This window comes from Pseudomonas sp. GW823-FHT02C02 (genome assembly GCF_058797635.1).
The window spans coordinates 1-56,355 of the sequence record NZ_JBXAJV010000021.1 but is presented as its reverse complement, the minus strand read 5'-3'; the positions used below and the strand labels follow the sequence as shown (position 1 = coordinate 56,355).

General features: G+C 60.6%; 55 protein-coding genes (1 of these 55 only partly in view). 26 read left to right on the top strand and 29 right to left on the bottom strand.

The window, feature by feature from the left end; genetic code table 11:
• Positions 1-594, top strand: the 3' portion of a protein-coding gene (locus tag AC1ROI_RS28815; protein ID WP_083376467.1) for an aldo/keto reductase. It extends 351 nt beyond the left edge of the window; 594 of the gene's 945 nt are visible here — the last part of the coding sequence; the start codon falls outside the window, past its left edge; the stop codon is at positions 592-594.
• Between the two features lie 75 nt (positions 595-669).
• Here the strand turns inward: AC1ROI_RS28815 and AC1ROI_RS28810 are convergent, their stop codons facing one another.
• Positions 670-2,061: an aldehyde dehydrogenase family protein gene (locus AC1ROI_RS28810; RefSeq protein WP_083376468.1), complete on the bottom strand. Its 1,392-nt coding sequence runs from the start codon at positions 2,059-2,061 to the stop codon at positions 670-672.
• A 101-nt stretch (positions 2,062-2,162) separates the two neighbouring features.
• On the opposite strand from AC1ROI_RS28810, the gene ptrR reads away from it, so the two are divergent.
• Positions 2,163-3,041 (top strand): putrescine utilization regulator PtrR, encoded by an 879-nt coding sequence (gene ptrR, locus AC1ROI_RS28805; RefSeq protein WP_010455340.1) that lies wholly within the window; start codon positions 2,163-2,165, stop codon positions 3,039-3,041.
• 152 nt (positions 3,042-3,193) lie between these two features.
• On the opposite strand, the gene msrA is transcribed toward ptrR, so the two are convergent.
• From msrA to AC1ROI_RS28780, 5 genes are all read right to left on the bottom strand, one after another.
• The gene (msrA, locus tag AC1ROI_RS28800) at positions 3,194-3,700 is read right to left on the bottom strand and encodes a peptide-methionine (S)-S-oxide reductase MsrA (RefSeq protein ID WP_010455339.1); all 507 of its coding nucleotides are present in this window, start codon (positions 3,698-3,700) and stop codon (positions 3,194-3,196) included.
• Between the two features lie 170 nt (positions 3,701-3,870).
• Positions 3,871-4,323, bottom strand: coding sequence for an Ohr family peroxiredoxin (locus AC1ROI_RS28795; RefSeq protein ID WP_083376469.1), 453 nt, complete (start codon positions 4,321-4,323; stop codon positions 3,871-3,873).
• A 109-nt stretch (positions 4,324-4,432) separates the two neighbouring features.
• A complete protein-coding gene (locus AC1ROI_RS28790) occupies positions 4,433-4,885 on the bottom strand; it encodes an Ohr family peroxiredoxin (RefSeq protein WP_077749454.1) in 453 nt (150 codons plus the stop codon).
• 549 nt (positions 4,886-5,434) lie between these two features.
• Positions 5,435-5,854 (bottom strand): organic hydroperoxide resistance protein, encoded by a 420-nt coding sequence (locus AC1ROI_RS28785; RefSeq protein ID WP_010455335.1) that lies wholly within the window; start codon positions 5,852-5,854, stop codon positions 5,435-5,437.
• A 171-nt stretch (positions 5,855-6,025) separates the two neighbouring features.
• A complete protein-coding gene (locus tag AC1ROI_RS28780; RefSeq protein ID WP_102594460.1) occupies positions 6,026-6,808 on the bottom strand; it encodes an SDR family NAD(P)-dependent oxidoreductase in 783 nt (260 codons plus the stop codon).
• A 206-nt stretch (positions 6,809-7,014) separates the two neighbouring features.
• Between AC1ROI_RS28780 and AC1ROI_RS28775 the strand changes: the two genes are divergently transcribed.
• On the top strand, positions 7,015-7,464 hold the full coding sequence (locus tag AC1ROI_RS28775; RefSeq protein ID WP_010455332.1) for a winged helix-turn-helix transcriptional regulator: 450 nt from the start codon (positions 7,015-7,017) through the stop codon (positions 7,462-7,464).
• 145 nt (positions 7,465-7,609) lie between these two features.
• Positions 7,610-8,062 carry a cupin domain-containing protein gene (locus tag AC1ROI_RS28770; protein ID WP_010455330.1) on the top strand — a complete coding sequence of 151 codons (453 nt, stop codon included), beginning with the start codon at positions 7,610-7,612 and terminating at the stop codon, positions 8,060-8,062.
• Positions 8,063-8,110: 48 nt separating this feature from the next.
• Here AC1ROI_RS28770 and AC1ROI_RS28765 read toward each other — a convergent pair whose 3' ends face one another.
• Both AC1ROI_RS28765 and AC1ROI_RS28760 read right to left on the bottom strand, forming a co-directional pair.
• Complete coding sequence (locus AC1ROI_RS28765) at positions 8,111-9,238, bottom strand: DmpA family aminopeptidase (protein WP_102594459.1); 1,128 nt, start codon at positions 9,236-9,238, stop codon at positions 8,111-8,113.
• 65 nt (positions 9,239-9,303) lie between these two features.
• Positions 9,304-10,407: an extracellular solute-binding protein gene (locus tag AC1ROI_RS28760; RefSeq protein ID WP_102594458.1), complete on the bottom strand. Its 1,104-nt coding sequence runs from the start codon at positions 10,405-10,407 to the stop codon at positions 9,304-9,306.
• Positions 10,408-10,518: 111 nt separating this feature from the next.
• Here AC1ROI_RS28760 and AC1ROI_RS28755 point away from each other — a divergent pair, with 111 nt between their 5' ends.
• Complete coding sequence (locus AC1ROI_RS28755) at positions 10,519-11,292, top strand: helix-turn-helix transcriptional regulator (protein WP_102594457.1); 774 nt, start codon at positions 10,519-10,521, stop codon at positions 11,290-11,292.
• A gap of 148 nt (positions 11,293-11,440) precedes the next feature.
• On the opposite strand, the gene AC1ROI_RS28750 is transcribed toward AC1ROI_RS28755, so the two are convergent.
• A complete protein-coding gene (locus AC1ROI_RS28750; protein ID WP_102594455.1) occupies positions 11,441-12,382 on the bottom strand; it encodes a class I SAM-dependent methyltransferase in 942 nt (313 codons plus the stop codon).
• A gap of 292 nt (positions 12,383-12,674) precedes the next feature.
• Here AC1ROI_RS28750 and fae point away from each other — a divergent pair, with 292 nt between their 5' ends.
• The 4 genes from fae to AC1ROI_RS28730 all read left to right on the top strand — a co-directional run bounded on the left by fae (position 12,675) and on the right by AC1ROI_RS28730 (position 17,117).
• A complete protein-coding gene (gene fae / locus AC1ROI_RS28745; RefSeq protein ID WP_010455319.1) occupies positions 12,675-13,187 on the top strand; it encodes a formaldehyde-activating enzyme in 513 nt (170 codons plus the stop codon).
• Between the two features lie 10 nt (positions 13,188-13,197).
• Positions 13,198-14,232, top strand: a complete 1,035-nt coding sequence (locus AC1ROI_RS28740) for an aldo/keto reductase (RefSeq protein WP_083376475.1) — start codon at positions 13,198-13,200, stop codon at positions 14,230-14,232.
• Positions 14,229-15,662 carry an NAD-dependent succinate-semialdehyde dehydrogenase gene (locus AC1ROI_RS28735; RefSeq protein WP_083376476.1) on the top strand — a complete coding sequence of 478 codons (1,434 nt, stop codon included), beginning with the start codon at positions 14,229-14,231 and terminating at the stop codon, positions 15,660-15,662. Before AC1ROI_RS28740 ends, AC1ROI_RS28735 begins: the two co-directional genes overlap by 4 nt.
• A 90-nt stretch (positions 15,663-15,752) precedes the next feature.
• Positions 15,753-17,117: an MFS transporter gene (locus AC1ROI_RS28730; protein ID WP_010455313.1), complete on the top strand. Its 1,365-nt coding sequence runs from the start codon at positions 15,753-15,755 to the stop codon at positions 17,115-17,117.
• A 63-nt stretch (positions 17,118-17,180) separates the two neighbouring features.
• Here AC1ROI_RS28730 and AC1ROI_RS28725 read toward each other — a convergent pair whose 3' ends face one another.
• Both AC1ROI_RS28725 and AC1ROI_RS28720 read right to left on the bottom strand, forming a co-directional pair.
• Positions 17,181-18,056 carry a LysR substrate-binding domain-containing protein gene (locus tag AC1ROI_RS28725; protein ID WP_010455311.1) on the bottom strand — a complete coding sequence of 292 codons (876 nt, stop codon included), beginning with the start codon at positions 18,054-18,056 and terminating at the stop codon, positions 17,181-17,183.
• Between the two features lie 213 nt (positions 18,057-18,269).
• Positions 18,270-19,448, bottom strand: coding sequence for a hypothetical protein (locus tag AC1ROI_RS28720; protein ID WP_010455309.1), 1,179 nt, complete (start codon positions 19,446-19,448; stop codon positions 18,270-18,272).
• A gap of 185 nt (positions 19,449-19,633) precedes the next feature.
• Here AC1ROI_RS28720 and AC1ROI_RS28715 point away from each other — a divergent pair, with 185 nt between their 5' ends.
• The 7 genes from AC1ROI_RS28715 to AC1ROI_RS28685 all read left to right on the top strand — a co-directional run bounded on the left by AC1ROI_RS28715 (position 19,634) and on the right by AC1ROI_RS28685 (position 27,653).
• On the top strand, positions 19,634-20,566 hold the full coding sequence (locus tag AC1ROI_RS28715) for a LysR substrate-binding domain-containing protein (protein ID WP_010455308.1): 933 nt from the start codon (positions 19,634-19,636) through the stop codon (positions 20,564-20,566).
• 137 nt (positions 20,567-20,703) lie between these two features.
• Positions 20,704-22,128, top strand: coding sequence for an aldehyde dehydrogenase (gene aldA, locus AC1ROI_RS28710; RefSeq protein ID WP_083377296.1), 1,425 nt, complete (start codon positions 20,704-20,706; stop codon positions 22,126-22,128).
• A gap of 84 nt (positions 22,129-22,212) precedes the next feature.
• Complete coding sequence (locus tag AC1ROI_RS28705; RefSeq protein WP_010455304.1) at positions 22,213-23,532, top strand: MFS transporter; 1,320 nt, start codon at positions 22,213-22,215, stop codon at positions 23,530-23,532.
• A gap of 1 nt (position 23,533) precedes the next feature.
• On the top strand, positions 23,534-24,751 hold the full coding sequence (locus tag AC1ROI_RS28700; RefSeq protein ID WP_083376477.1) for a mandelate racemase/muconate lactonizing enzyme family protein: 1,218 nt from the start codon (positions 23,534-23,536) through the stop codon (positions 24,749-24,751).
• 59 nt (positions 24,752-24,810) lie between these two features.
• On the top strand, positions 24,811-26,418 hold the full coding sequence (locus AC1ROI_RS28695; protein ID WP_010455299.1) for a GMC family oxidoreductase: 1,608 nt from the start codon (positions 24,811-24,813) through the stop codon (positions 26,416-26,418).
• A 111-nt stretch (positions 26,419-26,529) separates the two neighbouring features.
• Entirely contained in the window at positions 26,530-26,931 is a 402-nt protein-coding gene (locus tag AC1ROI_RS28690; RefSeq protein WP_010455297.1) for a response regulator, read from the top strand.
• Between the two features lie 53 nt (positions 26,932-26,984).
• A complete protein-coding gene (locus AC1ROI_RS28685; RefSeq protein WP_083376478.1) occupies positions 26,985-27,653 on the top strand; it encodes an HAD-IA family hydrolase in 669 nt (222 codons plus the stop codon).
• Between the two features lie 101 nt (positions 27,654-27,754).
• Here AC1ROI_RS28685 and AC1ROI_RS28680 read toward each other — a convergent pair whose 3' ends face one another.
• Positions 27,755-28,414: a methyltransferase family protein gene (locus tag AC1ROI_RS28680; RefSeq protein ID WP_102595073.1), complete on the bottom strand. Its 660-nt coding sequence runs from the start codon at positions 28,412-28,414 to the stop codon at positions 27,755-27,757.
• Between the two features lie 155 nt (positions 28,415-28,569).
• Here AC1ROI_RS28680 and AC1ROI_RS28675 point away from each other — a divergent pair, with 155 nt between their 5' ends.
• Positions 28,570-28,761: a hypothetical protein gene (locus tag AC1ROI_RS28675; protein WP_102595057.1), complete on the top strand. Its 192-nt coding sequence runs from the start codon at positions 28,570-28,572 to the stop codon at positions 28,759-28,761.
• 3 nt (positions 28,762-28,764) lie between these two features.
• Here the strand turns inward: AC1ROI_RS28675 and AC1ROI_RS28670 are convergent, their stop codons facing one another.
• Positions 28,765-29,712: a GlxA family transcriptional regulator gene (locus AC1ROI_RS28670; protein ID WP_010455289.1), complete on the bottom strand. Its 948-nt coding sequence runs from the start codon at positions 29,710-29,712 to the stop codon at positions 28,765-28,767.
• A 124-nt stretch (positions 29,713-29,836) separates the two neighbouring features.
• Here AC1ROI_RS28670 and AC1ROI_RS28665 point away from each other — a divergent pair, with 124 nt between their 5' ends.
• Positions 29,837-30,628 (top strand): SDR family NAD(P)-dependent oxidoreductase, encoded by a 792-nt coding sequence (locus AC1ROI_RS28665; RefSeq protein WP_102595058.1) that lies wholly within the window; start codon positions 29,837-29,839, stop codon positions 30,626-30,628.
• 100 nt (positions 30,629-30,728) lie between these two features.
• On the top strand, positions 30,729-31,649 hold the full coding sequence (locus tag AC1ROI_RS28660; RefSeq protein WP_102595059.1) for a pyridoxal-phosphate dependent enzyme: 921 nt from the start codon (positions 30,729-30,731) through the stop codon (positions 31,647-31,649).
• Positions 31,650-31,712: 63 nt separating this feature from the next.
• Here AC1ROI_RS28660 and AC1ROI_RS28655 read toward each other — a convergent pair whose 3' ends face one another.
• The 6 genes from AC1ROI_RS28655 to AC1ROI_RS28630 form a co-directional block, all read right to left on the bottom strand.
• Positions 31,713-32,030, bottom strand: coding sequence for a DUF2388 domain-containing protein (locus tag AC1ROI_RS28655; protein ID WP_010455283.1), 318 nt, complete (start codon positions 32,028-32,030; stop codon positions 31,713-31,715).
• 106 nt (positions 32,031-32,136) lie between these two features.
• The gene (locus AC1ROI_RS28650) at positions 32,137-32,904 is read right to left on the bottom strand and encodes a PA4824 family protein (RefSeq protein ID WP_102595060.1); all 768 of its coding nucleotides are present in this window, start codon (positions 32,902-32,904) and stop codon (positions 32,137-32,139) included.
• A gap of 16 nt (positions 32,905-32,920) precedes the next feature.
• Positions 32,921-33,295, bottom strand: a complete 375-nt coding sequence (locus AC1ROI_RS28645) for an SLOG family protein (protein ID WP_010455279.1) — start codon at positions 33,293-33,295, stop codon at positions 32,921-32,923.
• Positions 33,283-34,938, bottom strand: coding sequence for a Na/Pi cotransporter family protein (locus AC1ROI_RS28640; RefSeq protein ID WP_102595061.1), 1,656 nt, complete (start codon positions 34,936-34,938; stop codon positions 33,283-33,285). Before AC1ROI_RS28640 ends, AC1ROI_RS28645 begins: the two co-directional genes overlap by 13 nt.
• 186 nt (positions 34,939-35,124) lie before the next feature.
• Entirely contained in the window at positions 35,125-37,845 is a 2,721-nt protein-coding gene (gene mgtA / locus AC1ROI_RS28635) for a magnesium-translocating P-type ATPase (protein ID WP_102595062.1), read from the bottom strand.
• A 286-nt stretch (positions 37,846-38,131) separates the two neighbouring features.
• Entirely contained in the window at positions 38,132-38,407 is a 276-nt protein-coding gene (locus tag AC1ROI_RS28630) for a hypothetical protein (RefSeq protein ID WP_102595063.1), read from the bottom strand.
• A gap of 584 nt (positions 38,408-38,991) precedes the next feature.
• Here AC1ROI_RS28630 and AC1ROI_RS28625 point away from each other — a divergent pair.
• The 3 genes from AC1ROI_RS28625 (at position 38,992) to AC1ROI_RS28615 (ending at position 42,681) form a co-directional block, all read left to right on the top strand.
• A complete protein-coding gene (locus AC1ROI_RS28625) occupies positions 38,992-39,930 on the top strand; it encodes a cyclase family protein (protein WP_102595064.1) in 939 nt (312 codons plus the stop codon).
• 165 nt (positions 39,931-40,095) lie between these two features.
• The gene (locus AC1ROI_RS28620; RefSeq protein WP_102595065.1) at positions 40,096-41,679 is read left to right on the top strand and encodes an aldehyde dehydrogenase (NADP(+)); all 1,584 of its coding nucleotides are present in this window, start codon (positions 40,096-40,098) and stop codon (positions 41,677-41,679) included.
• A gap of 72 nt (positions 41,680-41,751) precedes the next feature.
• The gene (locus AC1ROI_RS28615) at positions 41,752-42,681 is read left to right on the top strand and encodes a LysR family transcriptional regulator (RefSeq protein WP_010455268.1); all 930 of its coding nucleotides are present in this window, start codon (positions 41,752-41,754) and stop codon (positions 42,679-42,681) included.
• Here the strand turns inward: AC1ROI_RS28615 and AC1ROI_RS28610 are convergent.
• From AC1ROI_RS28610 to AC1ROI_RS28600, 3 genes are all read right to left on the bottom strand, one after another.
• A complete protein-coding gene (locus AC1ROI_RS28610; RefSeq protein ID WP_102595066.1) occupies positions 42,674-43,657 on the bottom strand; it encodes a cyclase family protein in 984 nt (327 codons plus the stop codon). The genes AC1ROI_RS28615 and AC1ROI_RS28610 overlap by 8 nt on opposite strands.
• A 142-nt stretch (positions 43,658-43,799) precedes the next feature.
• The gene (locus AC1ROI_RS28605) at positions 43,800-44,114 is read right to left on the bottom strand and encodes an NIPSNAP family protein (protein WP_083376488.1); all 315 of its coding nucleotides are present in this window, start codon (positions 44,112-44,114) and stop codon (positions 43,800-43,802) included.
• Between the two features lie 13 nt (positions 44,115-44,127).
• Positions 44,128-45,294 carry an iron-containing alcohol dehydrogenase gene (locus AC1ROI_RS28600; protein ID WP_083376489.1) on the bottom strand — a complete coding sequence of 389 codons (1,167 nt, stop codon included), beginning with the start codon at positions 45,292-45,294 and terminating at the stop codon, positions 44,128-44,130.
• A gap of 154 nt (positions 45,295-45,448) precedes the next feature.
• Here AC1ROI_RS28600 and AC1ROI_RS28595 point away from each other — a divergent pair, with 154 nt between their 5' ends.
• From AC1ROI_RS28595 to AC1ROI_RS28580, 4 genes are all read left to right on the top strand, one after another.
• Positions 45,449-46,237 carry an SDR family oxidoreductase gene (locus AC1ROI_RS28595; RefSeq protein WP_102595067.1) on the top strand — a complete coding sequence of 263 codons (789 nt, stop codon included), beginning with the start codon at positions 45,449-45,451 and terminating at the stop codon, positions 46,235-46,237.
• Positions 46,238-46,507: 270 nt separating this feature from the next.
• Positions 46,508-47,821: an MFS transporter gene (locus AC1ROI_RS28590; RefSeq protein ID WP_102595068.1), complete on the top strand. Its 1,314-nt coding sequence runs from the start codon at positions 46,508-46,510 to the stop codon at positions 47,819-47,821.
• Positions 47,822-47,837: 16 nt separating this feature from the next.
• Complete coding sequence (locus AC1ROI_RS28585; RefSeq protein WP_102595074.1) at positions 47,838-48,953, top strand: NAD(P)/FAD-dependent oxidoreductase; 1,116 nt, start codon at positions 47,838-47,840, stop codon at positions 48,951-48,953.
• Between the two features lie 102 nt (positions 48,954-49,055).
• Positions 49,056-49,649: a DinB family protein gene (locus tag AC1ROI_RS28580; RefSeq protein WP_077749433.1), complete on the top strand. Its 594-nt coding sequence runs from the start codon at positions 49,056-49,058 to the stop codon at positions 49,647-49,649.
• Here AC1ROI_RS28580 and AC1ROI_RS28575 read toward each other — a convergent pair.
• The 7 genes from AC1ROI_RS28575 to AC1ROI_RS28545 form a co-directional block, all read right to left on the bottom strand.
• Positions 49,570-50,490, bottom strand: a complete 921-nt coding sequence (locus AC1ROI_RS28575) for a LysR substrate-binding domain-containing protein (protein ID WP_077749432.1) — start codon at positions 50,488-50,490, stop codon at positions 49,570-49,572. The genes AC1ROI_RS28580 and AC1ROI_RS28575 overlap by 80 nt on opposite strands.
• 426 nt (positions 50,491-50,916) lie before the next feature.
• Positions 50,917-51,276, bottom strand: coding sequence for a DUF6124 family protein (locus AC1ROI_RS28570; RefSeq protein WP_010455249.1), 360 nt, complete (start codon positions 51,274-51,276; stop codon positions 50,917-50,919).
• A gap of 556 nt (positions 51,277-51,832) precedes the next feature.
• Positions 51,833-53,044, bottom strand: a complete 1,212-nt coding sequence (locus tag AC1ROI_RS28565; RefSeq protein ID WP_102595069.1) for a CaiB/BaiF CoA transferase family protein — start codon at positions 53,042-53,044, stop codon at positions 51,833-51,835.
• 19 nt (positions 53,045-53,063) lie between these two features.
• A complete protein-coding gene (locus AC1ROI_RS28560; RefSeq protein ID WP_102595070.1) occupies positions 53,064-53,870 on the bottom strand; it encodes an enoyl-CoA hydratase/isomerase family protein in 807 nt (268 codons plus the stop codon).
• Between the two features lie 10 nt (positions 53,871-53,880).
• Positions 53,881-54,645, bottom strand: coding sequence for an SDR family NAD(P)-dependent oxidoreductase (locus AC1ROI_RS28555; RefSeq protein WP_102595071.1), 765 nt, complete (start codon positions 54,643-54,645; stop codon positions 53,881-53,883).
• A 4-nt stretch (positions 54,646-54,649) separates the two neighbouring features.
• Entirely contained in the window at positions 54,650-55,795 is a 1,146-nt protein-coding gene (locus tag AC1ROI_RS28550) for a thiolase family protein (RefSeq protein ID WP_102595072.1), read from the bottom strand.
• Positions 55,792-56,151: a Zn-ribbon domain-containing OB-fold protein gene (locus tag AC1ROI_RS28545; RefSeq protein WP_010455240.1), complete on the bottom strand. Its 360-nt coding sequence runs from the start codon at positions 56,149-56,151 to the stop codon at positions 55,792-55,794. The genes AC1ROI_RS28550 and AC1ROI_RS28545 overlap by 4 nt, the downstream gene beginning before the upstream one ends.
• Positions 56,152-56,355: the final 204 nt, after the last annotated feature.

The window sequence follows — 56,355 nt, the reverse complement described above, 5'->3', positions numbered from 1 at the left end:
CCCGCTTTCCTGGCCACCAAGGTCTGGACCCGTGGCCGCGAAGAAGGCATCGCGCAGATGGAGCAGTCCTTCAAACTGCTGCAAACCGATCGCATCGATCTGATGCAGATCCATAACCTGCTGGACTGGCAAACCCATTTGCCGACCTTGCGCAAATGGAAGGAAGAAGGGCGCATCCGCTACATCGGCATCACCCATTACACGGCGTCGGCGTATGACGAGGTGGAAGCGGTGCTGAAGGCCGAGCCGTTGGATTTCTTGCAGATCAACTATGCGCTGGATGACCGCGGCGTCGAGAAGCGCATCCTGCCGTTGTGCCGCGAACGTGGCGTGGCGGTGATCTGCAATCGGCCGTTCGGCGGCGGCAACCTGCTCAGCCGCTTGAAGGACAAACCCTTGCCGCGCTGGGCGGCGGACGTGAGGGTCAACAGTTGGCCGCAGATGGCGCTGAAGTTCTTGCTGTCGCATCCGGCGGTGACCTGCGTGATTCCCGGTACCGGCAACCCGCGCTACATGGCGGACAACGCCGGCGCCGGTTTCGGGCCGATGCTGACCGGTGCGCAGCGCGAGCAGTTGATCGATATCGTCGGTTAACGACAAGGTCTATTTTCTGAACGAATAAAGCGCAGAGGCCCGGGCGTGAAAAGACTCCCGGGCCACTGGAGGTGATCAGCGGCGATCCAGCCAAACCGTCTGCGCATTGCAAAACTCGCGCACGCCGAAGTGCGACAGCTCGCGGCCAAAACCGCTTTTCTTCACGCCGCCGAAGGTGACGCGCGGGTCGCTTGCGCAGTAGCCATTGATGAACACGCCACCGGTTTCCAGTTCGCCGGCCATCTGCTGGGCACGTTCGACGTTGCCGGTGTAGATCGTCGCGGCGAGTCCGAATTCGCTGTCATTGGCGAGCTCCAGCGCATGGGTGGCATCGCGTGCGGTGATGATCGAGGCGACCGGGCCGAACAGTTCCTGCTTGAACGAAGTCATTTGGTCGGTGACATCCTTGAAGACCGTAGGCTCGTAGAAGTTGCCCGGGCCTTCAGCCTTTTTGCCGCCCAGCAACAATGTCGCGCCTTCTTCCAGGGTGTCGCGCACCTGTTGATCCAGTTCATCACGCAGATCGAAGCGAGCCATCGGGCCGATGTAAGTGTCGGCGGCCAGTGGATCGCCGACCACCAGTTTGCCCGTGGCCTCGACGAACTTGCGCGTGAATTCCTCGACGATGCCTTGTTCGACGATCAAGCGTTTGGCTGCCGCGCAGACTTGCCCGGTGTTCTGATAACGGCCAATCACCGCGGCTTTGACGGCTTCGTCGAGGTCGGCATCGTCGAGCACGATGAAAGGATCAGAACCGCCCAGTTCCAGTACGCATTTCTTCAACGCTGCACCGGCCTGCGCACCGATGGCCATGCCGGCGCGCACGCTGCCGGTGAGGGTCACCGCTGCGATGCGAGGATCAGCGATCGCCGTGGAGACGCCCTCTGGCGTGACGTTGATGACCTCGAACACACCTTCAGGGAAGTCGGCTTGCTTGAAGGCTTCCTGCAGCAGGTAAGCGCTGCCCATCACGTTTGGCGCATGTTTGAGCACGTAGGTGTTGCCGGCGATCAGCGCGGGTACGGCGCCACGCAGGACCTGCCAGATCGGGAAATTCCACGGCATCACCGCGAGAATCGGGCCGAGCGGACGATATTCGATGCGTGCTTTGCCGCCTTCAACCAGGGTCGGCTCGGCGGTCAGCATGGCCGGGCCGTGTTCGGCGTACCACTCGCAGAGCTGGGCACATTTTTCGATTTCACCGCGGGCCTGGGTAATCGGCTTGCCCATCTCCAGAGTAATCATGTTCGCCATCGCTGCGGCGTTACCGCGTAACGCTTGCGCCAGGGCGATCAAAAGCTGTGAGCGTTGCGCCACCGCTGTGCTGCGCCAGACACGGAATCCGTCAGCGGCTCGGGACAGTGCGGCTTGCAGCGCCGAAGCGGATTCAAATGGGTAGTGGCCGATCTGCTCGCCGGTGGCGGGGTTGATCGAAATGGCGTGGGTGAGGCTGGAAACGTTGGTCATGGCACCGTCCTGCTAGGTGGGAATACGCTCAGGTTACGGTGGCGTTAGTTTTCTGGAAACTGAATAATGCTGAGCATATCGTTCACGTTTGGAGAATGACTGTGGATCTGGTTCAGCTGGAAATTTTCAAAGCAGTGGCCGAGCACGGCAGCATCAGCGTGGCTGCCCAACACATCCATCGAGTGCCGTCGAACCTGACGACACGGATCAAGCAACTGGAGCAGGACTTGGGCGTGGACCTGTTTATCCGCGAGAAAAGCCGTCTGCGCCTGTCGCCCGCCGGCTGGAGTTTTCTCGATTACGCCCGGCGCATTCTCGACTTGGTGCAGGAGGCCCGGGCGACGGTGGCCGGTGAAGAACCCCAAGGCACCTTTGCGCTAGGGTCGCTGGAAAGCACGGCGGCGGTGCGCATCCCCGAGCTGTTGGCCGCGTATAACCAGAAGCACGCCAAGGTCGAGCTGGACCTGTCCACCGGACCGTCCGGGACCATGATCGACGGTGTGCTGTCGGGCCGACTGGCCGCTGCGTTTGTCGACGGCCCGGTGCTGCACCCGGCACTGGAAGGCGTGCCGGCATTCGAGGAAGAAATGGTGCTGATCGCGCCGCTCAACCATGCCCCGATCCACCGCGCGCGGGAGGTCAACGGCGAAAACATCTATGCGTTTCGCTCCAATTGCTCCTACCGTCACCACTTCGAAAGCTGGTTCGCCAAGGACTCGGCAGTGCCCGGGAAAATCTTCGAAATGGAGTCCTATCACGGCATGCTGGCCTGCGTCAGCGCCGGAGCCGGCCTGGCGCTGATGCCGCGCAGCATGCTCGAAAGCATGCCGGGCTGCACCACGGTGAGTGTCTGGCCGTTGTCGCCAGCCTTCCGGTTTTTGCGCACCTGGCTGGTGTGGCGCAGAGGGACGGTGTCGCAAAGCCTGACCATGTTTGTGCGCTTGCTGGAAGAACGCGGCGTAGTGCAGCAAGACGCCTGAATCCGTTAAACGCAAACCCTGCGGGAGCAAGCTCGTTCCCACAAGGGTATTGAGACTGACGTCGGTCGGCGTGCTGTTTAGCCTGCCCTGCGAGGCCAATACCTGATGCCACGGTGCCTGGACGCCGCTGCCGGAACCCAGGGTGTACCGCGTCATGCGCGCTTGGGCAGTTTCCAGTTCGGCCGAATGAAATGGCAGGTGTAACCGGTCGGCAGCCGTTCGAGGTAGTCCTGATGCTCCGGCTCTGCCTCCCAGAACGGGCCGGCGGGGGCGATTTCGGTGACCGCCTTGCCGGGCCAGAGACCGGATGCATTCACATCGGCCACAGTGTCCTCGGCCACTGCCTTCTGTTCTTCATTCAGATAAAAAATCGCCGAACGGTAGCTGAGACCGATGTCGTTACCCTGACGATTGGCGGTCGACGGATCGTGAATCTGGAAGAAAAACTCAAGGATCTGGCGGTAGCTGGTAATGGCCGGGTCAAACTCGATCTCGATTGCTTCGGCATGGGTGCCGTGGTTGCGATACGTTGCATTGGGCACGTCGCCGCCGGAGTAGCCGACTCGAGTCGACAGCACGCCTTTCTGTTTCCTTATCAGATCCTGCATGCCCCAGAAGCAGCCGCCGGCCAGGATTGCGGTTTCAGTGTGCGTGGTCATCGCTTACTCCTCAGTGTTCATTGATGTGATCAGGTTGTTGCGCAGGCGCTCGATGGAGGTCTGCAGTGGCGTGAACTCATTCTGCATCAGACAGGTCGCGTCCGAGAAATTCGTTGCTGCCTCCCGGCGGGTCGACGTGCAGGGTAACGTCGAACCCGCCGTGCGGTGCATCACGCCGTGAGGACTTTCAAGTCCACGTCGATGTTGCCACGGGTCGCCTTCGAGTACGGGCAGATCTGGTCGGCGGTGTGTGCCAGGGTCTTTGCAACGTCGTCCGCCAGGCCGGGCACGCGCAGGGTCAATCGAGCTTGAAGGAAGTAATCCGCACCGGTCTGGCCGACGTCGACTTCGATGTCGACAGACATGTCCGCCGGCAGCACAACGTTCAGGTCATTGGCCACCAGCCCGACAGCGGCGGTGTAGCAGGCCGACCATGCGCCGGCGAACAATTGCTCGGCGGCCGGGTGCGGCTGGGTGGCGGCGAACACGTGCGCAGGCTGGGTGTTGCCGGGCGACGAGAGGGCAATGTCGAGGCTGCCGTTGTGGCCGCGCGAGGTGTTACCGGTGCTGCTGGCGGTGGTGTGGGTTTTGCCGGTGGCCAGTACTTTTTCGATCTTGCTCATGGATGATTACCTGAATGTTTTAATGAGTTTGTTTTCGTATGCGCTTTAGTCGCATGCGATATGTATGATGTTTCTTGAAAGCCAAATGATGTCAAAGCGTCGCTGTGTATCAGGCCGTGACTACGTTCAGGGCCACGTCAATGTTGCCGCGTGTTGCTTTGGAGTACGGGCAGATCTGGTCTGCGGCGTGGGCGATTTCTGTCGCGACGGCCTGATCCAGACCTGGAGCGCGCAGCGTCAGGCGTGCCTGGAGGAAGTAAGCGTCGCCGGTCTGGCCAAGGTCGACTTCGATATCGACGGACACATCGGAGGGAAGCTCAACGTTGCGCTGTTTGGCAGCCAGACCGACGGCGGCGATGTAGCAGGCCGACCAGGCACCGGCAAACAGTTGCTCGGCTTTCGGGTGTGGCTGAGTGCCTTTGAATTCATGAACGGGCTTGTCGCTGCCAGGTGACGAAAGCACGATGTCGAGGCTGCCGTTATGGCCGCGCGAAGTGGTACCGGTGCTGCTCATGGTGGTGTGGGTTTTGCCGGAGGCCAGGACTTTTTCGATCTTGCTCATGGGATGAATCCTCAAAGGTGTACTAGGTTTGTTTGTATGGCGTATACGTTTGTATCGTATGCGACTGAAATAATATTCCCGCAGTCGCCAATTGAAGTCAATAGGGGAAAGGCCTGCTTGGCGACGAACGGTTGGATTGAGGGGAAGTGGCATTGGCTGCCGGTCCTGCACACAACGAAAAAGCCCGCACAAGGCGGGCTTCGAAATAGAGTAGGTGGCCAGCGCTGGTCTCTGGCTTACAAGGTTTATCAGGCTTCTGACAGAACAGTTTTGTGCTGTCCTGCTTCACACGGCATAAGGGCTGGATCTCAACTCGGAGAATCTTTCTAACCGTGTACCCTTAGGAGCGCGCCCCACGCTTCCTCGCTATCCTCTTGCGCATCAGTCTGCGTCTTCACCTACAGGTTTTAGAATAGCAAAGGCTGCGAAACGCAAACCGGACTTTTTAGACCGATTTCGTCCTTGATCAACGGCGGCAGGATGGATAAATGCTATAGGGAAAAACTCGGTACAGCCTGCCGGGATGGCAGGCCGCATTATGGGCCCGGTTTAAACCAGATTAAGCGTGACGTCGATGTTGCCACGGGTCGCTTTGGAGTACGGGCAGGTTTGATGGGCGGCATCGACTAACGCCCGTGCGACAACAGGATCGAGACCAGGAAGGCTGACATTGAGGCGTGCCTGGAGGAAAAAGGCGTTGTCGGTCTTGCCCAGATCCACTTCGGCATCAACGGCGACACCGCTCGGCAAGGTCACCTTCAGCGCGGCAGCCGCTTTACCGATCGCGCCGATGAAACAGGCCGACCAGCCTGCAGCCAATAGCTGTTCGGGATTGGTCCCAGCCCCTGAAGAGCCTGGCGGGGAAAGCTTGATGTCCAGACGTCCATCCGAACTCTTCGATTCGCCGTCGCGGCCGCCAGTGGTGTGGGTCTTTCCGGTATACAGCACGGTGTCGATTTCATTGATCATGACGGGTTCCTGCTAAAGGGTTGGGGGCCTCACCGTTTATGTCGCCGCGTTACGGACGAACGGGAGAAGCCCCCACTTTTCCACCTTTATGTAGTGCCTATGTGTCCTGATCCGCTGGTTGTGTATCGCTGTGTAAGATCGTCAGCGAACATACACGCCGATACAAACCCGTTACGCCTGCCAGTTTTTTCGGTGAGCCGGTGCGCCCAATGGCGAACTGGTTGCACCGCCGTCGACGACAATCTCCGCACCGACGACATTCGAAGAGTCGCTGGAGGCGAGGAACAAGGCGACGGTGGCCACTTCTTCCGCTTCGCCAATGCGACCGAGCGGGATCGTGGTGTTCAGTTTTTCCTCCAGCGCATCCATTCCCACTTTCACCGTGTGGGGGTTCCAGACCGGTGTGCGTGCAGCTCCGGGGGTAATCTGGTTGACGCGAATGCCGCGCGGCGCAAATTCTGCGGCCATCACCCGTGTCATGGAACGAACGGCGCCCTTGCTTGCTGCGTAGGCGCTGTAACCCGGCCATCCCATCACAGCGTGCACCGACCCGTTCAAAATGATCGAAGCCCCCGGATTGAGGTGCGGTTCGGCTGCCTGTACGGTGAAAAAAGTGCCGGTGAGGTTGGTCTGGATAATGGTCTGGAAGGTTTCCAGCGACGTGCCGCCAACCGGGGTCTGTCCGGCGATACCGGCATTGGCGAACACGATGTCCAGCTTGCCGAATGCTGCGACGGCTTCTGATACGGCGCGCTCGATCTCTTTCACGTCGGTCAGGTCCGCCTGGATCGCCAGCAGGTTTGGCCCCAGCGCCTCCCGGGCTTCATCCAGGGTTTTTTGACTGCGACCGGTGATCGCCACTTTTGCGCCTTCAGCGATAAACAGTCTGGCGGTGGCCAGGCCCAGGCCGCTGTTGCCGCCGGTGATGAATGCAGTTTTTCCAGCCAGTTTCATGGGAATCTCCTACGGTTTTATCATGCAACCATTGAGGGCGAAATCACTGTGCGTCTGGCACAGGGAATCACTCGAAATCGGGTTGTCGGTTTCATTATGAAACCAATGGAAGTGATTTTTACCAGCATGGGTTGTATTATGCAACCACCTGCCATCTGACCAAATTATCGTCAGCGTTGGCACCCTTTTGGTGGAGGTTCGTTTACGTGAAGCGCAAAAGCTTGCAGGGCAGTCCGTGTCCGGTCGCTCGATCCCTGGACCTCATTGGCGATTGGTGGTCCTTGCTGATCATTCGTGATGCGCTCTCAGGCACAAAACGCTTCAGCGATTTTCAGAAAAGCCTGAATGTCGCGAAAAACATTCTGAGCACCCGCCTCAAAGGCCTGGTGGCAGAAGGTGTGATGCGCATGGAGCCGGCGGCTGATGGAAGCATCTACAAGGAGTACGTGCTGACTGAAAAGGGCAGGGCCTTGCAAACCGTCCTGATTGCCTTGTCGCAGTGGGGCAACGAGTTTTTGTACGAACCCGGCGAAGCGGGATCGGTCATGGTCGACGCACAGGATCGTCAGCCAATCCAGAAATTGCAGTTGGTTTCAATGGATGGGCGACAGCTCAAGCCAGAAGACATCGTGACCAGATTCGGCGTTGCGCACTGACGCGCATCTGCGGTTGTATCCGAACGTATCCCCGGCGCCGGTAGTTACCTGGGCATACAAAACCATGCTGTTCTCGACACTTGCGCGATACACCGCGACCTCGTAATGAAGCCACCGCAACCGCGGCATTCATTGGAGAATTGCGATGTCCCGTATCAACTCCCGTCACACCGCAGGCCTGCTCGGCATCGCCCTGGCTGCCGCCGTATCACTCAACGCTTTCGCGGCTGAAGAAGCCAAAGCGCCGGCGCAAGCCACTCCGGCAAAAAGCTGGCAGACAGGCCTGCACCGCACGGACCTGGTGCGCCAGGACCTCGATATTTCCAAGGGTGAGGTGATTCAGGTGCGTGTCGATTTCGACCCGGGCGTCACTTCCCCCAAGCATTCTCATCCTGGGGTGGAGGTCGCCTACGTCATCTCGGGCACGTTTGAGTATCAACTCGAAGGGCGGGCGCCCGTCACGCTCAAGGCCGGTGACTCCTTGTACATCCCCGCAGGCACTGCGCATGTCGCGAAGAACGTCGGTGACGGCAAAGCTTCGGAGCTGGCGACGTACCTGGTGAAAAAAGACACGCCGCTGTTGATCCTGGAAAAATAAGCGATAGCCGCCCGATGCACTGCATCGGGCGTCTTCGTTAAAGCGTATTCAGATCCCGACTGTTTCCCCCGGCCAACCCGCCTGACGCAAGGCCTTGAGCAGTGTTTTCGCGTCCAGCCCCGGCACGGTGTGGCCGTTACCTTCCGTCGTTTCAGCCGCCAGCACGGCGTTGATGATCGCTTCCTCCACCGCTTCAGTCGCGGCCAAAAACAACTCACTGATGTGGTCGTTGTTGACCATGCTCAGGTTGTTGCAGGTGGGGGCACCTTTGCCTTCATAAGCGGCCGGTGGCACGTGTTGGTTGCCGGTGGCGAAGGCGATGAAAATGTCGCCGCTGTGGTCTTCGTTGCCGCCGCCAGTACGGGCAAGCCCGAGGCTGGCGCGCTGTGCGAGGCGCGTGCATTGATGCGGCAGCAGCGGCGCATCGGTGGCCAGGCAAACGACGATCGAGCCCATGCCCGGATAAGGCAGCGATGCCCTGAGGAACGGTGAGTCAACCTGTTCCATATAGCGACCGACCGGGTAACCGTCGACGCGCAGTTCATTGCGAATGCCATGGTTGGCCTGGACGATCGCACCGACGGTCCAGCCTCCCTGCGCCTTGCTCAATTGGCGCGAAGACGTGCCGATGCCCCCCTTGAATTCGTGACAGATCATCCCGCTGCCACCGCCCACCGCGCCTTCCGTGACCGCTCCGCCGACGGCATTGCGCTGGGCCTCGGCCACATGTTCAGGCTTCACATGAAAACCGTTGATGTCGCTGAGCAGGCCGTCGAAGGTCTCCAGCACCACCGGCATGTTCCAGTAAAGTCGTCCGTCATCGGGCTGAGCCTGACGATCCAGGGCAATCAGCGCATCACGCACCACGCCCAGGCTGTGGGTGTTGGTGAAGGCGATCGGGCTGGTCAGCAAGCCGGCTTCACGAATCCACTCAAGACCCGTGGCGTCACCGTTGCCGTTGAGCACATGGACGCCGGCAAAACACGGTTGCTGATTGGTGGACCCGGCACGCGGTTCTATCAGGGTCACGCCGGTGCAGATGTCGCGGCCATTGGCGGTCCGTCCGCGGACATCGCTGTGGCCGACGCGCACGCCGGGCACATCGGTGATGGCGTTGAGGGGGCCGGTTTGCAGCTGGCCGAACTGGATGTTCAAGTCGCGGGCACGTGGTTTCATCGGTTCTCTCATCTTCAATTTATTCAAAAAATGCGTGGCTGATGCGATCCCTGTAGCAGCCTGAATTACTGCCCGTTCTTCACCTTGCTCCAGATCCGTGTGCGCACCCGCTCGATGGCCGGCGGCAATGGTTGAAGGGTGAACAATGTCGCCAGTGCTTCGGCCGACGGATAAACAGCGGGGTTGTTGCGGGTCGATTCAGCCACCAGCGGTGTCGCGCTGCGGTTGCCGTTGGGGTAGGACAGGTGATCGCTGACCGGGGCGATGACTTCGGGGCGCATGAGGTAGTCGATGAAGGCCAGGCCTTGCTCTGGATGCGGTGCGTCCTTGAGCAACACCAGCGTGTCGAACCAGACCGGCGCACCTTCCTTCGGCAGGCTATAAGCGATCTTCACGCCATTCTTGGCCTGCTCGGCGTTGGTCTTGGCTTCGAGCATCGCGCCGGACCAGCCCACCGCCACACAAATGTTGCCGTTGGCCAGGTCGCTGATGAACTTCGACGAGTTGAAGTAGGCGATGTGCGGACGCAACTTGAGCAGCAGTGCTTCGGCCTTTTTGTAGTCCTCGGGGCTAGTGCTGTTCGGCGGCAAGCCCAGGTAGTGCAGGGCGACCGGCAACATCTCCGACGGCGAGTCGAGCATCGCCACCCCGCACTGGCCGAGTTTGGCCAGGTTCTCTTCGTTGAACACCAGGTCCCAGGAATCCACCGGCGCCTTGTCACCCAGTGCGGCACGGACCTTGTCGATGTTGTAGCCGATGCCGTTGGTGCCCCACAGGTACGGCACGGCGTACTGGTTGCCCGGATCGTTGTTGGCCAGTTTCGCCAGCAGCTCGGTGTCCATGTTCTTGAAATCCGGCATCTGTTCGCGAGGCAGTGGTGCCAGGGCGCCGGCCTTGATCAGGGTCGGCAGGCTGAAGTTACTCGCCACCACCACGTCGTACCCGCTGCGGCTGGTGAGCAGTTTGCCTTCCAGCACTTCGGCACTGTCGAAGGTGTCGTAAACCGGCTCGATTCCGGTGTCGCGCTTGAAGTCGTGCAGGGTGGTGGGGCCGATGTAGTCATACCAGTTGTAGACATGAACCGTAGGCCCCTCGGCAGCGACCGCCGACAGCGAAACGCACATACAGGCGCTCAGTCCAAGATTGATCTGTTGACGGCGACGACTCATGATGCGGCACTCCTGGCCTGCTGCAGGCCGGTGATGAACAGGTGCTTGCAGCGTATCGGCAGGCGGGGTACACACCCATTCCCATCATGGGTTACTCGAAAGGGGTAGTGCGTGGACGCGTTGTTGAAAGAGTTGCCGGTGCACCAAGGGCTGGCGCGGGTATTTGACGCGTTGGGTCAGGACGGTTTCTGGCGCGCGCTGGTCGACACGCTGCGGCTGCTGGTGCCGCTGGACAACGCACTGGTCGCGGTGATGCGGGAGGGGCGAGTGCCCCGTTTGCTGATCGACTTCGACTCAAAAGGTGGTGCCACCGAACACGAAGAACTGGCGGACTACAGCGCCGGCATGTACCTGCTCGATCCGTTTTACCAAGCGGCTTGCGCGGGCATTGCCGATGGCCTGCACAGCCTCGACTCGGTGGCTCCCGACCAGTTTCAGCAGAGCGAGTATTACCTGAGCTACTTCCGCTCGGTGGTCGGCGGTGACGAGTTGCAGTTCATGGTCAACATCGACGGCGCCGTGCTCGGCTTATCGCTGGGTCGCTCGACGCGGTTCACGCTTGAAGAGCAAGGGCGGTTGCTGTGCGTGCGCGATTGGGTGCTGTCCGCCATGCGCCGGCACCAGCAATTGATGCCGCCGCAAGGTACGACTGCCGAGGCCGTGGCCGGCGATCTGGCCACCTTGCTGGATCGCTTCGATGCGCGATTGTCAGTACGCGAAGTCGAAACGGCTCGACTGATTCTCCAAGGCTTCTCCAGCAAAGCCATTGCCCAGCAAATGGGCATCTCGCCGGAGACGGTGAAAGTGCATCGACGCAACCTCTATCACAAACTCAATGTGAACGGTCACGGCGAGCTGTTTGCGCTGGTGTTGCAGCCGCGCTGACCCAAGCAGTAGCCTCACACCAGCCCCCCCCCTGTGGGAGCGAGCCTGCTCGCGATAGCGATTTATTATTCAACACAGATATCGACTGACCCACCGCCATCGCGAGCAAGTCGAATCGTCGTACCGTCGCTCCCACAGTCAGCAGCACTCAGTCCTTCAGTGTGAACACCAACGCCTTCAATCCGCATTCAACATCAGCATCCGGAAACTCCGGCGGATTCTCCAGCCGCCGCTCGAACCGCAAGCCCGGCGCTTCACGCATCACGCCATCGATCAGGAAGTCCGCGCCGAACGCCGGATCGTTCATGCACGCCAGCACCGTCCCTTCGGGGCTGAGTAACTCCGGCAGCCGACGCAGCACGCGCTGGTAATCCTTGGTCAGCAGGAAACTGCCTTTCTGAAAGGACGGTGGATCGATGATGACCAGGTCGTAAGGGCCCTTGCCGATCACCTTGCCCCAGGACTTGAACAAGTCGTGGCCGAGAAAACTCACCTTGCTCATGTCATGGCCATTGAGCCGATGGTTGTCGCGACCACGGTTCAGCGCCGGGCTCGACATGTCCAGGTTGACCACGTGTTCGGCGCCTCCCTCGATGGCGGCGACCGAAAAGCCGCAGGTGTAGGCGAACAGATTCAACACGCGCTTGCCTGCGGCATTGGCCCGCACCCAGTCGCGGCCGTAGCGCATGTCGAGGAACAACCCGGTGTTCTGCTTGCGGCCCAGGTCCACCCGATAACGCAGGCCACCCTCGGTGATGATCAATTCCTCGATCGCTTCCCCAAGCAGCCATTCGGTGGTGCTTTGCAGCAGGTAGCGGTGTTGCAGCAACAGGGTGTGCGCCCCTGATTGTTGCCACTGCGCCGATTCCGTGACCGTCATCAGCAACCGCTTCAAATCTTCCAGCTGCGCCGCTTCAGGCTCCTTGAACAGCGACACCAGCACCACCCCTTGCAGCCAGTCGACGGTCAATTGCTCCAGCCCGGGCCAGCACCGGCCCCGACCATGGAACAGCCGGCGGGTTTCCGCGGGAGCATCGGCCAGGGCGGTCAGCAAATGGTCGTGAAGGGGGGAGAGAGCGTCAGCGTTCATCGGGCAGGGGCCAGCAATGGGTGGGGGCGGCATTTTAAACACAATTGCGCCGCAGTTCTGCCGGGTATTACCAAACCTCATGCCCTCATGACTTTTAATGGTTACGGCCGCTCAACCTGCCAGTGTTAAAAAATCGCAAACACAGCTCATCAACAACAAAAAGAGCGTTTGCCCCCATGACTCATCCTCATTGTCACGTCCTGCGCTCTTCAATTCCCGCCTGTTGTCACGCGGCCGCGACGGTCGGCGTGCATCTGTGCTCAACCTCTATCTCTGAAGAGTAAATAACCCCATGAAAGAACTCGATCTGTACATCGGTGAAGGTTTCGAAGGTCCGGGCGTCAACGCCGCGCACATCAACATTCTGATCGGTCCGCGCAACGGGCCGGCGGGGCAGGCGTTTGCCAACAGCCTAGCGTCGCCAAGCCAGGGACATTGCCCCTTCATGGTCATCGCGCAGCCCAATATTCCGGTCAAACCGATGACCCTCTACGTCAACAAAGCCGCGATCAACAGCGACTTGCACGGTAACGCCACATGGGGTGCATCGCAGGCCGGGATTGCCAAGGCCGTATTGGAAGCACTGCTCGACGGCACCTTGCCACCGGAGGCCGAAAACGAGTGGGCGATCGTCACCGCGAACTGGGTCAACCCGGCCTGTGATGACCTGGATGCGGTCTACCTGAACAACTATAACGCCTGCCGCACGGCGATCCGTGCCGCGCTGACCGGCAAGCCGGAAACCGCGCAACTGGCGGACGTGGTCAATCACATCAGCAACCCTTTCTACACGCCAAAAGCCTGAGGTCCGCGCCATGCAATACATTCGTCTGGGCCACTCTGGCCTGCAAGTCTCCCGCCTGTGCCTGGGCACTATGAACATGGGCACCCCGGATTGGAAACCGTGGATCTTCGATGAGAAGAAAAGCGAGCCGATCGTTGCGCACGCGCTGGACAACGGCGTGAATTTCATTGACCTCGCCGACTTCTATTCTGCCGGTGTCGGCGAGGAAGTGGTCGGGCGTATCGTCAAGCGCCTGGCCCGTCGCGAAGACCTGGTGATCACCACCAAAGTCGGTTACGGCACCCGCACCGGGATCAACGCCAGCGGTCATTCGCGTAAGCACATCATGGACAGCATCGATGCCTCGTTAAAGCGTCTGAACATGGATTACGTCGATGTATTCATGCTGCATTACTTCGATGTGAACACCCCGGTCGAAGAAACCATGAGCGCCATGAACGACATCGTGCGTTCCGGCAAGGCCCGCTACATCGGCGTGTCGACCATGCTTACCGGGCAACTTGCAAAGATCCTCATGGCTTGCGAGCGCAATGGTTGGGTCAAGCCGATCAACATGCAGCTGCAGCTCAATTGCGCTTACCGCGAAGAAGAGCGCGAGATGATTCCGTTCTGCCGCGATCAGGGCCTGGGCGTCTCGGTGTTCAGTCCTTTGGCTCGCGGGTTGTTGACCGGTGATGTGCAATCGACCCGCAACCAGACCGACTTCTTTACCCAACAGATGTACAGCGACGAAGCCTCGTTCCAGATCGCGCATTCGGTACAACGTGTGGCCCGTGCTCGTGGTGTATCCAACGCCCAGATCGCGCAGGCCTGGGTCGCCAACCATCCGGGCGTGGATTGCATGCTCGTGGGCGCCGACACCACTGAACAGTTCGACAGTGCCCTGGCGGCGTTGGAGACCAGGCTTGACGCCGAAGAACTGCAGGAACTGGAACGCAACTACACCCCGTGCGACGTGATCAACGATTACACCGCCGGCAAGCGCATCTTGCGTTCGGCCCGTCCAGGTCTGGAACGCTTCAATCTGACCGAGGCTGTGGCATGAGCGCACTGATCCGTAACGGCAATTACATCGACGGCCAGTGGTCCAGCGATGGTCCGACTTACCCGGTTTTCAACCCGGCGAACGGGGAGTTAATCACCGACGTACAAAAAGCCGGAGCAGAGGAAACTTGCCTGGCCATCGACGCCGCCAATCGTGCCTTGCCTGCCTGGCGCAAATTGACCGCCAAGGAGCGCAGCCAGAAGCTCAAGCGCTGGAGCGAGTTGATGTTGAGCAACCAGAAGGACCTGGCCACGTTGCTCAGTCGCGAACAGGGCAAACCGCTGGCTGAAGCCATGGGCGAAGTCGTCTACGCCGCAAGCTTTCTGGAGTGGTTCGCTGAAGAAGCCAAGCGCGCCTATGGCGACGTTATACCGAGCCACAAGGCAGACGCGCGGATCATCGTGGTCAAGGAAGCCATTGGCGTGGTCGCGGCAATCACCCCGTGGAATTTCCCGCTGGCCATGGTCACCCGCAAAGTCGGCCCAGCATTGGCGGCGGGTTGCACGATGATTCTCAAGCCCTCGGAAGAAACGCCTTTGTCGGCGTTTGCCCTGGCCGTATTGGCCGAGCAGGCGGGCATACCGGCCGGTGTGTTTAACGTTGTTTCTGGTGACGCGGTCGCGATTGGCGGGGCACTGCAAGCCTCCGGCATTGTGCGCAAGCTGTCCTTCACCGGCTCCACCCGCACCGGCAAACTGCTGATGCGCCAGGCCGCCGACACCCTGAAAAAAGTCTCTCTGGAACTGGGTGGCAACGCGCCGTTCATTGTCTTCGACGACGCCGACCTGAACGCGGCCGTGAAAGGCGCCATGGCCTCGAAATTTCGCAACACCGGGCAAACCTGCGTCTGCGTGAACCGCTTCTTCATTCAGGACGGCGTGTACGAAGCCTTCACCGGCAAACTCGCCGAAGCCGTGGCGGCCATGCGCGTTGGCAGCGCACTGGATGGTGAAACCGAACAAGGTCCGTTGATCAACGCTGCGGCGCTGGCGAAGGTCGAACTGCATGTCGGCGATGCCTTGGAGAAGGGCGCCCAGCTGTTGTGCGGTGGCCGTCGCCACGCGCTCGGAGGCACATTTTATGAGCCGACCATCCTCGCCGAAGCCAACAGCGACATGCTCATCGCCCAGGACGAGACCTTCGGGCCGGTGGCGGCGTGCTTCCGCTTCAAGGACGAAGCCGAAGTGCTGCAAAAGGCCAACGACACGCCCTACGGCTTGTCGGCTTATTTCTACAGCCGCGATATCGGCCGCGTCTGGCGCATGGCCGAAGGCCTGGAAGCCGGCATGGTCGGAATCAACGAAGGGATCATTTCCACGGAAGTGGCGCCGTTCGGTGGCATCAAGGAATCGGGCCTGGGGCGTGAGGGTTCGAAGTACGGTCTGGATGACTACCTGGAAATCAAATACCTGCTGATGGGTGGCCTTTAAGGTCTCAAACTCCTGTGGGCGCGAGCGGGCTCGCGCCCACACAAGTTAACGGTTTCATTTCTCCGTCAATAACAACAATGGGAGACGCACATGTCCGTTCAACCAACAAAAATCGACGACCTGCCCATCGGGCGCTTTCACCTGAAAATCGCCGGCCTGACCTTCGGCGCGCACTTTACCGATGGCTACATCCTTGGCCTGATCGGTATTGCATTCACATTGCTCAGTCCACAGATGCAGCTTGATGCGTTCTGGCAAGGGTTGATCGGTGCTTCGGCCTTGATCGGGCTGTTTCTCGGTAGTCTGTTTTTCGGCTGGATTTCCGACAAAGTGGGGCGGCAGAAAATCTTCCTGGTCAGCTTCGTGCTGATCACCCTCGCTTCTTTGATGCAGTTCTATGCGGAAACGGCGATGGGGTTATTTCTCTGCCGAGTGTTGATCGGCATCGGGTTGGGCGGTGATTTCAGCGTCGGTCACGCCATGTTGGCCGAGTTTGCACCGAAGAAACATCGCGGTGTGCTGCTGGGATCATTCAGCGTGATCTGGACCTTCGGATACGTCGCTGCGACATTCGTCGGCACCGCCATGCTCAGCCTGGGCGACGATGCCTGGCGCTGGATGCTGGCTTCGTCGGCCATTCCGGCAGCGTTGATCCTAATTGCCCGCATTGGCACGCCAGAGTCGCCGCGCTGGTTGGTGAATCAGGGCCGAATCGCCGAGGCACGAGCGATCGTCAAGAAGCACTTGGGCGACAACATTGAACTCGACGAAACCCGATCCACCGAAACCCGTTCCGGCTACGCCGTGCTGTTCAGCCGTGAATACCGCAAACGCACCGCGTTCAATTGCCTGTTCTTCGTCTGCATCGTGATGCCGTACTTCGCCATTTACACCTTTCTGCCGTCGATTCTGCAGAAAATGGGCCTGGCCGAAGGTTTTGGCACCGAACTGATGCTGAACATGCTGCTGATCCTCGGTGCGCTGATCGGGATCTGGTGCACGATCAAATTCTCCCGCCGGGGGTTCCTGATCAACTCGTTCATTATTCTGGCCGTTGCGTTGTTCGGGTTGGCGGTGTTGCCGAGTAGCGCTGCGTTCTTGATGGTGTTGGTGTTTGGCTTGTTTACCCTGGTGTTGTCCGCGGTCAGCAACCTGGTGGGCGTGTTCCCGGCCGAGAGCTTTCCCACCGAAGTGCGGGCCAGCGGGATTGGCCTGGCGACCGCGGTCAGCCGTTTGGGCTCGGCAGTGAGTACGTTCCTGTTGCCGGTGAGCGTAGCGGGGATTGGCCTGAGCCCGACGATGGGCATTCTGGCGGCGATTCTGGCGCTGGGTGCGTTGCTGTCCTGGGCTTGGGCGCCGGAGACTAAATCGTTGACGCTGAGCCAGGCGTGCAAGGCGCAGAGTCCGGTAGAGGGTGGGGCAACGGTGGCAGTGAAGGCAGTTGCCCCGGTTTAACAGACGGTCAAAGTCCCAATGTGGGAACGAGCAAGCTCGCTCCCACAAGGAACGTCGATGGCCTCAGGGATTACTGACCCGTTCCAGCCACTGCCTGAACAACCGTACTTTCGACAATCCTTGCTTGTCGTTCGCCACATCCAGCCAATACCCATACGGCCCGACCACTTCCACCGGGGTGATCGGCAACAAACTGCCATGGGCCAGTTCCTTCTCGATCATTTGCCGGTCAATCACCGCCAACCCGCCGCCAGCCAATGCCGTGTGAATCACCTGGTCCAAGGTGCTGAATTCCAGCCCCTGAGCGGCATCCACATCGTCCCGTCCCATCGCCGCCAACCAGTTCTCCCAGACCTTCAATCGCTTGCCGTCGTGCAAAATGTGCAGCAATGGAAATTGGCGCAGGTCCGGCGGTTGCCCGTCGCTGAAGAGCTCCGGGCTGGCCACCGCGATGTGCCGTTCCATCACCAGTAACTGACTGCTGCAATGACTGGCGGTGTCGAGGCCGAAGCGGATGTGGCAATCGATGTCCGCGAGGTTGTCGTGGCCGGTCTGATTGGTCACGCTCAGGCTGATGTCCGGATAACGCTGGCAGAATTCGCGCAGATGCGCCGACAACCAGCGTGTCGCCCAGGTGGGTGGGGCAAGAATGCGCAGACGCTGGCGCAGGTTGGGTACACGCACGGCTTGCAAGGCCCGTTCGATATGATCGAAGGCTTCCGTCAGGTGGGGGGAGAGGGCGATGCCTGCTTCGGTCAATGACAAACCCTGGGGCGTGCGGATAAAGAGCGCTACGCCGAGGTAGTCTTCGAGTTGTTTGATTTGGCGGCTGACGGCACCCTGGGTGACGTTCAGCCCCAGCGCGGCCTGGCTGAAGCTGCGATGCCGCGCAACCTCTTCGAAGACGCGCAGCATGTTGAGCGAGGGCAGTTGTCGCATGGGAGATGGCTCCGCACCTGCCTCGGGTGTCACGTCGGGCCGGTTTATTATTTTTGGATTGTTTGAGCGGCCTATCTGACTATCAGGAGGGGGCTGATGCAAGTGTTGTCTGGACGGGCGTCTTCGCGGGCGAGCCCGCACCCACAGGTTCGGTGATCCTTGTGGGCGCGAGCTGGCTGGCGAGGGTGCCCTCAGACGCCCGAAAACGCCTGATCAGAAGTAATAGCCGATGTTCATATACAGCTGGTTTTCCCACTGGTCGCTACCACCCGCCCCCAGGCTCTGGGTGTAGCTGCTGCCTCCGATGTAGGGGTCGTTCTTGCCGTAGATCCACTCCGTCGCGACCCACAGTTTGCTCAGTGAGAACGAAGTTCCGAGGATCACCCGTTGCGAGGTCTTGAAATCGTCGGCGGATTTATCGAAGGCACTGTAGTTGACGTACAGCTTCACGCCGCTGACCTGATCGAACAGGTATTTGCCGGCCACGTCATAACTCACATCTGCCACGTACAGATTGCCGCGACTGGCAACGTTGTAGGTGCCGTCATAACCACCCAGCGTCACCACTTCATCGGTCCCCGGATTGCGCGGTGACATCTGCTGTCGCGCTGCTTGCAGCTGCACGCCCCAGGGGCCGTTCTTGCCCAGGTAATGCACGGCCACTGCGTTGCGGCGCCCGTCATTGTGAGTGTCTTTGTTCTCCAGGGACGAGGTCAGACCGGAGAGCCCGACTTCGGATTTCCATGGCCCCAGGTCCAGTGCCTTGGCGACTCGCAGCACGACGGTGTTGCGTTCCTGGTTATCGCTGCCGTCGGCGACGTAGCTGTCTGCCTCGGACACTACGCTGGAGAATGTCACGCCTTTGCTGGTGCCTTTGCCTTGCCATGCCGGGCGCAAGTAGTAGCCAGCCTGCAGGTTCCAGTCACCGCTTTGCTGAATGTACCTGGCGCCGATCTGTTGTACATCTTCCAGGCCGATAACGTTGCCCAGGGTTTCGTAGAAGGTACTGCCGAAGTACGGCTGCAAGCCGAATGGCACGGTGTCCAGCCCCACGTGCACTTGCTGCTCGGGGTTGAACTTGTAGCCGACCCACGCAAGTTTGGCGAATTGGATATCGCCATAGTCTTTAGTGTACTGATAGGGATAGGAGCGCCCGTAGAAACGGTATTGAGCCTCGCCGATCCAGGTGTCGGAGTTGTACTTGGCGCTGAGGAACACGGTGTCCAGGCCGAACTTCTGAATGTCGCGATCCGGGTCGTAATCCCACCGGGCGCGAATCGCGCCGCCCAGGTCGAGGTTGTCAGTGACCTGTACCGCCATGGCAGGGGCGGCAAAGGAGCAGAGCAAAGCAAGGAAAGACGGACTAAGGCGCAGGGAATCAGGGAAATGCATGGGGCCACTCTCGGTTATTTTTATTAGAGATGCCGGCCAGTCTTGCGATGAGCGATGCGTTGAACAAACGATAAAAAATGTGAGAGAACCTTCGCCAAATGCATGTTACTGAGAAAATCCTGTAGGACAATGCGCGGCGGGCATGGGATGCTTTGCGTCTTGTCACCCTAATTGAGTGCCTTTCCATGAAACGCAAAATGCCCGGCCTCAACGCGCTTAAAGCCTTTGAAGTGGCCGGCAGCACGGGCAGCTTCACCCGCGCCGCCGAGCTGTTGAACGTGACCCAGAGCGCTGTCAGCCGCCAGGTGCGTCAGCTGGAGGAACAGCTCGACGAGAGTTTGCTGGAGCGGCGACACCATCACCTCGAACTGACCAGTGCCGGTCGGATCTTGCTGCGGGCGCTGCATCAATCCTTCGACAAAATCGAACTGACGGTGCGCAGCATCCAGCAGAAAACCCATTCCAATCGCCTGCACATCAACGCGCCTCCCACCTTCACCAATCGCTGGCTGATGCCGCGTCTGGGGCGTCTGCGCGAGAAGCATCCGGAACTGGAATTAAGCATCACCACGCGTTTGCAGGACAGCCTGGCCGAAACCAGCACACTGGACTGCGCGATCCGGTTCGGCGATGGCGAATGGGATGGCCTGGACAGTTCGCTGCTGATCCAGGAGCGCCATATCGCGGTGTGTGCTCCGTCCTTGTATGCGCGGGAGTGGAGCGGGCAGGGCATCGACCTCAATCGCCTGACCTTGCTGCATGTACTGGCCCGGGAAGACCAACGCTACCTGACCTGGAAACATTGGCTGGACGCCGCGCGTATCACCGGTGTCGACACCCAGGGCGGGTACGAATTCGACCTGCTGGACCTGGCGATCCGCGCGGCGATCGACGGCCTGGGAATCACCATCGCCGACTGGCACATGGTTGCTTCGGAATTGGCCAGCGGGCAGTTGACCCAGGTACTCAACGTGCATGTCGACGGCCATCAATCCTACTGGCTCGTCACTCGGCCGGAGCAAACACTGATGCCGCAATTACAAGTGTTCAGTCAGTGGCTCCAGGAAGAGATCTGGTTGGCGCACAGGCAGCTCGAGCCGTCGACCGCCGCCAGCTGATTCCCGCAGGGAAACTCACTCGTCTATGGAGTAACCTGCATTTTTAGCATGTTACATCGCTCAATAAATCGTTTGTTCAACGCCATTCAGATGCCAAGACTGCAAGCACTGGATAAAAACAACGATGGGCGATGCACATGCGAATCGAGCGAAATTTTGTTAACGGTCACTTTGTCGAACCTGCCAGCGAGGCGCTGATCGCGGTGTACAACCCGGCGACCGAAGCCTTGGTGGGGCACGTCTCGGCGGCCACGGCCGATGAAACCACGGCTGCGGTCAACGCGGCCGCCGCCGCGCAGAAATCCTGGGGGAAACTCACCAGCATTGAGCGCGCCGAACACTTGCGTTCGTTGGCCGACGCCCTTGACGCCTGCGCCGACCACATCGGTGAAGCCCTGGCTGCCGAATCCGGCAAGAGTGTCGCCGACGCCAGTAATGAAGCCCGTTATGCCGCACAGATCACCCGTTATCACGCCGAGTGGGCGCGCCGGATCGAAGGCGAGATCATTCCCAGCGACAGCCCGAACGAAAACCTGTTCCTGCACCGTGAACCGATTGGCGTGGTCGCGTGCCTGATTCCGTTCAACTACCCGGTCTACACCTTGCTGCGCAAAATCGCCCCGGCGCTGATTGCCGGCAACACCGTGGTCGTGCGCCCGAGCAACAACACCCCGACCTCGGCATTCGAGATCGCCAAGGCGGTGCAGCAATCCGGCCTGCCGGACGGTGTGGTGAATATCCTGACCATGGATCACGCCACGGCCGCTGTCTTATGCACCCACAAGGTTGTCGGTCTGATCACCCTGACCGGTAGCGTCAACGCCGGGCGCATCGTGCTCGATTACTGCAAGGCCAACATTGCCAAGCCGTCGCTGGAACTGGGCGGCAAGACGCCGGCGATCATTGAGGCCGACGCCGACCTGGAAGCCGCCGCTTCTGCAATCGTCGCCTCCAAGACCACCCACTGTGGCCAGTTATGCACGGCCGTAGAGCGGGTTTACGTACAGGAAAGCGTTTATGACGAATTCCTCGTACTGCTCAAAGCCAAAATGGGCGCGGTGAAATCCGGCAATCGCGCGACCGATGCCAGCTTGATGGGGCCATTGGTCAGCGCCAGTGCGCAGCAGAACATCCACCAGATGGTCGAACGTGCCATCGCCGACGGTGCTGTACTGGAAACAGGCGGTTTTATCCCGCAAGGCAGCGGTCATTTTTATCCGGCGACGCTGCTCAGCGGCTGCCGCCAGGACATGGAAATCGTTCAAGAGGAAATCTTCGGCCCGGTGTTGCCGGTCCTCAAGTACCGCGACATCGACGAAGCGCTGGCCATGGCCAACGACCATCAGTTCGGCCTGTCTTCGGTGCTGTACACCGAGAATTACCGCACCACGATGAAAGTCGCCAACGCCATTGAAGCCGGCGAGTTGTACGTCAATCGCACGCCGGCCGATCCTTACCAGGGCTTCCACGCCGGCTGGAAATGCTCCGGTCTGGGCGGCGATGACGGCAAGCACGGCATGCTCGAATTCACTCAGACCCGTCTTGTGGTCATGAAGTACTGATCCACCTGCAACACGCCTCACGCATCACCTATAAAAACAATTATCAGGGGCGTCCGGACCACCGGGCTGCCCGAGGTCTTCCAGATGTCCAAGCATGCATCCACTGCTGCCGCTGTTCAGGGTTCGAACGCGGGTTCAAAAAGTCACAGCGACAAGGCAAGTCGTTACGTCCAACTGATGCTCCTGGTGCTGGCCGCCGGCGCGATCTATCCCATTCTGTATCTGCGCCAGGTCTACCAGACCACCATGCTCGACGTGTTCCAGATCAACCACAGCGAGCTGGGTTATCTGTATTCGATGCTGGGCACGATCTTTCTCCTTAGTTATTTGCCCAGTGGTTGGCTGGCCGACCGAATCGCACCACGTTTTCTGATTTTCTTCTCGTTGGTCGCCACCGGTGTATTAGGCCTTTGGTATTCCACTGCGCCGTCGATGACAGGCTTGATGATCATTTTCGGATGCTGGGGCCTGACCACCGGCCTGACCTTCTGGGCCTCGGTGCTCAAGCGCGTGAAGATGATCGCTCATCACACTGAACAGGGCCGGTTCTTCGGCATCCTCGATGGCGGTCGCGGGCTGGTCGAAGCCTTGCTGGCAACCATCGCACTCGGGCTGTTTGCCTTCGCCACCGAAACCCGTGGCGAGTCAGCTGCCGAGGGCTTCAAGCACGTGGTTTATCTCTATGCCTTCACCTGTATTGCCATCGGCTGTGTGCTGGTACTGATCAAGGACCCAAAGTCCATGGAAGACACGGCGGCGGTGGAGAAGGGCAAGTACAACCTGCTCAGCGACCTGACCACCCTGGTGAAAATTCCTGAGCTGTGGCTGGTCACCGCCATCGTGTTCTGCGGCTATCACATCTTCTGGGCGACCTACAGCTTCTCCGATTACCTGCAAGGCGGCGGCATGACCGCAGTGATGGCCGGCACCATCACCACCATCAAACTGTGGATGCGGCCTATCGGCGGCATCGGCGGAGGCTGGCTGGGTGACAGGTTCTCGAACATTTCGGTACTGATCGTGGCGCTGTTTCTCGCGACGCTGGCGATGGTCGGTCTGATCGTATTCCCGGCGCTCAACAGCATGGGGCTGCTGGTCGGCACTGTGATCTTCATCGGCTTGATGACCTACGCCATTCGTGGTCTGTACTGGGCGATTCTCGACACCTGCAACGTTCCGCTGCGTATCACCGGCCTGGCCATTGGCATTGTCTCGGTGGTCGGGTACTTGCCCGACGCCTTCATTCCCTTGATCAACGGCTACCTCACCGAGCATTACCCCGGCGCCTTTGGTTACAAGCTGTATTTCGGCTACATCGCTTTCGTCGGCCTGCTCGGGACCCTGGCGGCCCTGACCTTGCGCGCTCGTATTAACCGTAAATCTTCAATCAAGACAGGTGCCTGAGATGAAAATCGTCGCCCTTGAAACTCATATCGTTGCCGTACCACCACCGCACGTCGGCGGCATGTACTGGTTGTTCGTCAAGCTCAAGACTGATTGCGGCATCGAAGGCGTCGGTGAAATCTACGCCGCGACCTTCGGCCCCAAAGCCATGCTGCCGATCATCGAAGACGTGTTCGAACGCTACCTGCTCAACCACGACCCGCATCACATCGAACGCTTTTTCCGCCAGGCGTACTCGAGTGGTTTCACCCAGCGACCGGACCTGACCATGATGGGCGTGGTCAGCGGCCTGGAGATGGCGTGCTGGGACATCATCGGTAAAGCCGCCAACAAGCCGGTGTACGAATTGCTCGGCGGCAAGGTCAACGAACGCCTGCGTTCCTACACCTACTTGTACCCGGTCAACAGCCAAGGTGAGTACGACTACGACGACCCGGACCTGGCCGCCGAGTGCGCCATCGAGAACATGAACAAAGGCTTCACCGCCGTGAAGTTTGACCCCGCCGGGCCCTACACCGCGTACTCCGGGCACCAGATTTCCCTGGAAGTGCTGGAACGCTGCGAAACCTTCTGCCGCAAGATCCGCGAAGCGGTGGGCGACAAGTGCGACCTGCTGTTTGGCACCCACGGACAAATGGTGCCGTCCTCGGCGATTCGCCTGGCCAAACGTCTGGAAAAATACGATCCGCTGTGGTTCGAAGAACCGGTGCCGCCAGGTCAGGAAGCCGCCATGGCACAAGTCGCGGCCAAGACCAGCATCCCGATTGCCACTGGCGAACGCCTGACCACCAAGTACGAATTCTTCAAGCTGCTGCAGGCCGGGGGCGCCTCGATCCTGCAGATGAACGTCGCCCGTTGCGGCGGTCTGCTGGAAGCGAAAAAAATCGCCAGCATGGCCGAGGCTTATTACGCCCAAATCGCTCCACACCTCTACAACGGACCGATCGGTGCCGCCGCCAGTTTCCAGTTGGCGACCTGTACGCCGAATTTCCTGATTCAGGAAAGCATCATGACCTGGGGCGGTTTCCACGCCGAGGTCTTGACCAAGCCGCTGCAATGGGAGGACGGCTACATCATTCCGTCCACCGAACCAGGCCTGGGCGTGGAGTTGAACATGGACGTGGTGCGCAAGCATTCGCCCTACACCGGTGAGCGCCTGCACCTGCAAATGGCGCCGATGCCGGCTGACGTCAAAGACATATCGCCAGCCCGCGGCTGACGGGATTTGCCGCCCATGACGGGCGGCTTTTTGTAAAACGACTTACGCGGTAACCGTGCATGACTTACGACTACATCATCGCTGGCGCTGGCGCCGCAGGCTGCATCCTCGCCAATCGGCTCTCGGCTTCGGGCAAACACTCGGTACTGTTGCTGGAGGCCGGCGGCAAGGACAGTTCCCTGTGGTTCAAGATCCCGGTTGGCTTCGCCAAAATGTATTACAACCCGACCTTCAACTGGATGTACTACAGCCAGCCGCAAAAACAGCTGAACAACCGTGAAATCTATGCGCCTCGCGGAAAAGTCCAGGGCGGCTCGGGCTCGATCAACGCGATGATCTATGTCCGTGGCCAGGCCCATGACTTCGACGACTGGGCGGCCAACGGCAATGAAGGCTGGAGCTTCAAGGACGTGCTGCCGTACTTCCGTAAACTGGAAAACCATCCGCTGGGCGACACGGAGTATCACGGCGGCAGCGGTCCGATCAGCATTACGCCGATGAAGGGCCAGACTCATCCCATTTGCGATGTGTTCCTCAAAGGTTGCGACGAACTCGGCTACCCGCACAGCGATGATTTCAACGGGCCGAGGTTCGAAGGCTCGGGGATCTACGACGTCAATACCCGCAACGGCCAGCGTTGCTCCAGCAGTTTTGCGCACCTGCATCCGGCATTGAGTCGACCGAACTTGACGGTCGAGCATTATGCGTTGGTCGATCGAGTGCTGTTCGATAACGCCCGTGCGACAGGGATTTCCATTAGCCAGCATGGCGTGGTGCGGACCTTTACCGCGAACAAGGAAGTCATCCTCTGTGCCGGCGCCGTGGACACTCCGAAGATTCTGCAATTGTCCGGTGTTGCCGATCAGGCGCTGCTGGCCAGGCACAACATTCCGTTGATCAAGCACTTGCCAGCGGTAGGACAAAACCTGCAAGACCACCTGTGCGCCAGTTATTACTACAAAGCCAATATCCCAACGCTCAATGATCAACTGAGTTCGTTGTTCGGCCAGTTCAAGCTGGGTTTGAAATACCTGTTCACCCGTAAGGGCGCATTGGCAATGAGCGTCAATCAGGCGGGTGGGTTCTTTCGTGGCAATGAACAGCAGGCCAACCCGAACTTGCAGCTGTACTTCAACCCGCTTTCGTACCAGATTCCGAAAAACAACAAAGCCAGCCTCAAGCCCGAACCCTACTCCGGCTTCCTGTTGTGCTTTAACCCCTGCCGTCCGACCAGTCGGGGCCACATCGAGATTGCTTCAAAAAATCCTCGGGACGCGGCGCTGATCGATCCAAATTACCTGAGCACGCAAAAGGACATCGATGAAGTGATTCAGGGCAGCCGCTTGATGCGCAAAATCATGCAGGCCCCCGCACTCAAAGGCATCACGGTCGAGGAAGTATTGCCGGGGCCCGCCATCGAAAGTGACGAACAGATGCTGCAGTATTTTCGAGAAAACAGCGGTTCGATTTATCACCTGTGCGGCTCCTGTGCGATGGGCACGGACGAGCAGCGGTCGGTGGTCGACAAACGCCTTAAAGTTCATGGATTAGACAACTTGCGCATTGTCGATGCGTCCATTTTTCCTAACGTGACGTCCGGCAATACCCATGCGGCCGTGTTGATGGTGGCAGAGAAGGGGGCCGATCTGATTCTGCAGGACGCCTGATTTATCGCCTCGGTGTATCAAAAATGAATTTCCTGCAGATCCGCTGCTCATACCTGTAGGCAGCGGTTTTGAGCCTGCGAATTCATTAGGTAATCAGGGAGTGGCAAAGTCATGTGTCCAACACCGACGGCGGGCGAGCAGCTTCCTGGCAGGTTGATTCTGGTGGTTGAAGATGACCCGCTTATTCTTGAGTTTCTCTGTGAAATTCTTCAGGAAGAAGGTTTCATGGTTGAACCGCAAGTCAGCGCGGATGCCGCATCGGAATACCTGAAAAAACACGCCAACGAGGTCGGTCTGTTGTTGACGGACATCACCATGCCCGGAAAGCGGAACGGCGCGGATCTGGCCAATGAGTTCGGCGATCGCTGGCCCGGCAAGCCGATCATGATCATGTCCGGTTTTGAAACTCCCAAATCCTCCGGGGTCCGGCATAAGGTGTCGTTCATCAAGAAACCCTGGGCGTTGGGACAACTGCTGGATTGTGTCGAGGCGGCCTTCAAGTCGCGACAGTAAGTGTCGCTCGTGTACATTAACGGACCTGCCTGACACACGAAGGAAGCTTATCCTTGTCTGCCCACAACTCCGTTTTCAAGACCCCGTATCGCGCGTTCCTGTTCGATATGGACGGCACCGTCCTCAATTCCATCGCCGCCGCGGAGCGGATCTGGACCACTTGGGCCTTGCAGCACGGCGTGGATGTCGAGTCCTTTCTGCCGACCATTCACGGCGCCCGCGCCATCGACACCATTAATCGTCTGGCGTTGTCCGGGGTGGATGCCAAGGCCCAAGCCGACTGGATCACCGAAGCGGAAATCGAGGACGTGGAGGGGGTGGTCGAAGTGGCCGGTGCGGCGAACTTCCTCAGGTCCCTGCCCAAGAATCAATGGGCCATCGTCACCTCGGCACCGCGAGCACTGGCGGTGCGCCGGATGGCGGCAGCAGGGATTCCCGAACCCGATGTTATGGTCACCGCCGAAGACGTCAGCGCCGGCAAACCGGACCCAGCGGGCTATCGCCTGGCGGCTCAACGGCTAGGCCTCGAGGTGACTGACTGTCTGATCTTTGAAGATGCCGCCGTGGGCATTCTGGCGGCGGAGGCGGCAGGGGCGGACCTTGTGATCATCACCTCGACTCATGACCATCCGATTCAGACGGTGCATGCGACATTGGCCGGCTATGACTCCGTTGCGGCGCAAGTGGCTCCCGATAACCATATCCGCCTGCACCCACTCTAATGTGGGAGTGAGCCTGCTCGCGATAGCGGTCTTTCAGTCAAACAGAGGCTGGATGTGCCGACGCTATCGCGAGCAGGCTCCCACATTGGGACTGTGCAGGTTCAATAAATCCCGGGGATCAACCGCCAACTCCGGGCGTAATAAGCCTCATATTCATTCCCGAACTGCGCCTTCAATAACGCCTCTTCCGAATGAATCCGCGCAATCAGCGGAATTACCGTCAGCGCCGCAAGCAACAGCCCGACCCCCGAGCGAAACGCCAGCGCCCAGCCCACGGCGATGACCAACATCCCCAGGTAACTGGGGTTGCGCAAGCGGCGGTAAATCCCTTCGGTCACCAGACTGTGCCCCGGCTGAATCGCCACCAACCCGCTAAACCGCTTGCCCAGCACAAACACCGGCCACAGCCGTAGCGCGCCGCCGAGAATGAACAGTAATGCCCCCACCCAGCGCACGCCTTCACCGCCGAAGGTCCAGAAGTCGATGCGGTCGGTGTAGGCCGGCAGGTACCCGCTCAACAGTCCTATGACGCCGAATGCCGGCAGCACCCAGCGGTTGGCCCGGTCCTCACGTTCCCCTGGGCTCAGATTAACCTCGGTGAACAACGAGGCAACGACCATTACCAAGGTGGCGATAACAACGACCACCAGCGGCGCATGGGTGAAGAACGCCGCAAACCCGCCCATTCCCCACACCGCGAGACCGAGGTAGGCGAGGGTGGAGACGATGGCGAAAAACGCCAGCCTGGCCGAGATTTTCATGGGCACCCATTCCCGCTTTGCACCGATGTCTTCAGTGTAGATGTTCATGCCGATTCGCCGGTTTGGGCTGGCGTCAGGAAACGTTTCGGTCAGGCAAAAGCAGAGGTGCATGGACCGTTTGAATCGGGTCTGCGAGAAAACCCTGGAAGGGGCTGGTGATTCCGATTCACTGGGATGATTTTTTCGAGCCGCTCGACGAGGGGTCGTCCCCGATGCCTGCGTGGATGGACCCCTTCGAGGTGGCGATGCCAAGGTTGATGCCGCTGGCCCAGGCCGATGGCGTGGCCCTGCGATTAATGCCGATGTATAAAACGGTCGACCTGCGAGCAGCGCTTCCCCCGCGCTGACGCTCACGCCGTCATCTGCAACCTGGCATTACGCCGAATGACCTGCGGCGGTTGGCCGAACGCCCGGAGGAAGGCTTCGCGCATGCGGCGGCGGTCGGTGAAGCCGGCCTCGGCGGCGATCTGATCGAGGGTCAGCCGTCCGCGCTCGAGCATTTGCCGCGCCGCCTCCAGGCGCAGATTTTCGATGGCCTTGGCCGGGGACTGCCCGGTCTCGGCGCGGAAGGTGCGGCTGAATTGCCGTGGGCTGAGACGTGCCACTTCCGCCAGTTGCTCCACCGATAACGCCGATGTCAGGTGTTCCCGGGCGTAGCCGAGGACGGTCTGAATGCGGTCGGATTTGGGCTCCAGTTCCAGCAAGGCCGAATGCTGCGACTGACCACCCGCGCGGCGCTGATACATCACCAGTTTCTGCGCCACCGAACGGGCCAGGTCGGCGCCATGATCCTTTTCAACCATCGCCAGCGCCAGGTCGATGCCCGCAGTCATGCCGGCGGAGGTCCAGATGGAACCGTCGACTACGTAAATACGATCATCTTCCACTTTGATCGAGGGAAACCGCGCTTGCAGGTCCCGCGCATAGGCCCAATGCGTGGTGGCCCGCCGTCCGTCGAGCAGGCCGGCCTGGGCCAGCACGAATGCCCCCGAGCAGATCGACGCGGTGCGCCGGGCGGTTTTCACGCTGTCGCGCAGGTACGCCAACACACCCTCGGGCGCCTGCTCGAGAATCGAATCGCCGCCGACCACGATGACCGTGTCGAACACCCGCTCATCAAACGCCTGGGTGCCGACACTCAAACCGCCGGAAGCCCGCAGGGAGCGACCCTCCTCAGAGATCACGCTGACCTCGTAAAGCGCTTCGCCAGCGCTGAAGTTGGCGTACTCGAACACCGGCATCGCCGCCAACGCCATGGACTGGAACCCCTCGAAAACCACGAACGCCACGGAAGTCATGATGGTGCCCTCAAAAGCCAATGTCCGAAAAACGTACTTTAAACGTCATTTGAGACGAGCGTCAGTCAATTTATAACAGTTCACACCCGGCGACCTTATCGCCTCACTGTGAAGGAAATTGAACATGGCTCTTTCATCCAAAGGCACTGCACTGATCACTGGCGCTTCTTCGGGCATTGGCGCGGTCTACGCCGACCGTCTCGCCCGGCAGGGTTACGACCTGATTTTGGTCGCCCGCAGCCAGGGCAAACTCAACGCTTTGGCCAATCATCTGAGCAACGAAACCGGCCGCGCCGTGGAAGTGGTTGCTGCCGACCTCAAAGACAAAGCCGGCCTGCTACGGGTTGAAAGCATTCTGCGCAACGACGCGAGCATCACCTTGCTGGTCAACAATGCCGGTGTTGGTGGCGTGATGCCGTTGCTCGGCAGCCCGGTGGACGACATGGACGCCATGATCAGCCTCAATGTCACCGCGCTGATGCGTCTGTCCTATGCCGTGGTGCCCGGCTTCGTCGCGCGGGGCACCGGCACCGTGATCAACATTTCCTCCATCGTCGCAATCGCTCCAGAAATCCTCAACGGCGTTTACGGCGGTACCAAGGCTTTCGTGCTGGGCTTGAGCCAATCGATGCACCACGAACTGGCCGACAAAGGCATACGCGTTCAGGCGGTGTTGCCCGGCGCAACTGCCACGGATTTCTGGAGCGAGGCCGGCAACCCGGTGGAAAACCTGCCACAAGAGATCGTGATGTCCGCCGAGGACATGGTCGATGCGGCGCTGGTCGGCCTGGCGAAGGGTGAAGTGGTGACCATCCCGGGCCTGCACGAGGCTGATAAATGGGACGTTTACGAAGCCCAGCGCCAAGTGCTGTCAGGCTCGTTCGGCCACTCATCGTCGGCACCGCGCTACCGGTAAACCGATAGCCCTGGGGCAGGGTGAACTAAGCTTGGAGAAGGATCGTTCATCACCGGCTCGCCGAAACCTCGACAGGCCGGTGCTGCCAAGGGAGCACACAATGCTTCACATCAGAACGCCTTTGATTCTGCACCCTGGCTTGTCAACGCCGACCCGGCGCATCTGGCTCAAGCTGGAAAACCTGCAACCCAGCGGCTCGTTCAAATTACGCGGCATGGGCCTTCTGTGCAGTCAGGCAAAGGACCAAGGCAAAAGCAAAGTCGTCTGTCCTTCCGGCGGCAACGCCGGTTTTGCCACCGCCATGGCCGCCGCTGCCCTCGGGCTGAAAGCCTGCATTATTGTGCCGCACACCACCCCGGAAACCACCCGTGCCAGGATCAGGAAAACCGGCGCCGAGGTCATCGTTCACGGTAAGGTCTGGGACGAGGCCAACCAACGGGCCAAAGCGCTTTCACAGGATGCGGATACCGAGTACGTGCCCGCCTTCGATCATCCCGTGCTGTGGGAAGGGCACAGCACCCTGATTGATGAAGTCCTCGAGGATTGCCCTCAAGTCGATGCGCTGGTGACGTCGGTAGGAGGCGGCGGATTACTGGCGGGGTTGCTGACAGGTTTGATCCGGCACCATCGCATGGACTGCCGGATCATCACCTGCGAAACCCGAGGCGCGGCCTCCTTTGCCGCCGCCATCGAGGCCGGACATCCCGTCAGGCTGCCGCGTATCGACACCGTCGCGACATCGCTGGGCGCTGCGAAAGTGGCCGCGTGGCCGGTGCAGCACATCCGCGACTTTCCTCACGAATGCGTGGTGCTCAGTGATGACGAGGCAATCATGGGCGTGGTGCGTTACGCCAACGACCTGCGCCAGTTGGTCGAACCGGCGTGCGGCGTTTCATTGGCGGTGGCCTATCTTGACCATCCGGCGATCGCCGAAGCCCATGACGTGGTGATTGTGGTGTGTGGCGGCGTCAGCATCAGCGCGCAGCTGGTGGCCGGGTGGGCGCGCTTGTCCGCGGGGTGAAGCAAAGGGGCAGGGCTGGAGACTATCCGGCTGTCGCGAGCCCCACCGTTACCTTTTAATCCTTCATTGGCCAGCAGCAACGCCTTCGTGGATGAGGATGGCTCTGGCCAGCTCTTCGTCGCTGGCTTTGAGTCCGGGATTTTCCTGGCGAATCTGATTCAACACCGACTCCAGGTACACACCGCGAATCGTACCGCCACTGGCAACGAAGCTGGAGGCGTCATCACGGGCGGGAATCGCCAGTTTGTGGTCCTTGAACGTCGAGTACAGTGATGCGGAAACCCCCGCAGAGGTGGCGACATCGCCGGCGTCCACTTTGGCGAAGGCCGAACCGAAGGGCAAACACAACATGAATGAGGAGATGATAATCAGACGGCGCATAGCAATGTCCTCTGAAGCGTGAAGCAAAAAAAGGAGTACTTCATCATTTAGGATGCCTGGCGAACGTCAGGAGTTCCCTGTGGATGCGTTATCCGCACCTAATCGTTCAAAACCGCAGCGTTGCTCCGGTGGTCAGCCACTGATCCCGTTCCCCCGTCAGGTTGCGGCCCACCACCAGATCGACGTCGATGCGCTCACCGACATGCAACCTTGGCCCGGCCTGCCATGCCTGTTCGCCGCCTTGCTGGCCGTAGCGTTCAGCAATCAGCGTCAGGGAACGGGCCAGGTCGTATTCGACGCCGGTGCCCCAGGTCCAGCGATGGTTTTGCTCGCCATCGTCATAGGCATGGGTCCAGCCGGCATTGAGGTTCAGGCGCAGGGTTTCGAAAGGTTGGTAGGTGAAGGGCAGGTTCAGGTCGACGCCATCGAAGGCGTGGGCCCGATTGAAGGCAAAGTGAGTCGAGCCCGCCAGCGCCAACTCAAGGCCAAGGTCTTCCCGGGAGAAAATTTGCGCCTTGAATTGCGGGCTCAACCGGGTTTCCGAATCCCCGTCGTCGCGGTCGTGCTGCACGGCGGCACCGAGTTGCACGTTGGGCAGGCCTTTGAACGTGCAGTCCTGTGACACCACGCTGCTGGATGAGCCGTGCCGACCTTTTTGATACCAGGCGTCGATGTTGCATTCGCCGGGCGCATTGATTCCGGCGTCATCCACCGTATACGCACCGCCGGCAGCGTTGGCTTTGGAGATGATGCTGAGCACCGCAATCAGGCTCAGAGTGAGGCTGACGAACAACAGATTGCGGCGCAGGCGCCGGCCTTGAGCGGCTGGCAGGCTGCGCACGAAGGACGCGAATAGACGAGTGGGGTTTTGCATGAAGTTTATCTCGAAGTTATTTGATGGCGGCGGCGGTCAGCCCCCGATCCTCTACCGATAGGGTTTGCAAGCCGGCCGTCCGGGCCCGGGCGACCAACTCTTCGGTGTCTTCGCCGCCGGGCAGGGCGATCACCACGTCAGGTCGGCTGTCGAGCAACATGAAGTGGTTGCGCAGGCGTTCAGCCAACTTGCCGTGGCGCTGCCAGTTGGGCGGGTAGCGCACGATGTCGGCGCCGTGTTCCCGGGCCCACTCTTCGATGTCACCGCCCAGGTATTGATTGCCACCATGGATCAGCACACGCACGGGGTGCAGGCGCTGGAAGGCGTCGAGGACCCGTCGGCACAGACGGCTGTCGGCGTAATAGCGGCCCGCGCAGATCAAGAGGCGCATGAGGAATTCTCCTTGGTCAGGTCGGTGCTCTCGACCGGTTGCTCGCCGGCACGCTCCAGCAGCGGATAGCCCAGGGCGGCGATGTGGTGATGCACGCGGCGGTAATCGCGCAGGACCCGCTGGAAGATGTCGCCGGACTCCGCCCAGGTGTTCTTGTCTTCCTGCAACTTGCGAAAGTGCTCGCGGCTGGCGTGCGCTTCGAGCCTTCTGACCGTCTCCTTGCGATGGATCAAGTGGTGCGCGGTGGGAATGTCTTCACGCAGAAACACGGTGATCGCCAGGCTCAGGCTTTCCAGCAGCGCGTCGTGCAGCGGCGCGATGTTGCCCAGCTCGAACGCCGAGAACTGTTCGCCACGGCGCAAGCGGCGCATGGCCAACTGCGTCAGGCTGCTGGAAAGAATGTCTGCGGCATGTTCGAGGTTGATCACGAACAGCAGGATTTCCTGGGAACGATCGGCATCGCTGTCACTGATGCCTTCCTTGCCGATGTCCGCCAGGTAAGCCCGAATGGCCGCGCCCAGCAGGTCCAGAGACTGATCGACGCGTCGCACTTCATCGGCGCAGGCGGGCACCGAGGTGTGGAACAGCTGCACCAGGCGGCCGAGCATTGCCGAGAGCATGTCGGCCATGCGCAACGCTTCCCGGGCGGCGTTGGACAGGCCGATGTTGGCCACTTCCAGACCCGCTTCGTCGAGGTAGTGCGGCATGCCCGGGTCGACATCCCGCTCGGGGGCCGGCAGCAGATGGGTCAGCCCTTTGGCGAGCACATCGGTCAGGCCGATAAACACCAGCGCCAGCAGCAGATTGAAACCGCTGTGCAGCGACACCACCAACACCGACGGCTCCAGCTTCAGCTCGGCCAGCAGCCCGGCAAACGGCAACACCACCAGAGCACCGACCGCACGCACCAGCAGATTACCCAGCGGCAAGCGCCGGCCGACGCTCGAACCGGCATTGATCACCGAAGGCAGCGCACCGCCAATGTTCACCCCGAGCACCAGCGCGACGAGGGTGGTTCCCGACAGCAGGCCGGTGGCGGCCAGCGAGACGATCAGCAACACCACCGCCACGCTGGAATGGCACAGCCAGGTGAGGATCAGCGCCACCAGCAACGCAATCAGCAGATCGCCGTCCAGGCTCTGCATGATCAGCTGGAAGACCGGCGTGCCTTCGACGTCCGCCAGGGTTGAGCCGAGCATGCGCAGGGCCAACAACATCAGCCCCAGGCCGATCAGCGCACAGCCGACGCTTTCGTAGCGTGAATCATCGCGCAGCCGGAACACCATCAAACCCGCGAGCAACACGATGGGTGTGAGGATTGAAACGTCGACGCTGAGCAGTTGCACCACCAGGGTCGAACCGATATTGGCGCCGAGCATTACCGCCAGCGCCGGCGCCAGGCCCAGGGTCCCGGCGGCCGTAAACGACGTCGCCATCAGGCTGACGGCGGTGCTGCTTTGCAGGATGCCGGTGATGCCGATACCCGACAGCAGCGCCATCCAGCGGTTGTTCAAGTTGTGGCCCAGCCACTGGCGCAGCGGCGTGCCGAAGCCGCGCAACAACGCTGAAGAAATCATGTGAGTGCCCCACAGCAAGAGTGCGATGGAGCCTGCGAGGTTGATCAGTAGAGTCGTTCCCGACATCAGGACTCTCCCTTTTCGATAGGGTTAAGCGCATTCCCCTGTAGGAGTGAGCCTGCTCGCGATAGCGGACTGTCAGCCAACATCAATGTTGAGTGATCCACTGCCTCGCAAGCAGACTCGCTCCTACAGGGGATTGTGGTGTTCAGGTGATTTGGGTTTGCCCCCGTACTCCGGGGGCTCAGGCCATCAGAACCACTGCTTGAAGCGGCGGATGTAGATCGTCTTCATGATCTGCGCGAACACGCAGTAGCTGAGCAGGGTGCCCACCAGCCAAGGGAAGTACGCCCACGGCAGCGGTTGCAGGCCGACCAAAGTACCCAGTGGCGAGAACGGAATGTAGATACCCAGCGCCATCACCAACCCGGTCATCAGGATCACCGGCAACGCCGCCGTGCTCTGGAAGAACGGAATCTTCTGCGTGCGCAACATATGCACTACCAGCGTCTGCGACAGCAGCCCCTCGATGAACCAGCCGGATTGGAACAGGCCCTGCATTTCCACGCTGTTGGCGGCGAACACGTACCACATCAGGGCGAAAGTGGTGATGTCGAAGACCGATGAGGTCGGCCCGATCCACAGCATGAAACGGCCAATGTTTTTCGCGTCCCACTTGCGTGGTTTGCGCAGGAACTCCTTGTCCATCTTGTCCCACGGCAGCGACAACTGAGAGATGTCGTACATGAGGTTTTGCAGCAGCAGATGGATCGACAGCATCGGCAGGAACGGAATGAACGCACTGGCCACCAGCACCGAGAACACGTTGCCGAAGTTGGAGCTGGCGGTCATGTTCAGGTACTTCATGATATTGCCGAAGGTCTCGCGGCCCTTGAGCACGCCTTCCTCCAGCACCATCAGGCTCTTCTCCAGCAGAATGATGTCGGCCGATTCCTTGGCGATGTCGGTGCCGCTGTCCACCGAAATGCCGACATCGGCATCGCGCAGGGCAGGGGCGTCGTTGATGCCGTCGCCGAGGAAGCCCACGGTGTGACCATTGGCCTGCAACGCCTTGAGCACCCGGGACTTTTGCAGCGGCGTCAGCTTGGCGAATACCGTGCGTTCTTCGACCCGCAGCTTGAGGGTGGTGTCGTCCATGTTCTCGATGTCTGGCCCGAGCAGCGGCGTACCGGGTTCCAGCCCGACTTCGCGGCAGATCTTGCAAGTCACCACGGCGTTGTCGCCGGTCAGCACCTTGACGGTCACGCCCATGTCGCGCAGCGCGGCAATCGCCGGGCCCGCGGTTTCCTTCGGTGGATCGAGAAAGGTCAGGAAGCCGCGAACCACCAGCTCGCGCTCATCCGCGGTGTTGTACTGGTTTTTGCTCTGCGCTTTCGGGATCTCGCGGGTGGCGACCAGCAGCACCCGGAAACCGTCCTCGTTGTACTCGTTGGCCAGCGCCAGCAGGTCTTTGCGGCGCTGTGCATCGAGCGCCACGACCGTGCCGTTTTCGTGAATGTGGCTGGCGATGCTCAGCATTTCCTCGACCGCGCCTTTGCACACCATCAGGTGATCGTCGCGGCTGTCCTTGACGATGATCGACAGGCGCCGACGGACGAAGTCGAACGGCAACTCATCGACCTTGCTGTAGGCAAACGGCACCCTGAATTTTGGATTGGCGTTGGCGAACTGCACCACCGCCTGGTCCATCAGGTTTTTCAGACCGCTCTGGTGATGGCTGTTGAGCCACGCCAGTTCGAGGAGCGTGTCGTCGCGCCGGCCGTTGCTGTCGACGTGGTGCTCAAGGATGATCTTGTCCTGGGTCAGGGTGCCGGTCTTGTCGGTGCACAGCACGTCCATCGAACCGAAGTTCTGGATCGCATTGAGGCGCTTGACCACCACTTTGCGCTTGGCCATGGCCATCGCGCCTTTGGCCAGGTTGGCGCTGACAATCATCGGCAGCATTTCCGGGGTCAGGCCGACCGCGACTGCCAGCGCAAACAGGAACGCGTCACTCCAGTCGCCCTTGGAGAAGCCGTTGAGCAGGAACACGATCGGCACCATGACCAGCATGAAGCGGATCAACAACCAACTGACGCTGTTCACCCCGCGGTCGAAGGCTGTTTGCACCCGCGAACCGACAATCGCTTTGGCCAGCGAGCCGAAGTAGGTACGCGGGCCGGTTGCGACCACCACCGCTTTGGCCGTGCCGCTGACCACGTTGGTGCCCATGAAGCAAATGTTCGGCAGGTCCAGCAGGTTGGATTGATCGGCAGCGCTGCGGGTCGCCGACTTCTGTGCGACGTCGCCCAGGGTGTCGTACTTCTCGACAGGCAAGGCTTCGCCGGTCAGCACCGCCTGGCTGATGAACAGGTCGCGGGATTCGATCAGGCGGATGTCCGCCGGGATCATGTCCCCGGCGCTGAGCTGAACGATGTCGCCGGCCACCAGTTCGCGCATCGGCACTTCGCGCAGCACCGGGGTGTTGCCGTTTTGTCCGCGTCGCAGCACGGTTGCGGTGGTGCGCACCATGGCTTTGAGGGCTTCGGCGGATTTGGCCGAGCGGTATTCCTGCCAGAACCGCAGCAGGCTGCTCAGGGCAACCATGGTCATGATAATGATGACTTTGGTCAGGTCCGCCTCGTCGCCTTCGCCCTGGCTGATCGGCAGCCAGTAATCGGTGAAGAAACTGATGCCTGCCAGGGTCAGCAGGACATAGATGAAGGGATTGTTCAGGGCCTTGAGCAGTTGGACGATGGCGTGAGGCGGCTTGTCGTGGGCGACCTCATTATAGCCTGCGCGGGCCAGCCGGCCTTCGGCCTCGAGTTCAGTCAAACCGTCAGGGGTGGCGTTGAGATTGGCGAGGGTCACGGCCAGGCCGTTTTGCGCTTCCCGGGCGGCGCGCATCGACAGTTTGGCGTTATCGCTGCTGGCGCCTTTGGCGCGAGTATTCGGCGTTTTTACAGTCGTCATTGTGTGTGCTCCTGCCGCCGTCTTGCGGCACGACACACGGCTCGCTCAACTATTCATAGGCGAGCGAATGTATGTCGAGTCGCAAACAGGCGATCAATTTCGAAAGTGTTGTTTTCTTGTGTTTTAACGTTCGCTGCGTATCAATGAAAAGTTGATGCGCAGCGAACCGTCTACTGGCTTCGTCCATAACTAACTCCGATAACGTTGTGTTTTAACAGGCAATAAGAAGTTGCCGAATTCCCTATCAAGGAAAACGCTGGGGGAAGAACGTTAAAGTGCCTTCAGGTCAACTGAATGTGCGGGTCTCGAAGGTAAGACCGAGCATCCGCGCGATGCGCCGACTCGGTGGTTCCTGGTTGTCGTCGAAGCTCCAGCGTTGCTGAAGCCGACCCGTCATCGGGCAGACGCGCCAGTTGGCACGAGGGTGTGCCTTGGCAGGGGCGGAAGGGCTGGAAAACGGGGCGCTGACCCGAGTCGTCAACAGACGCTCACGGCACAGCTTGACCCGCATGGTCGATGCAAAGGCGCGCACGCCCGGCATTACGGTGGTTTTGAAGTTCATAACATGCCTCTGGACCGGACGGACGCCGGTGAGGCAAGTTACGGTGGAGCATCAAGCTCTAGCGCAGCTCACCCGACCGAAAAGTCGAGTCCCGTCATTTACTGGGTTATGTGCCAGGTTCCGCGAATTCGCAGTGACCCGACAGCGACTAGATACTGTGTCCATTGGATTCTTTTGTGAGTTGAAAAAAGGCCTTCGTCGAAGGCCCGGGCAATTTACTCAGGGAGGTGGGTGAAGTCAACTGCCAATACCCGCCAAATACCAAGATGAATGGGAAAAACATCGAGACTTGATATTGAAGTTAGAACTGGTTCAGCTAATTGACAGTTAGTTGCATACGAAATGGCTGCCAGCCCCCTAATGGCCCTCCGGCTTACAACATTCCCTGTAGGAGTGAACCTGCTCGCGACAGCGGTCTGTCAGCCGACGTCGATACTGGCTGACCCACCGCTATCGCGAGCAGGCTCACATCCCACCGATGGCACTCGTGATAATCCAGAACAATTGTATTGCCCATCCCTGTCTGTTTCCCCACAGACGGGCTGCGTACCTTGGGTCCACTGCAACCTCACAAGGACCCGCTCATGCTGACCCGATTGGTACTGCCGTTTGCCCTGTTGTTCACCCTCCATGCAGCTCACGCGGCGGATGCCGAAAAATGGTACCCCTCGAAATACGGTGCCAACGATGAAATCGGCGCGCTGAATCTGCTAAACGCGGAGTCGGTGATCAACGCCTCCAAATTGATCAAGAGCGGCAAAACCTATCCGCTGGCCGTGCCCATCGACAAGACTCTGCCAGCCTTCCGTCACCGCAGTTTTCACCTGACCAACATCCAGCCGGGCGAGGCGGGTGGCACCACCATGGGGCCTAACAAGTTCACCTTCAACGATGAACTGGTGGTCGGCTGGACCGGTGTCGGCACCCAACTCAACGGCATCGGCCATATCGGCATCGACAATGTCTACTACAACGGCAACCGTGCGGCGGACTTCGTCACCGTCGAAGGCGTGAAAAAACTCGGCATCGAAAAAGTCCCGCCCATCGTCACCCGTGGCGTGGTGCTGGACATGACCGCCGTGTACGGCAGCGCCATCGTGCCGGAGAAAACCGAGTTCAGCGTTGCCGACATCCAGAAGGCACTGGACCTGCAAGGCATTAGCATTCAGAAGGGCGACGTGGTGCTGTTCAACACCGGTTGGCTGGAACTGCTGGGCAAGGACAACGAGAAATTCCTCGCCGTGGAGCCGGGCATCGGCATGGCCGCGGCCAAATGGTTGGCGGACAAGCAGATCGTCGCGTTCGGCGGCGACACCTGGGCCTCGGAGATCTACCCGGCGAAAGACGGCCAGGAGTTCCCGGTCAACCAGTTCATGCTGGCCAAGAACGGCATCTACAACCTTGAATTGATCGACAGCCGCGCGCTGGTGAAGGACAAGGCCTGGGAGTTCATGTTCGTCCTCGGACAGCCGCTGTACAAGGGCTCGACCCAGGTCAACATCAACCCGGTCGCGATTCACTGACACCTGGTGCCACCGATGACGGGCGGGGGATGACGAATACTCATCCCCTGGCCCGTTGTTGTCATTTGTTGCCCATCAGCCCGGCCAATAGAGTGAAGCGTGCGCCTTCGGCGTACCCCTTCAATTCGAATGATCGCCTGCCGAACGCCGGCGAGGGAGTTATTGATGTCCGCTATTTTGGGCCAGCAGTTTATCGACGGGCAGCGCAGCGCTCTGGGCGGCGAAACGTTGCAGAGTTTCGACGCCAGTACCGGGCAAGCACTGCCCTATGTTTTTCATCAGGCCAATGATCAGGAAGTCGCGCTGGCAGTGACGGCCGCCACGCGAGCTTTTGCACCGTTTCGTCAGCTGTTGCCGTTACGACGCGCGGAGTTTCTTGGCGCAATAGCTGATGAAATCGATGCGCTGGGTGACGATTTTATCGCCTTGGTGTGCCAGGAAACCGCCTTGCCCGAAGGGCGGATTCGCGGTGAGCGCAATCGCACCACGGGCCAGTTACGCTTGTTTGCGCAGGTGTTGCTCCGGGGTGATTTTCTCGGTGCGCGGATCGATCAGGCTCAACCCGAACGCACACCGTTGCCGCGCCAGGACATCCGTCAGTACCGCATCGGCGTCGGCCCGGTCGCCGTGTTCGGAGCGAGCAATTTCCCACTGGCGTTTTCCACCGCCGGTGGCGATACCGCTTCTGCGCTGGCCGCCGGTTGCCCGGTGGTGTTCAAGGCCCACAGCGGGCACATGGCGACCGCGGACCGCGTGGCCAGCGCCATCGTGCGCGCGGCACAGCGCACCGGCATGCCTTCGGGCGTGTTCAACATGATTTACGGCGCGGGTGTCGGCCAGGGGTTGGTCAAGGCCGATGGCATCAAGGCCGTCGGTTTCACCGGTTCATTGAAGGGCGGTCGAGCCTTGTCCGACCTGGCCGCCGCGCGCCCGCAACCGATCCCGGTGTTCGCCGAGATGTCGAGTATCAACCCGGTGATCCTGCTGCCTGAGGCGCTGAACACCCGTGGCAGCCAAGTCGCCGAGGAACTGACCGCGTCGATCAACCTCGGCTGCGGCCAGTTCTGCACCAGCCCCGGACTGATCATCGGCCTGCACTCGCCGCAGTTCAGCGAGTTCCTGGACGTATTCGCGCAAAACATGGGCAGCCAACCGGCCCAGACCATGCTCAACGCTGGCGCCCTGAACAGCTATCGCGCAGGTCTTCAACACATCGTGGCCCACGAACGGGTCGATCACCTCGCCGGTCAGCCGCAGGGCAAATCCAAGGCGCAACCGCAGTTGTTCAAGGCCGACGTACAGTTGTTGCTCGACGGCGATCCGTTGTTGCAGGAAGAGATCTTCGGCCCGGCCACGGTGGTGGTGGAGGTCGCAGACCGGCACCAACTGCGTGCCGTGCTCGGCAGTTTGCACGGTCAACTGACCGCCACGCTGATTGCCGATCCGGCGGACCTGGATCGCTTCGGCGAGCTGTTGCCGCTACTCGAAGACAAGGTCGGACGCTTGCTGCTCAACGGCTACCCGACCGGCGTCGAGGTCAGCGATGCGATGGTGCATGGCGGACCTTATCCAGCCACTTCGGATGCCCGCGGCACCTCAGTCGGCACCTTGGCCATTGATCGCTTCCTGCGGCCGGTCTGCTACCAGAACTATCCTGATGAGTACCTGCCCCAGGCGCTGCAAAACGCTAACCCGCTGAGCCTCAATCGACTGGTCGATGGCCAGTGGAGCAGGGCGCCCCTGAGCTAACCACTTTGCCCACGCCGGCAAATGGCGGCGTGGGCCTGACGGATTTGTCCATTGAATCGAGCACACACCGACATGGTTCCTTCACTTGGCAGCATCGCTTCGCGGCTTCGACTCAAACAACTGCGGTTGCTGATCGCGCTGGACGATCGTGGCTCGTTGCACAAGGCCGCCGAGCACATTTCGATTTCCCAGTCCGGCGCCACCAAGGCCTTGCACGAAGTCGAGTCGTTGCTTGGGATGCCGCTGTTCGAACGTCAGCCCAAGGGCCTGGTTGCTAATGAAATGGGCCGTTGCATGATTCGTTATGCACGGCTGATCTACAGCGACGTCGAACATTTGCGCGAGGAAATGCTCAGCATCATGCAGGGCCAGGGCGGGCGGTTGTCGGTAGGCGTGATCATGGGCGCGGTGCCGTTGCTGACCCGGGCCCTGAGCGAATTAAGGCTCAAGCAGCCGGAGTTGTCCGTGGAACTGGTGGAAAACACCAGCGCCACCTTGCTCGGTTTGCTGGATCAAGGGCGGCTGGACCTGGCGATCTGTCGCACCAGCGTCGGCCAGCGCTCGGACGCTTATGACTGCATCGAACTCAGCGAAGAGCCCTTGGCGGTGGTCGCCAGCAAAGACCATCCGTTGGCCCGTGCCGAGTCGTTGCAGTTGTCGCAACTGAGCGATTACCGCTGGGTGGTCTACCCCAAGGACATGCCGATGCGCCAGGCCCTGGAGCGTGAGTTAAATGAGGCGGGGCTGGAGATTCCGCGTTATCCGCTGGAAACCTCATCGACCTTCGCCACCATTCTGTTGGTGCAGCAGGACCCGACCTTGCTGGCGGTGATCCCGGTGGAAGTCGCGCAATTCTGCGAGCAACACGATTTGCTGGTGAAATTGCCGGTGTCCATGCGCGCGCTGATCGAGCCTTATGGTGTGATCAGCCGGGCCGGCGCCGACCTGTCTCCGGCAGCGACCCTGCTGATCAACGAGCTGAAGCAGGACCTGACTACTTGATCACAATCGGATTCACTGGCGCACCGGTCCCGCCGACAATCTTCAACGGCGCGGCGGTGTAGAGGAACTGCCACTGGCCGTCTTCGGCGCAATCACTGGCCAAGTCGTCGAGCAGCGCCACTTCGGTGAAGGTCACGCCGAGGTTGCGCATCAAGGCATTGTGCAGCGGGATCAGCACGCCCGAGGTGGGGTCGACCGCCACTTCGTTGGCCATGGTGTCGGTCACCAGGTTGGGAATTTCCATCTGGTGAAACCACTCCACCAGTTCGCGGCTGAAGGTCAGGCCCGGCTCGGCGAAGTCCTTGTAGAACTCTTCCGGTTCGCGCTCATAGAACGAGCCGATCCAACCCGTGCGGATGATCAGGATGTCGCGCTTCTCGATCTCGATGCCCTGGGCTTTTGCTGCGGCCAGCAGGTCCAGGTGATTGAAGGTTTCGCCCTTGTCCAGCACCGCTTTGCCGCGATGGCGCGCCATGTCGATCAGCACCGCGCGGCCGACAATTCCGCGTTCGGCAATCGGCAGAATACTGGCCTTGTCCATGCTGCCGATGGTGCTCATGGCGTCGTAGCCGTTCCACAGTTTGTTGTCGTGCCAGACGTGGCCGAGCGCATCGTATTGGGTCGAGCCTTGCAGGTGCATGAAGATCACATCGTCGGCGTATTCCACGTGACCGTCAAAGTGGGTCTTGCCCGCCAGGAAGTGGCCCTTGTCCAGCACGTTGACACGCATCGACGGGCGTCGGCCGGGCCACAACGGCTCGCCCTTGGGATGGCCGATCTGCACTTGCAGGGTGAAGGTCTTGCCTTGGCGCACCGAGGCGATGCCCCGGAGGATCTCGGCGCTTTGCAGGTAATTCAGGGCCCCGACTTCATCGTCCGGCCCCCATTTGCCCCAGTTAGTGGGCAGGCCTTCGAGCAAGGCCTTGATGTCGGGAGATCGGTCGGCGGCGGTATTGTTGGGATTGTGGTCGCACATGAGGTTGTCCTTGGTTTGAGCCGATTCGGCAGGCCAGTACAAATCCCCGTGTGGGAGTGAGCCTGCTCGCGATGGGGAGTGCCAGTTAACCTTGATGCGTCTGACATACCGCTATCGCGAGCAGGTTCGCTCCCACAGGGGTTTATTTGATCGGGGAGAAATCGGCGGCGATCAGCAGTTTCGATTCCATCTTTTCCAGCATCGGGAACGCTTTCGGCACGAAACCCTCTAGCCAGTCAGGGTCCTGATACAGCGCCGCGCGTTTGTTGATCCGGTCGTCGAGGCTCTCGTAGGCCCAGATGTGGATCACCTGATTCAGCTCGCCGATTTCGGTGTACCACCAGCCCACCAGCGTGGTGTAGCGGGAGATCACCGGTAGCCCGGCTTCCTCGAAGTGCTTGAGGTAGGTCTGCATTTTTCCGATTTGAATCGTGTAGGTGCGCATTTCGTAAAACATGGGCGTGTTCTCTTCAGGAATGAATGCCGTGCCAGGCGTTGCTGATGATTCGCTCAATGTCGGCGGCGGTGGTCAGGCGTGGGTTGACCAGCACGTTGCCGCTGCGCATCGAGTCACTGACCATTTGCGGCATGTAATCCAGGTCCACGCCCAGGTCCTTGATGTTGTCGGGAATGCCGATGGCCTTGTTCAGCGCCACCACGTGGTCCACCACTTTGTGCCCGGCGCGGGCCAGGCTCAGGCCGTCGATGTCTTCGCCCATGGCGATGGCAATCTCGCGAAACAGCTCCGGGCAGGCCGCCAGGTTGTATTCGATGACGTAGGGCAGCAGCGTGGCGTTGGCGATGCCGTGGGGAATGTTGAAGACGCCGCCGAAGGTATGGGAAATCGCATGCACGTTGCCCAGTTTCGATTGGGCGAAGGCTACGCCCGCGAGGAACGACCCAAGCAGCATCTGTTCCCGGGCGTGCAGGTCGGAGCCGCTGAAAAATGCCTTGGGCAGGTGCGTGCAGATCATCTTGATCGCTTGCAGCGCCAGGGCCTGGCTGACCGGGTTGGCCTGCTTCGACACGTACGATTCGATGGCGTGGGTCAAGGCGTCCATGCCCGTCGCAGCGGTGATCGACGGTGGAAGTTTGAGCGTCAGCTCGGCGTCGAGAATCGCCAGTTTCGGAAACAGTGCCGGGCTGATGATCACGGTTTTGAACAGGGTCTTGGTGTTGGTGAACACGGTGGAGGCGGTGCATTCGCTGCCAGTGCCGGAGGTGGTCGGGATCGCGAAGATCGGCAGGGGTGGGTGCAGCAGTTTGTCGTAGCCCTCGTAGTCGAGGATGTTGCCGGGGTTGGTGGCCATGGCCGCCACGCCCTTGGCGGTGTCGATGCTGCTGCCGCCACCGACGCCGATCACCGAGTCACAGTCGTGGTTTTTCAGGAAGGCCACGGCTCGTTCCAGCACGTCGGTGGTGGGGTTCGGTTCAACGCCGGAAAACACTTCATAGCCGATGTCACTCTCGGCCAGGGAGGCGAAAAAACCTTCCATCACGCCCGACGCCATCAGCCCTGCGTCAGTGACCACCAGCAGTTTTTTCCGAACATGGGGCTTGAGCAATGCACCGGCCTGACGCACCAGGCCATTGCCGCTTTTCAAAGTGGTGGGGAAATAAAACTGGAACGGGTTCATGGGTTTCTCCGGTTCTTATTGGTCCGCAGACAGTAATAAGCGTGGGAGGCGGCCGATAATGAAAAGGTCTGATCCGCCGATCACCCTTTGTCATCCCCCGGCGAGGCGGGTCCTGGTGGTAACGTGAGGTTTTCCAACCGTCAGGAGCATCGTCATGGATTTGGGTATTTCTGGTCGCTGGGCCATCGTCTGCGCCGCCAGCAAGGGCCTGGGTCTGGCCTGTGCGCGGGCCTTGGCGAAGGAGGGCGTCAACCTGGTGATCAACGCCCGGGGTGACGAAACCTTGCAGGCTGCCGCTACAGAATTGCGCAGCCTGGCGCCGGGCATCGACGTGCGCACGGTGGCCGGGGACATCAGCACGCCCGCAGTGCGCGACCAGGTGTTGGCGGCGTGTCCGCAGGTGGACATCCTGATCAACAACGCCGGCGGACCGCCTCCGGGTGACTTCCGTGACTGGCAACGCGACGACTGGCTGAAGGCGCTGGATGCCAACATGCTCACGCCCATCGAGCTGATCAAGGCCTGCGTCGATGGCATGGCCGAGCGCGGTTTCGGGCGTATCGTCAACATCACCTCCGGCGCGGTGAAGGCGCCAATCGATGTGTTGGGACTGTCCAATGGCGCACGCAGCGGCCTGACCGGTTTTATCGCCGGGCTTGCACGCCAGTCGCGGCTGGCCGGGCATAACGTGACGATCAACAATCTGCTGCCGGGACCGTTCGAGACCGAGCGTTTGCACAAGACCCTGAGCGCCGCCGCCGAGGCCAATGGCGCCAGCGTCGAAAGCATCAGCGAACAGCGGCGCAAGCACGTGCCGGCCCAGCGCTTCGGGCAACCCGATGAGTTCGGCGCCTACTGCGCGTTCATCTGCAGCGCCAATGCCGGTTTCCTCACCGGGCAAAACCTGCTGCTGGACGGCGGCAGTTACCCCGGGACGTTCTGATCTTTTCGGGGGATGACGTTTGGTGATCCCCTAATCAGATCCCCTCATTATTCAGCCCGAGGACGCGTGATTAGAGTTGGGGTGCTTGCCCAACACCCGTCAGCCAAGATGTAAACCCAGTAGGAGCGAGGCTTGCCCGCGAAGGCGGAGTGTCAGTGGACATCATTGTTAATGACACATCGCCTTCGCGGGCAAGCCTCGCTCCTACAGGTTTTGCGTTAATAGGCGGGTATTGGGCCGCTTGCACCCACAACAACAAGAGCGCCCCTCATGAACAATCCGAGTGCCGAAACCCTGCGGCTCGCCGCCGCGTCTGCCACCGAGCGTCCGACCAGCGTGCGCTGGCGGATCTTCCTCATCATGTTGCTGCTGACCGCCATCAACTACATCGACCGCGCTTCGCTGTCGGTGGCCTTGCCGCTGATTTCCAGTGAGTTCCAGATCCCTCCCGCGCTGGAAGGCTTGATGCTCAGTGCGTTTTTCTGGTCGTACGCATTGATGCAGATTCCCGGCGGCATGCTGCTGGACCGTTTTCAGACCCGTCGCGTCATCGTCATCGCGACTGTCGCCTGGGGCGCCTTCCAGGCCTTGGCTGCCGGTGCGCACAACTGGATCACGCTGCTGATCACGCGTATGGGCCTGGGCATCGCCGAGTCGCCGATCATGCCGGCCGGGGCCAAACTCAACGGCGCCTGGCTGACTCCCAACGAACGCGGACGTGGCGCGGTGCTGGTCGATGGCGGCGCACCGCTGGGCAGTGCTTTCGGCGCGATCATCATTGCCGGGCTGATCGGCTGGTTCGATTCCTGGCGCATCGCCTTCGTGATCGCCGGTATCGGCACCATGCTTGCCGGTGTACTGGCGTGGAAATACATCCGCAACCATCCCAGCGAACACCCCGGTGTCAACGCGGCGGAACTGGCGCACATCACCGAAGGCAATCGCAAAGTCAGCCAACCCGGCACGGTGACCAGCATCCCCCTCAAAGAGCTGCTCAAGGACCGTTCGGTGCTCGCGATGTTCGCCGGTTACTGCTGCATTCTCAGCGTGTTCTACGGTTTGCTGACCTGGATGCCGAGCTACCTGCACCAGACCCACGGCCTGAACATTTCGAGCATGGGCGGTGCGACCTTCCTGATTTTCATGTGCGGTTTCGTCGGCGAGCTGGTCGGCGGTTATCTGGGGGATAAATGGAAAACCAGCGGCGCCTCGCCCAACCTGGTGATGCGCAGCATGTTCAGTGGTTCGGCGCTGGTCGCGGCCCTGTGCATGCTGGCGGTGGCCTATACCAATGAAGCCGGCAAGGCCATCGGTCTGCTCTGCGTAGCGATGTTTTTCATTCGCTGGTGCGGCATGTACTGGTGCATTCCGTCGATCCTCGGCGGCACCTCGAAAACCGGTGTGCTGGCCGGCACCATGAACTTCTGCGGCAACATGGCCGGGGTTATCGTGCCGATCCTGATCGGATTGATCGTGCAGTTCACCGGCTCGTATTTCCTGGTGCTGATCTTCTTCGTGGTCATGGCCATGCTGCTGGCGATATTCTCCAGCCTGATCGATTATCGGGAACGAGGGCTGGCTTGACATGAGCGGAGGGCAGGTGAGCGTCGATATCGAATGCGTGGTGGTCGGCGCCGGCGTGGTTGGCCTGGCGGTGACCAGGGCACTGGCCCGTAGCGGGCGGGAAGTGATCCTGATCGAAGCCGGCGAGGGGATTGGTGTGGGCATCAGTTCGCGCAATTCAGAAGTGATCCACGCCGGCATCTATTACCCGAGCGGCAGCCTGAAAGCGCAATTGTGCGTGGAGGGCAAGCATCGCCTGTACGCCTTTTGCGATGAGCGCGGTGTCGATTACCAGCGCCTGGGCAAGTTGATCGTGGCCACCGATGACAGCCAGTGCGCGGCCTTGCAGAGGTTGCTGGAGCAGGGCCGGCGCAATGGCGTCGATGACTTGCAATGGCTGGACGCCGGGCAGGCTCGGTCGCTTGAACCGGCGCTGTCCTGCGTCGCCGCGCTCTGGTCGCCGTCCACCGGGATCGTCGATTCCCATGCGCTGATGTTGGCGCTTCAGGCAGACGCCGAAGCCTCGGGCACTTCGATTGCCTTGCACACGCCGTTGGTGTCCGCCCGTTGCACCGAACAAGGTTTCGAATTGCACATGGGCGGCGCACAGCCGATGACCTTGACCTGTCGCGAGTTGATCAATTGCGCCGGTTTGTCCGCGCCGGAGGTGGCGAGCCGGATCGAAGGCTTGCCGACGCAATACGTTCCCGAGGCACGCCTGTGCAAGGGCAGTTATTTCAGTTTCAGTGGCCGGGCGCCATTCCGGCATCTGGTGTATCCGGCACCGGAGAGCGCCGGCCTGGGCGTGCACATGACCCTCGATCTTGGCGGGCAGGCGCGTTTCGGGCGGGACGTCGAATGGGTCGACCATGTCGATTACCGCGTCGATCCGCGCCGGGTCGACGGGTTCTATCAGGCCATCCGCCGCTACTGGCCGACGTTACCCGATAACAGCCTGCAACCCGCCTACAGCGGCATCCGCCCGAAGATTTCCGGCCCGACCGAACCGGCCGCCGACTTCCTCATCAGCGGCCCGGTCGAGCATGGTGTGCCGGGGTTGGTGAATCTGTTCGGCATCGAATCACCGGGCCTCACCAGCTGCCTGGCGCTGGCTGATCGGGTGGTACAACGCCTGACACCGCATTCCCTGTAGCAGCTGTCGCGTTGCGGTGAGGTGCCGGTTATCAGCGTCTGCGCTGCCAGCCGCCGAGCGGTCTATGCTTGCCAGTGTGCCCATCGTAATGGGAGAACTCTGATGATCAACATACGCACTGCCCGCATGCTTGCCGATTACAAGCAATGGGCCGATGAGCGCCTCTTTGACAGCCTGGCCGCGCTGCCGCCGGGGGAGGTCAACAAAGAGCGGGTGTCGGTGTTCAAGAACATGATCGGCACCCTGAATCATATCTATGTCGTGGACTGCATCTGGCAGGCTCACCTCGAAGGCCGAGGGCACGGCTTCAAAACCTCACACGATCTGCTCCATCCCGACCTGGCTGATTTGCGCATGGCGCAAAAGGACATCGATCACTGGTATTGCAACTGGAGCGCAAGGCAGACCGAGAGGTCGCTGGATAAGCCGGTCGAGTTCACGTTCGTCTCCGGCGAGAGCGGCACCATGAGCGCCGGCGCGATGCTGCTGCACGTGGTCAATCACGCCAGTTACCACCGCGGCTGGGTGATCCAGATGTATTTCGACATCCCGGCGATGCCACCGATGACCGACCTGCCGATCTTCCTGCGCGAGACCGACCCGGCTTTCAACGCGCTCAAAGCACCGGCAACTCAGCCGACATGTGTTGCGCAATTCGCGAACGCAACCAACGTTCTGCCGGGTCGTTATCGTTGACCCCGTTCCAGACCATGGACAGTTCGGACAGCACGATGTCAAACGGCGGGTCGTCGGCCCGCAGCTGGCTGCTGCCTTCGATCAGCGCACACGCCGCGTAATCCGGCACCGTGGCCAGCAGGTCGGTGCCGGCCAGCAGGGCACGCAACCCGGCGAATTGCGGCACCGCCAGCACCACCCGCCGCGAGCGGCCGATGCGCGCCAGATCGTTGTCGATAGCACCGGTCAAGTCTCCGGAAAAAGACACCAGCGCATGAGGGCGTTCGCAATACTCATCCAGGGTCAGGGGGCCGGGACGGTTGTCGCCACGCAGAATCTTCACGCTCAGGTCGCGCAATTTCTTGCGCTTGGCATTGGCCGGCAGCTCCGTGGTGTAACTGATCCCGACGGAAATCTCCCCGGAGGCGAGCATCGGTGACATCAGCAAGTAATTCACCCTTCGCACCACCACCACGACGTTCTGCGCCTCTTCGCGTATTTGCTTGAGCAGCGGCGGAAACAGACCGAACTCGGCGTCGTCGGACAAGCCGATGCGGAACACATCGCGGCTGGTGGACGGGTCGAAATCCTTGGCCCGGCTGACCGCACCGGAAATGGTGTCCATCGCCGGCTGCAACTCCTTGAGAATCGCCAACGCCCGTTGGGTCGGCTCCAACACCCGACCGTTGCGCACCAGCAGCGGGTCGTCGAACAGATCGCGCAACTTGGCCAGCGAAGCACTGACAGCGGGCTGACCGAGGAACAGTTTCTCCCCGGCCCGGGTCAGGTTCTTCTCGAACATCAACGTTTCGAAAATCACCAGCAGGTTCATGTCCACGCGGCGCAGGTCGTTGCGGTTCATGTGGGGGTACTCGCAGGGTTTTTGGGTCTTTTCAGTAAAGCATCAAACCCTGTGGCGAGAGAGCACCGGTGATGAGGGGGTTACCTGTGATGCAAAAACCACATGAAATGAAAGGGCCACCTGCTGTGAAGGGATTTACCTGTGGCGAGGGGGGAGCGAAACGTCGCACCGTCCCGTTCGGCTGCGCAGCAGTCGTAAATCCTATACCCGCGGTTTACCTGAATCACCGCAGTTGCAGGTTTTGGGGCCGCTGCGCGACCCAGCGGGAGCAAGCTCCCTCGCCACAGGGTTTTGTAAGTTCCACGAGAAAAGGGGATGCATCTATTTATCTGTCCGCTATCTATACGCTGTGCCGCGAAGCGGCCCCGGAAAAATGGGACCGCTGCACAATTCAACGTCAGTTATTCACTCACCGCAGAGCGGCACTTATATAGGCAGATCGATCTTATCCAACACCCGGTTCGCCGTGATCTCCGCCATCATGATGCTGTTGGAAATCCCCAGCAGGGCGTAGCGCGACTCTCCCTCCAGGTGATCCACCAACTGGTGGACCATCACGTCGACTGAGGCGAGTATTTCGACCAGATAAACCGCCAGGGTTTCGGCCGTGGCCTCGGGGTCTACGGAGAACAGAGTGCTGCGGGTTCGCGGGGTGGCTTTGATGTCGGCGTTCGATGGGAAGTGGAAGTCGAGGGCGCGCTCGGCGGCTTCGTTGAGTTTTTTTGAATCGGGTTCGTAGGGGGAGACCGGATCGGTGTCCGGTGGGTTGGGCGTTACTTTGAACATATGCTGAGTTTCCAAATTGGGTGCCACCCCTCTTGCGACTAAACGTAAGGGGAGGCAGCTGCACGCAGGTTAGTCGACCGGGAAACTCAGCAATCCGGCGCGCCCGAGAGCGCCCTGCGTACAGCCACCATCAGATACAGGAATGAAAGACCTGCATGACAGATGCACGCACAACTGAGTTAGCACGGGCGACTAAACCCGATCACTGATGAGCAGTGACGGGAATCAAGTTACCGAGCGGCCCCAAGGCGCACAAGCCGGCGGATTCTGGCGTAGCCGTAGGCAACGGCGCAAGGATTTGTAGCTTTCAGGACGTATCTTTGAGGTGGTTTAAACAAACACCGTTTCACGCTTAAACAGACGAGCGCGATAAGTGGCCGGATGTGTCCATACACAACACTCTGTGGCGAGGGAGCTTGCTCCCGCCGTCCGATCCGCGCTCGGGCGCAGCAGGCGCCAAACCATCCAACGCGGTCATCCTGACAGTGCGCGCTTGCAGGTTTTGGGGCCGCTGCGAGACCCAGCGGGAGCAAGCTCCCTCGCCACAGGGACTCGGTCAGGCCAACTCCACCTCTGGACAATGCATCGCATTGGACGCCAGCAAATCGGCAATCTCATCCTCAGAAAAGTCGAACTCACGCAACACCGACCGCGAGTGCTGGCCATTCTCCGGCGCCGGCGCATACGGCGTTTGCGCGGCTTCGAGGCTGTTGACCGGAAACCCCGGTACCCGAACCACGCCATGCTGCGGGTGGTGCAGTTCCACGAGCATGCCATTGCTGGCGATTTGCGGATGGGCCAGCACGTCGTTGTAATCGCTGACCCTGGAGCAAAGGATGTCGGCCTCGCGCAGCACCGCTAGCCAATGGGCCACCGGCCGGGTGTGGAACACGTCGGTCAGTGCCGCGCACATGGCTTCACGGTTAACCACCCGTTGCGCCGAGCTGGCAAAACGCGGGTCGTCGATCCACTCCGGGTGCCCGAGCACCCTGCTCAGGGTCGGCCAGCGATTGCCGTTGTACGCCGCGACCATCAACCAGCCATCCGCCGCCTCAAAGGCTTCGTTCGGAGCAGAGTAGGGCGCGGCGCTGCCGATGCGGGTCGGCAGCTTGCCGTCGCAGAGGAAGCTCGCCAGCGACGCTTGTTGCAGCGCCAGGGCCGAGTTCATCAGGCTGACGTCGAGGTGGCCGCCCAGGCCGTCCTTTTCTCGGGCATGCAGCTTGGCCAACACGGCCATGCATGCCATATAACCGGTGACCACATCCACCACCGGCGCTTGCACCTTGGAGGGCGCCGAGTTCGGCGTGCCGATCAGGCTCATCAGGCCGGAATCGGCTTGCAGAATGCCGTCGACGCCCGCCCGATCGGCATACGGTCCTTCCTGCCCGTAGGCGGAAATCGAGCAGTAGATCAGGTCCGGTTTCAGTGCAGCCAGGTCCTCATAACCCAGTCCCAGTCGAGCCATGACGCCAGGGCGCATGCTTTCGACCAGTACGTCGGCTTGCAGCACCAGTCGTTTGATCACTGCGGCGCTGTCCGGGTGTTTCAGGTCCAGGCTCATACCCAGCTTGCCGCGATTGAACGCGTGATACAGCGCGCTATCCTCGCCAACCCACGCCGGGCCGAGGGTACGGCCCAGTTCGCCTTCGTGGGATTCGATCTTGATCACCCGCGCGCCCATGTCGGCCATCAGCATGGTTGCCGTGGGGCCGGCGGCGATCTGGGTGAAATCGAGGACGGTCAGACCGTCCAGAGCGGTACGTAACATGTTCGCCTCCTCGGGCGCTTCAGCGGCCCGTGTAATGCGGTGCGCGTTTTTCGGCAAACGCCTGCCGGCCTTCGAGACGATCCTCGGTGTCGCGCAACACGCCCCAATACAATTCGGTCAAACGCTGGGCGTCGCTGTCGCTCAAGTGCGCGGTACTGCGGGCCAGGGTTTGCAAGGCCTGGATCGCCAGCGGTGCCTGGCGGGCAATCTGCTCGGCCAGGATCATCGCCCGATGCAACAGGGCCTCGTGGCTGTCCAGACGCTCGGAGATCAAGCCAATAGCGCAGGCCTGCCACGCATCGATGCGCGACCCGGTTAACGCCATCTGCATCGCATGGGCGGGCGGCACCGCGCGCATCAAACGATGCAGGCCGCTGACCGCCGGAATCGATCCGACGGCGGCTTCCGGCAGACCGAACGTCGCACTGGCACTGGCAATGCGCAGGTCGCATTGCAACGCCAGCTCCAGGCCGCCGCCCAGGCAATGGCCATTGATGGCGGCAATCAGCGGCTTGTGCAGGTCGAGGTCGGCAAGGTCCATCTGGCGGATGTAAAGCCCGGCGTCTGCGGCGGGTTCGTTGGCCAGGAACAGCGCCTCGGCATAGGAGGCCGAGGAGGCCCGCGTACTTTTCAGGTCGGCGCCGACGCAAAACGCCCGTTCACCGCTGCCGGTGATCACGGCCACACGCAGTTCCCGGCGGTCGCGTACTTCACGTAGATGGCCGCGCAAGGCCTGGAGGGAATCCAGGTCCAGCGCATTCAGGGCTTGCGGGCGGTCGATCGTGATCAGGGCCACAGGGCCGTGGACTTCCAAAGTGACTGACATGGCGTCCACCTCACACGCTGGCCGAGGACAGACTGCGTCCGCCGCACACATACAGGGTTTGCCCGGTGACGTAGCTGCTGGCCGGGGCGAGGAAAAACTCCACGGCATTGGCAATGTCGTCCGGGGTGCCGATGCGTTTTACCGGCACCGTGTCCTTGAGTTTTGCCTGCACCTCAGGCGTGAAACTCTGGAACAGCGGCGTATCGACGATGCCCGGGGCGATGGCGTTGACGGTGATGCCTTTGGCCGCGAACTCGATGGCCAGGCTACGGGTCAGGCTGACCACGCCGCCCTTGGCCGCCGAGTAATTGGCCTGGCCGAAACCGCCCAGCCAGGCCCGGGACGACATGTTGACGATGCGCCCGAAGCCTTTCTCCAGCATCAGTGGCAGGGCCGCTTTGCAGCAGAGAAATTGCGCCCGCAGATTGGTGTCCACCACCAGGTCCCAGTCCTGTTCGGTCATGTTCAGGAAGCGTTTGTCGCGGACCACGCCGGCGTTGTTCACCAGAAAATCCAGGCGACCGTGGGCTTCGTGGATCTGCGTGAAGGCGGCGTTGACCGACTCGCCTTCGGTCAGGTCCAGCGCAATTCCGGCGACCTTCAAGTCTTCGGCGTTCATCGCGCTGACACTGCTGTTCAGCGCCTGTTCGTCGCGATCCAGCAGGTAGACAAACACCCCTTGATGCGCCAGTCGTTGGGCAATGGTCAGGCCGATCCCGCGAGCAGCGCCGGTGACGACGGCGACCTGGCCGGCCGCAAAGTGTTGGTTGTTCATGGCTTCAGACTCCCAGGATGTGCACGGCTGACGCCGCGTGGTCGACCCCGGCGATACCGCCACCGGTGCATTGCGCCAGGCCCAGGCGCGGAGTGCCGGCTTGGCGGCTGCCGGCGCGGCCTTGCAACTGCCAGAGCAACTCGACCATTTGCGCGACACCGGTGGCGCCCAGTGGATGACCCTTGGCCAACAGACCGCCACTTGGATTGACCGGCACCCGACCACCGAGGGCGGTGGCGCCCGAGTGCAACAGCGAGACCGCTTCGCCCGGTGCGGCCAGCCCGAGGGCTTCGTAATACAGCAGCTCGGCGATGGTGAAGGCGTCGTGCAACTCGACCACACCGATATCGGCCGGGGCGACACCGGCCTGTTCATAGGCCAGGCGTGCGGCGCGTGCGGTGATTTCGGCATCGAGAATGTCTTCGTCACCGCTCTCGCGAAGGCCCGAGACAATGATCGAACCCAGCACCTTGACGTCTTTGGCGTGGGGTCCCGGTTTGTTGCCGAGCACCAGCGCAGCGGCACCGTCCACTTGCGACGGGCAGCACTGCAACAGGGTCAGCGGGTCGGCGATCATGCGCGAGGCGAGCACCTCTTCGAGGCTGACTTCGTTGCGTTGCTGGGCGTATTCGTTGAGCGAACCGTGACGACGATTCTTCACCGCTACAGCGGCCAGATCGGCGGGCTTGGCGTCACGCTCGTGGATGAAACGGGTGGCGCGCATCGCGTAGACCGCTGGCAACACCATGCCTGCCGTGGCGTAGAGGTCGGTCATGCGGTCGTTGCGCTGCATTGGGATCATGCCGCCACCCAATGCGGTCAACTGCTCGATCCCAAACACCAGCACGCGTTCATATTGACCGGCGAGCAAGGCGTGGCGCGCCAGGTGCACCGCCGTCGCGCCGCTGGCACAGGCGTTTTCGATGTTGTAGACCGGAATCCCTTTCAGGCCCAGATCGCGCACGATCACCTGCCCGAGAATCATCCCGCCCAGCACATTGGCGCAGTACACGGCCTGAATGTCGGCCAGCTGCAAGCCGGCATCGGCCACGGCGTCAAGAATTGCGCGCTGGGCCAGTTCCGGGGCCATGACACCGGGGTGACGGCCGAAGACGGTCATGGCGCCGCCCATTACATGCATCTGGCTCATGGACGGGCCTCCTGGGACTGGAAAACGTAGCCGTAGGTGTCGTCGGCAATCACTCGGCATTTTTCGCCAATGGCCGGCACGCCGGGGGTACCGATCAGGCGCCCGAACAAACGCACCGGGCCGGGCAGGTCGACGTAGGCGAGCACGAACGGGGCGAGGCCGCTTTTCGGGCTCGGGTGCATGATGGTGAAGCTGTAGACCTGGCCCTCGACGTCTAGCACGGTGTCGTCGAACTGGTTGCTCAGCGGCGAATCGTCCGGCACGGACGGAAAGAATATTTCGCCGTTGTGGTGATGGCGCGAGGCATGCAGGCCGGGTGGCGTGGACGGCGTCCAGATGGACGTGGAAAAACTCATGATGACCTCCTGTTGTTATGGGCTTGCGAACAAGCTCTGGAGGTCATGGTCGGGCAGGGCAGAAGGCCCGACAAACGATATAAAAACCCGGTTTGGTTGAGAAAAAATCAAGCCATCGGTCAGCCTGGAATACAACACTGTAGGAGTGGGGGGGGGGGGGGGGGGGGGGGGGGGGGGGGGGGGGGGGGGGGGGGGGGGGGGGGG

Bases quoted from the DNA above. Each gene is read 5' to 3' on its own strand.
- AC1ROI_RS28810 (WP_083376468.1), bottom strand. From the start codon at position 2,061: ATGACCAACGTTTCCAGCCTCACCCACGCCATTTCGATCAACCCCGCC.
- msrA (WP_010455339.1), bottom strand. From the start codon at position 3,700: ATGACCACGCACACTGAAACCGCAATCCTGGCCGGCGGCTGCTTCTGG.
- AC1ROI_RS28795 (WP_083376469.1), bottom strand. From the start codon at position 4,323: ATGAGCAAGATCGAAAAAGTACTGGCCACCGGCAAAACCCACACCACC.
- AC1ROI_RS28790 (WP_077749454.1), bottom strand. From the start codon at position 4,885: ATGAGCAAGATCGAAAAAGTCCTGGCCTCCGGCAAAACCCACACCACC.
- AC1ROI_RS28785 (WP_010455335.1), bottom strand. From the start codon at position 5,854: ATGATCAATGAAATCGACACCGTGCTGTATACCGGAAAGACCCACACC.
- AC1ROI_RS28780 (WP_102594460.1), bottom strand. From the start codon at position 6,808: ATGAAACTGGCTGGAAAAACTGCATTCATCACCGGCGGCAACAGCGGC.
- AC1ROI_RS28770 (WP_010455330.1), top strand. From the start codon at position 7,610: ATGTCCCGTATCAACTCCCGTCACACCGCAGGCCTGCTCGGCATCGCC.
- AC1ROI_RS28765 (WP_102594459.1), bottom strand. From the start codon at position 9,238: ATGAAACCACGTGCCCGCGACTTGAACATCCAGTTCGGCCAGCTGCAA.
- AC1ROI_RS28760 (WP_102594458.1), bottom strand. From the start codon at position 10,407: ATGAGTCGTCGCCGTCAACAGATCAATCTTGGACTGAGCGCCTGTATG.
- AC1ROI_RS28750 (WP_102594455.1), bottom strand. From the start codon at position 12,382: ATGAACGCTGACGCTCTCTCCCCCCTTCACGACCATTTGCTGACCGCC.
- fae (WP_010455319.1), top strand. From the start codon at position 12,675: ATGAAAGAACTCGATCTGTACATCGGTGAAGGTTTCGAAGGTCCGGGC.
- AC1ROI_RS28740 (WP_083376475.1), top strand. From the start codon at position 13,198: ATGCAATACATTCGTCTGGGCCACTCTGGCCTGCAAGTCTCCCGCCTG.
- AC1ROI_RS28735 (WP_083376476.1), top strand. From the start codon at position 14,229: ATGAGCGCACTGATCCGTAACGGCAATTACATCGACGGCCAGTGGTCC.
- AC1ROI_RS28730 (WP_010455313.1), top strand. From the start codon at position 15,753: ATGTCCGTTCAACCAACAAAAATCGACGACCTGCCCATCGGGCGCTTT.
- AC1ROI_RS28725 (WP_010455311.1), bottom strand. From the start codon at position 18,056: ATGCGACAACTGCCCTCGCTCAACATGCTGCGCGTCTTCGAAGAGGTT.
- AC1ROI_RS28720 (WP_010455309.1), bottom strand. From the start codon at position 19,448: ATGCATTTCCCTGATTCCCTGCGCCTTAGTCCGTCTTTCCTTGCTTTG.
- AC1ROI_RS28715 (WP_010455308.1), top strand. From the start codon at position 19,634: ATGAAACGCAAAATGCCCGGCCTCAACGCGCTTAAAGCCTTTGAAGTG.
- aldA (WP_083377296.1), top strand. From the start codon at position 20,704: ATGCGAATCGAGCGAAATTTTGTTAACGGTCACTTTGTCGAACCTGCC.
- AC1ROI_RS28705 (WP_010455304.1), top strand. From the start codon at position 22,213: ATGTCCAAGCATGCATCCACTGCTGCCGCTGTTCAGGGTTCGAACGCG.
- AC1ROI_RS28700 (WP_083376477.1), top strand. From the start codon at position 23,534: ATGAAAATCGTCGCCCTTGAAACTCATATCGTTGCCGTACCACCACCG.
- AC1ROI_RS28695 (WP_010455299.1), top strand. From the start codon at position 24,811: ATGACTTACGACTACATCATCGCTGGCGCTGGCGCCGCAGGCTGCATC.
- AC1ROI_RS28690 (WP_010455297.1), top strand. From the start codon at position 26,530: ATGTGTCCAACACCGACGGCGGGCGAGCAGCTTCCTGGCAGGTTGATT.
- AC1ROI_RS28680 (WP_102595073.1), bottom strand. From the start codon at position 28,414: ATGAAAATCTCGGCCAGGCTGGCGTTTTTCGCCATCGTCTCCACCCTC.
- AC1ROI_RS28670 (WP_010455289.1), bottom strand. From the start codon at position 29,712: ATGACTTCCGTGGCGTTCGTGGTTTTCGAGGGGTTCCAGTCCATGGCG.
- AC1ROI_RS28665 (WP_102595058.1), top strand. From the start codon at position 29,837: ATGGCTCTTTCATCCAAAGGCACTGCACTGATCACTGGCGCTTCTTCG.
- AC1ROI_RS28660 (WP_102595059.1), top strand. From the start codon at position 30,729: ATGCTTCACATCAGAACGCCTTTGATTCTGCACCCTGGCTTGTCAACG.
- AC1ROI_RS28655 (WP_010455283.1), bottom strand. From the start codon at position 32,030: ATGCGCCGTCTGATTATCATCTCCTCATTCATGTTGTGTTTGCCCTTC.
- AC1ROI_RS28650 (WP_102595060.1), bottom strand. From the start codon at position 32,904: ATGCAAAACCCCACTCGTCTATTCGCGTCCTTCGTGCGCAGCCTGCCA.
- AC1ROI_RS28645 (WP_010455279.1), bottom strand. From the start codon at position 33,295: ATGCGCCTCTTGATCTGCGCGGGCCGCTATTACGCCGACAGCCGTCTG.
- AC1ROI_RS28640 (WP_102595061.1), bottom strand. From the start codon at position 34,938: ATGTCGGGAACGACTCTACTGATCAACCTCGCAGGCTCCATCGCACTC.
- mgtA (WP_102595062.1), bottom strand. From the start codon at position 37,845: ATGACGACTGTAAAAACGCCGAATACTCGCGCCAAAGGCGCCAGCAGC.
- AC1ROI_RS28630 (WP_102595063.1), bottom strand. From the start codon at position 38,407: ATGAACTTCAAAACCACCGTAATGCCGGGCGTGCGCGCCTTTGCATCG.
- AC1ROI_RS28625 (WP_102595064.1), top strand. From the start codon at position 38,992: ATGCTGACCCGATTGGTACTGCCGTTTGCCCTGTTGTTCACCCTCCAT.
- AC1ROI_RS28620 (WP_102595065.1), top strand. From the start codon at position 40,096: ATGTCCGCTATTTTGGGCCAGCAGTTTATCGACGGGCAGCGCAGCGCT.
- AC1ROI_RS28615 (WP_010455268.1), top strand. From the start codon at position 41,752: ATGGTTCCTTCACTTGGCAGCATCGCTTCGCGGCTTCGACTCAAACAA.
- AC1ROI_RS28610 (WP_102595066.1), bottom strand. From the start codon at position 43,657: ATGTGCGACCACAATCCCAACAATACCGCCGCCGACCGATCTCCCGAC.
- AC1ROI_RS28605 (WP_083376488.1), bottom strand. From the start codon at position 44,114: ATGTTTTACGAAATGCGCACCTACACGATTCAAATCGGAAAAATGCAG.
- AC1ROI_RS28600 (WP_083376489.1), bottom strand. From the start codon at position 45,294: ATGAACCCGTTCCAGTTTTATTTCCCCACCACTTTGAAAAGCGGCAAT.
- AC1ROI_RS28595 (WP_102595067.1), top strand. From the start codon at position 45,449: ATGGATTTGGGTATTTCTGGTCGCTGGGCCATCGTCTGCGCCGCCAGC.
- AC1ROI_RS28590 (WP_102595068.1), top strand. From the start codon at position 46,508: ATGAACAATCCGAGTGCCGAAACCCTGCGGCTCGCCGCCGCGTCTGCC.
- AC1ROI_RS28580 (WP_077749433.1), top strand. From the start codon at position 49,056: ATGATCAACATACGCACTGCCCGCATGCTTGCCGATTACAAGCAATGG.
- AC1ROI_RS28575 (WP_077749432.1), bottom strand. From the start codon at position 50,490: ATGAACCGCAACGACCTGCGCCGCGTGGACATGAACCTGCTGGTGATT.
- AC1ROI_RS28570 (WP_010455249.1), bottom strand. From the start codon at position 51,276: ATGTTCAAAGTAACGCCCAACCCACCGGACACCGATCCGGTCTCCCCC.
- AC1ROI_RS28565 (WP_102595069.1), bottom strand. From the start codon at position 53,044: ATGTTACGTACCGCTCTGGACGGTCTGACCGTCCTCGATTTCACCCAG.
- AC1ROI_RS28560 (WP_102595070.1), bottom strand. From the start codon at position 53,870: ATGTCAGTCACTTTGGAAGTCCACGGCCCTGTGGCCCTGATCACGATC.
- AC1ROI_RS28555 (WP_102595071.1), bottom strand. From the start codon at position 54,645: ATGAACAACCAACACTTTGCGGCCGGCCAGGTCGCCGTCGTCACCGGC.
- AC1ROI_RS28550 (WP_102595072.1), bottom strand. From the start codon at position 55,795: ATGAGCCAGATGCATGTAATGGGCGGCGCCATGACCGTCTTCGGCCGT.
- AC1ROI_RS28545 (WP_010455240.1), bottom strand. From the start codon at position 56,151: ATGAGTTTTTCCACGTCCATCTGGACGCCGTCCACGCCACCCGGCCTG.